Source organism: Pantoea sp. GM01 (assembly GCF_000282675.1).
Taxonomy (GTDB): domain Bacteria; phylum Pseudomonadota; class Gammaproteobacteria; order Enterobacterales; family Enterobacteriaceae; genus Pantoea; species Pantoea nemavictus.
The window spans coordinates 1-55,001 of sequence record NZ_AKIU01000009.1; the positions used below are offsets into that span (position 1 = coordinate 1).

Consider the following 55,001-nt stretch of genomic DNA (forward strand, 5'->3'; position numbering starts at 1 on the left):
GTAGGGTCGCCATTAATGGCGATCGGAATAGTTAATATCAACTCAACCACAACGGAATTTAAATGAGTATTGAGTTATAGATAATTAACTTTACTTCGTTACGTCCCGGAATATAATAGCCGCAATTTCAAAGCAGGAGAGTTCAGTTGGACAGTCACCCTTTTAGATGGCATTACAAGGCAAGCTGACGCGCGAACTTTTTTGTCGCTGCTTGCCAACACGGCGGGCAGCAATCCTCCTCTCTTCTGATGATTGTTCCCTCACAACGACACTGTAACGGGCCGAAGCTCGTGGGAACATCATCATGCACATGATTTTTAACACACTTTTCCCTCCGCCTCGATGCGCGCGCTGAACCTCAGCGTGCTGATTTACGCTGCGCGTTAGACAGCTCTTCGCTGTTCGACTGCGTGGTGTTTTCCATCGTCATTATCTATTACTCGTTATTTAACGAGCGACTCTTTTCGTCTTTAATTTCCGGGAGGTGATATGGAAATTCCCGACAGGTTATTTTTAATTTAATAACGCATTGCCGTTAATTTAATTACATCCATTTTGTGTGCATGGCATGCAGGGATATCTATTGCCGTAAAACAGAGGAATGTCATCATGACTGACATGAAACTCAACCAGGACAAAAAAGCCTGGAATACCACACGTCCGCAGCGTCACAAAACGCCGCGCTACCTGATTGAAGATGAAGCCGGATTCACTGCCGATGAAACTCTGGTGCGCCTGCGTAGTGATGCGCTGGGCCTGAATGAGCGTGAAGCCGAGGCGCGCTTAGCGGTATATGGCCGTAATCAGGTTGAACACGATAAAGCGCCGCCGGCGCTGGTGCAGCTGCTGCACGCGTTCAACAATCCGTTTATCTATGTCCTGATGGCGCTGGCTGCAGTGAGTTTTTTCACTGATTTCTGGCTGCCGATGCGCAACGGCGAGGAGACCGATCTGACCGGTGTCATCATCATTGTGACGATGGTAACGCTCAGCGGTTTGCTGCGCTTCTGGCAGGAGTTCCGCACCAATAAAGCGGCACAGGCGCTGAAGTCGATGGTGCGCACCACCGCGACCGTATTACGTCGTGAATCAGCGCAGCACGCGCCCAGCAAACAGGAAGTGGACATCGCTACGCTGGTGCCTGGCGACATCATCTATCTCTCCGCGGGGGATTTGGTGCCCGCCGATGTGCGCCTGCTGGATTCGCGCGATCTGTTTATCAGCCAGGCAATTTTAACTGGCGAATCGTTACCGGTTGAAAAGTATGACGTTACCGGCCATGTCACCAGCAAAAGCAGCGGTGCCAGCGAGCAGGGCACGTCGCTGCTGGAACTGGGCAGCGTCTGCCTGATGGGTACCAACGTCTCCAGCGGCAGCGCTAAAGCAGTAGTGGTGGCGACCGGCAGCGAAACCTATTTTGGTAGCCTGGCGAAATCGATTGTTGGTAACCGCTCACAAACCGCCTTTGACCGCGGCGTTAACAGCGTGAGCTGGCTGCTGATCCGCTTCATGCTGGTGATGGTGCCGGTGGTGCTGCTGATCAATGGCTTCACCAAAGGCGACTGGCTCGACGCATCGCTGTTTGCGCTGGCGGTGGCGGTCGGATTAACGCCGGAAATGCTGCCGATGATTGTCAGTTCAAATCTGGCGAAAGGCGCCATCGCCATGTCGCGGCGCAAAGTGATCGTTAAGCGCCTGAACGCGATTCAAAACCTCGGGGCAATGGACATCCTTTGCACCGATAAAACCGGTACGCTGACGCAGGACAACATCATTCTGGAGCATCATCTGGATTGTGCTGGGGTGGAAAACTCACGCGTGCTGATGTTGAGCTGGCTCAACAGCCATTATCAAAGCGGTACGCTGAACCTGATGGATCGCGCCATTTTGCAGTACGGTAAAAACCGGGTTAGCGAGGCGGTTGGCGACAGCTACATCAAAGTGGATGAACTGCCGTTTGATTTTATCCGGCGCCGTGTCTCGGTAGTGGTGCGCGATCGTCGCCTGAATCAACAGATGCTGATCTGCAAAGGCGCAGTGGAAGAGATGCTGAGCATCGCTACCGCCGAGCGCGAAGGCAAGCTGGTGCAGCCGCTGAACGAAACGCGCCGTGCAGAACTATTGGCGCTAGCACATCAATATAATGAGCAGGGTTTCCGCGTGTTGCTGGTGGCCAGTCGCGTGCTGGCGGAGCCGGGTTTACAGCAGCCGTTGAGCGTGGCGGATGAGCAGGGATTGACGGTGGAAGGACTGCTGACCTTCCTCGATCCGCCAAAAGAGAGCGCCGCGAAAGCCATTAGCGCACTGCGCGACAATGGCGTCAGCGTCAAGGTATTAACCGGCGATAATCCGGTGGTTACCGCACGCATTTGCCAGCAGGTTGGCATCGATAGCGGCGCGATCGTTACCGGCGACCAAATTGCATTAATGAGCGATGAGCAATTGGCGGCGGCTGCAGCACAAAGTTCGGTGTTCGCTAAACTCACGCCGCTGCAAAAATCACGACTGGTGAGCACGCTGCAGCAGCTTGGTCACACCGTTGGTTTCCTGGGCGATGGTATTAATGATGCTCCGGCGCTGCGTGATGCTGATGTGGGGATTTCCGTCGATAGCGCGGCGGATATCGCGAAAGAATCTTCCGATATCATCCTGCTGGAAAAAGATTTGATGGTGCTGGAAGAGGGCGTGATGACGGGGCGCGAAACCTTCGGCAACATCATTAAGTACCTGAACATGACCGCCAGTTCTAATTTTGGCAATGTGTTCTCGGTATTGGTGGCCAGCGCCTTTATTCCGTTCCTGCCGATGCTGGCGATTCATCTGCTGATTCAGAACCTGATGTACGATCTGTCTCAGCTGGCGCTGCCGTGGGACAAAATGGACCGTGAATTCCTGCGTAAACCGCGTAAATGGGACGCGCGTAATATCAAACGCTTCATGCTATGGATTGGCCCAACGTCGTCCATTTTCGATATCACCACCTTTGCGCTGATGTGGTACGTTTTTGCGGCGAATACGCCAGAGATGCAATCGCTGTTCCAGTCTGGCTGGTTTATTGAAGGCCTGCTGTCGCAAACGCTGGTGGTACATATGTTGCGGACGCAAAAGATTCCGTTTATCCAGAGTCGCGCTGCGCTGCCGGTGCTGCTGACCACGGCCTGCGTGATGATCGCCGGCATTCTGCTGCCGTTCTCACCGCTGGGTGCCATGGTTGGATTAGTGCCGCTGCCGTGGTCCTACTTCCCATGGCTGGTGGCAACGCTGCTCGGCTATTGCGTCGTCGCGCAGGGCATGAAAATGCTCTACATCAAGCGCTTTGGTCAGTGGTTCTAAGACGATGGAGGTGACATGCGCAACAGAAATCTTAATAAGGTGGTCTTCCATCTGCTGCTGATGATGGTGGTCATCGTGGTGTTGACGCTGGTATTGCGTTAATCACATGAAGGGCAGGAAATCCTGCCCTTTTCTTTACTCTTCATCCGGTTGGTAATACTGCACGCCGATTTCAATGCGCTCGCGCCCGCTGGCGACGCGATGGCGATTGCTGTCGCGCAGCGAATAGATGCAGCCGCAATACTCCTGCTGATAGAAACGTTCGCGCTTGCTGATCTCAATCATGCGTGACGATCCGCCGCCTTTACGCCAATTAAATTGCCAATAAAGCATATCGGGATAGTGTGCAGCCGCACGCACGCCGCAATCGTTAATCTGCTGCATGTTCTTCCAGCGCGAAATGCCAAGTGAACTGGTGATCACCGGAAAACCGTTTTCATGTGCATACAGCGCGGTGCGCTCGAAACGCATATCGAAACACATGGTGCAGCGCACGCCGCGTTCCGGTTCCCACTCCATGCCGCGTGCGCGCGCAAACCAATTGTCTTTGTCGTAATCGGCATCCACAAAAGGGACGCCAAACTGCTCGGCAAAGCGGATGTTCTCCTCTTTACGCAGTTCGTACTCTTTCAGCGGATGAATGTTTGGGTTGTAGAAGAAAATGGTGTAATCAATGCCGGAAGCCAGCATCGCTTCCATCACTTCGCCCGAGCAGGGCGCACAGCACGAGTGCAGCAGTACTTTATTGTGACCGTTGGGTAAAGGTAGCGGCTGGCGTGTGAAGGTATCAGACATAAGAATTATTGGTTAATAGAGTGTTGCGTAAAGTCTAAGGTGATTAGGCTGAAGATGCAAAATTGACGAAAACGGGGCAATAAAAAAGGCCGCAAGCGCGGCCTCTGGATTGGGCAAAGAGCGTTATTCAGTCACTTTCTTTTTCAGATCGCTGGCACCTTCTTTGGTTTTATTCCAGCCTTTCTGCGTGCCTTCTTTCGTGGCATCCCAACCTTTCTCGGAACCTTCTTTAGTATTGTTCCAGGCTTTTTGCGTGCCTTCGCTCGCTTTGCTGCTCAGGTTATCGCTTTTGCCTTCAGCAGCATGTTTAGCTTTCAGCTGCTGCTCTTTACCTTCGTTCTGCGCCTGATGCAGTTTTTCTTTAGCGGTGTTAGCACCGGCTTGCGCGTTAGCGACGGTGTCATCAGTAGCATGTGTAGTAGCGGCAAAAGCCGAAGAAGCCAACAGAAGAGCCGATACTGCAATAATTGTCTTTTTCATAATTCCCTCTTTCTTGAAATATGTCGTCTCAGGTATTCATCCTGGCATAAGCCACGATGGAAAGATTTAAGAATAAACCAGGAATGAAAAAGGTCTAGTTTCGCTGGTGAAATCACGTGCAGATAGCATTTTAAGCCGTTGGCTTTTACAGGGGGCAAGCGCAAATGACGTGCTTTACGTTCAGCAACAAAGATTAAGCCTGCATGCCAACGTTACCCCGCCCTGAATGGTTGTACTGTCATCACTTATCCTCAGTGGGATCTGCTCGACTAGCTCACCTAAAATCTGGAGCAACTTTTACTCATCGTCACGCTCTTTGGCGGCCCGCTGACGGGCATAAAACTCATCTTCTGCGGCGATGATTTCGTCCATCAACGAATCAACATCTACGCTATGCAACTCTTCGGTAAACAGGCCGGTTAACGGTGTTTCTGGCGTTAATTTTCCATCTTCGTACAGCTGCCAGATCTCTTTCGCATAGCGGGTTTGCAGTATTTGCGGGGCAAACTGGCCGTAGTAAGCGGTAATATTATTGACGTCGCGCTCAAACATGGATTCGGCATGATTATTAGCGGCGGCGTCGACAGCTTGTGGCAGGTCGATGATCACTGGCCCGTTCGCGTCCTGTAATACGTTAAACTCTGACAGGTCACCATGAACAATGCCGGCACACAGCATGCGCACGATGTTGCGGATCATGGTTGCGAAATCAACAGCGGCATCCTCTGCCGAAAGCATCACGTCACTCAGACGTGGAGCAACCATGCCTTCTGCATCCGTGACCAGCTCCATCAACAACACACCGTCGATGCAGATATAGGGTTGCGGGACGCGCACGCCAGCATTAGCCAGACGAAATAGCGCATCGACCTCCGCGCTTTGCCAGGTCTCTTCCTGTTGCTTACGTCCGAATTTCGAGCCCTTTTGCATGGCACGCGTATTACGCGAGTTACGGACTTTACGTCCTTCCTGATAATTCACCGCCTGCTTAAAGCTTCTCTGCGTGGCTTCTTTGTACACTTTGGCACATTGAATTTTACCGCCACTTAAAACTGTGTATACGTCAGCTTCTTTGCCGCTTCTAAGTCTTTGAAGTACTTCGTCGATCAAGCCATCATCGACGAGAGGTTGGAGTCTGTTTGGGATTTTCATTCCTGTCGCCTTGAAAGAGTACGAGTACAGATACAAAAAAGCCCGCAAGGCTTACGCCGTGCGGGCTCTTAGGACTTCATCGAATGACTCTGGTGTCATCGATGGAGAATTTTGGTGGAGCTGGCGGGAGTTGAACCCGCGTCCGAAATTACTACACCGTCGGCACTACATGCTTAGTCAGTCTTTACGTTCGCCGGCCAGCTGCGGACAGACACGCCACTGACAAACTAGCCTGATTAGATTTAGTGCTTCAACCCCAGGCAAGGCATCCACACGATCTCTTTTGGGTTTGACCTCTCTTGATCCCCGTCTTAAGAGCGGAAGCTAGGGAGAGAGGGCTTCAAAGCAGGTTATTAAGCTGCTAAAGCGTAGTTTTCGTCGTTTGCGACTATTTTTTTGCGGCTTTTTACGAGGCAAACCGCCCCTCGGCATGCTCCTAAGGCTTCACAATCCCGTCGAGTCCAGAATCAGCCCCAAGAAATTTCAATACTACAGAAAACAGATGTTCAAATCCAGTGCTTAACGCTTTGAATTCTTCATAATACGTGCTTTATCCATCTTCCATTCACGTTCTTTAACGTCGTCACGCTTGTCGTGCTCTTTCTTGCCGCGTGCCACACCAATTTTCAGTTTAGCCCAGGCATTTTTCCAATACATCGACAGCGCAACCACGGTAAAGCCTTCACGGTTAACGCGTCCGTAGAGGGAATCGAGTTCGCGTTGTTTCAGCAGCAGCTTGCGGCTACGCGTGGGATCACACACCACATGCGTTGAAGCCACTGCCAGCGGCTGGAAGGTAGAGCCGAACAGGTAAGCTTCACCATCGCGCAGCAGAATGTAGCTATCGCTGATGTTAGCCTTACCGGCACGGAGTGATTTGACTTCCCATCCTTGCAACGACATACCCGCCTCGAACTCTTCTTCAATGAAGTATTCATGACGTGCGCGTTTATTGAGGGCAATAGTGGCTGAACCGGGTTTGTTAACTTTTTTCTTTGTCATAGTGCGGCGTAGTCTACATCACTCAGTTTATGGGCGCATCCCCTGTCCTGCAGGGCGGTAAAAAACACTCCATTTTAGCACAGCAAGCAAAGCCGTGAATTTTTGTTTGGTGACTGAAAATGGTATTATTCAAGGGTTTTGTGATGAACAGGAACCATTATGGCCCAGATTAGCCGTTCAGCGCTGGTCCCTTATAGCGCTGAGCAGATGTACCGTCTAGTGAATGATGTGGATGCTTATCCTGAGTTTCTGCCGGGCTGCACCGGCAGCCGCGTGCTGGATAACAGCGGAGATCAAATGACCGCCGCCGTTGATGTCTCGAAAGCAGGCATCAGTAAAACATTTACTACGCGTAATACGTTGATCAGTAATCAAAGCATTTTAATGCAGTTGGTTGATGGTCCATTTCGAAAATTGACCGGCGGCTGGCATTTCACTTCGTTAGGTGATGATGCCTGTAAAGTTGAGTTGAGCCTTGATTTTGAGTTCACCAATATGCTGGTAGAAATGGCGTTTGGTCGCATCTTTAAAGAGCTCGCTAACAGCATGGTGCAGGCGTTCAGTCAGCGCGCGAAAGAGGTTTATCGTGCCTGATATCAGCGTGGAAGTGGTATACGCGCTGCCCGAGAAGCAATATTTGCGCTCAGTCACTATTGAAGAGGGCGCGACGGTTGAGCAGGTCATTCAGGCGTCGGGCTTATTGTCGCTGCGCAAGGATATTGACCTTAGCACCAATAAAGTCGGTATCTATAGTCGCCCAGTGAAATTGGCTGATACTGTGCAGGATGGTGACCGTATCGAGATTTATCGGCCGCTGATTGCCGATCCAAAAGAGATGCGGCGTCAACGCGCAGAGCGTGCGGCAGATAAGAAATAGTCGGATAGGAAAACTAAAAAAGGCGCTAAAGCGCCTTTTTTATTGCTGTTCACTTAGCCTTCTTTGCCAGTGAGCTTGGGCTTGTTATCGATGTTGGTCAGCGTTCCGTTGCTATCAAAGGTCAGCGTCAAGGTCTGCTGTTTCACACCTTCATGGCCAGGTTCCTGACGGAACACGTAATACCAAACGTTACTGCCAAAGGGATCGTGCATCATCGGCGTGCCAAGCGTGTAGGCGACCTGCTGCTGCGTCATGCCGTTGTGAATCTTCGACACATCGTTGGCGACCAGGTAATTCCCCTGATTGATATCCGGACGATACACAACGCGCTCAAGGGTGGAACATCCAGCGGTCATCATCAACATTACTACTGCCGCGGCAGTCAGCGTTTTACAGCGCATCTATACATTCCTTTTCTGGGGCCAAACGCCTTTCAGCAGGCTATTTTTTTGCCATCAAATTCTGAACTCTGCCTGCGGCAGGCTTTATCATTCGATTTATATAACTGCCGATGATAATAAACCTTTCCGCTATTTGAAACCTCTACAGAGCAAGCATATGACCACCAGCCGGGAAAAAAGTGCTGTATCAGGCGGCTAAAAGTTCTTTCGCGTTTGCCAGCGTGTTACGAGTGACCTCACTGCCGCCCAGTAGTCGCGCCAACTCTTGCAAGCGCGCACGCTTATCAAGCGGCTGCATATGGGTTTCAGTCATCGCGCCATCGGTCTCTTTGCTGACATAGAAATGATGATGTCCGCAGCCAGCAACCTGCGGCAGATGCGTTACGCACATCACCTGAGTTGATTCACCCAACTGACGCAGCATCTGGCCAACCACAGCGGCGGTTGGACCGCTGATTCCAACATCCACTTCATCGAAGATCATTGCTGGGGTTTCCATTTTCTGTGCGGTGATCACCTGAATGGCCAGAGCGATACGCGATAGTTCACCGCCCGACGCGACTTTGCCCAATGGCTGAAGCGGTTGACCTGGGTTGGTAGTAACGCGGAAATCAATACGTGTCGCGCCGTCAGCGGTGAGTTGATCTGCATTAAACTCCAGAACAATGGCAAACTGGCCATGCGGCATCGCCAGCGTGCGCATACTTTCGGTAATCAGATGACTCAACTCTTGTGCTGCGTGCTCGCGCAATTGATGCAGCTTTTCAGCACTGACTAACGCCGCTTTATGATGAGCCACCACGTCTGACTGTAGCGCTTCCTGATCGCTCTCTTGCTGTGACAACAGCTCCGCTTCATCCAGTAATTGCTGATAAAGCACAGGTAAGGTTTCAGGAGAAACGTGATGTTTGCGCGCAAGGGCGATCTGTCGTGACAGGCGCTGCTCGAGTTCATGCAGACGATTAGGATCGAGATCCAGCCGTTCGCAATAGTGGCGCAGTTCATCGCTGGCTTCACTGAGTTGAATGGCTGCTTCTTCCAGCAGGTTGAAAACGCCGCTAACTTTATTATCCAGCGTTAACAGTTCACCTAGCATATTGCGGGCGCTGTACAGCAGGCTTTGCAGATTGGTGTCATCACCATCGGCGAGGATTTGCAACGCTTGCTGACTGGTTGAAAGCAGTTGGCCGCTGTTCGCCAAACGTTTGTACTCTTCATCAATCTGTTCAAATTCGCCCAACTGTGGGGCAAATTCATTAAGCTCTTTCAGCTGATACTGCAGCAGCTCACGACGTGATTCCCGCTCTTGCGATAACTGCTGATGCTGTGCCAGCGCGCGGCAACTCTGGTGCCAGCGCTGGTAGTGCTGGCGCATGTCGCACAGCACATTGTCATGTGCTGCGTAAGCGTCCAACAGGTGCTTTTGGTGATCGGCTTTGAGCAGGAGCTGGTGAGCATGCTGGCCGTGAATCTGAATCAGCAACTGGCCGAGTTCACGTAGCTGCGACAGCGGCACTGAGGTGCCGTTAATAAAGCCACGCGAACGGCCATCTGCGCTAATCACGCGGCGCAGCAAGCATTCATTACCTTCATCCAGCTGATTCTCAACCAGCCAGCGTTGTGCGGAAGGCGAGGCTTTCAGTTGGAAGCGGGCGCAGATATCTGCACGACTGGCGCCCTGACGCACCATATCTGCTTCAGCGCGGCCGCCTAAACACAGGCCCAGCGCATCGATAGCGATAGATTTACCTGCGCCGGTTTCACCTGTGATCGCTGTCATACCACGATGAAAGTCGATCTCCAGTTCACGAACGATAGCAAAATTACTGATGGTCAGTTGTGCCAGCATAGAATCACCTGTATGTAAAAACAGATATGGTTTTACATACAGTATATCCTGGTTTTTTATACAGTAAAGTGATCGGCGATGATTTTCAGAACAATTTTTTCGACCAACCCAGCTTTGAGCTTAACGTATTAAAATAGTTATAATTTTTAGGGTGAATAAGATTGAGATGATTGGCGCTGCGGCGAATCAGTACATCTTCACCTTCCTGAATCGGCAGGGCTATCTGGCTGTCGCAACTGATCTCAAGGTCGCTGCGTAAGGAGGAAAAGCGCAGACGGATAGTGCTGCTGCTATTAATTACTAGCGGACGTGCGGAGAGCGTATGCGGGAACATGGGCACTAGCGTAATCGCGTCCAGCGACGGCGTAAGAATCGGGCCGCCAGCTGAAAGCGAGTAGGCAGTTGAACCGGTTGGTGTGGAGATAATTAAGCCATCAGAGCGCTGCGAGAAGGCAAACACCTCATCAATATAGACTTCGAATTCAATCATGTGCGCAACTTTTCCGGGATGCAGTACCACTTCATTAATGGCGCTACCGATGCGCGGCGAGCAATCTTCTTTGCAAACCTGCGCCTCCAGCAAGAAGCGGCTTTCGACGAAATAATCACCCTGCAGCACATCATCAAGTTGCTGTTGTGCGTTGTCCGGATCGAGATCGGTTAGAAAACCGAGGTTGCCACGGTTGATCCCAATGACTTTGATGTCATAGCGCGCCAGCACGCGAGCAGCGCCGAGCATGTTGCCATCGCCGCCGACAACCACGGCTAAATCGGCACGTTGACCAATATCCGCCAGGCTGCCAGTTACAGCGTTTTTCAAATCCAGTTCGCGCGCAATCTGCTGCTCGACAATCACCTCATAACCCTTTGCCGTTAGCCAGCGCCAGAGCATTTCATGGGTGGTTAACGCAGTAGGATGGCGCGGATGGCCGACAATCCCGATGCAGTTAAAGTGTTTGTTCATTTAGCGCGAGTTCCTTATAAGCCAAAACGGCCAGGCAATGTGATGGGTTTACTTGAAACCGTCAAACTGATCCCCATAATAAGCCAACCAGCGAGATGAATGTGCAAAACGCGGAGAAATTCATGAGTAGTAAAGAACAGAACACCCCAAACGAGCAAGTCTCAGACGAAATTCAACAGGATCAACAGCACGTGGACGCAGAGACAGCCGCTGAGGTGGATCCACGTGATGAGCGTATCGCGCAACTCGAAGCCGAGTTAGCCATTTCACAAACCGGCGTTCGTGATGCACAGCTGCGTGCTCAGGCGGAGATCGAAAACATCCGTCGCCGTACCGAAATGGATGTGGAAAAGGCGCACAAGTTTGCGCTAGAAAAATTCGCCAACGAACTGCTGCCAGTGATCGATAGCCTGGAGCGTGCGCTGGAAGTGGCTGATAAAGAGAACGCTGAACTGGCTTCGATGATTGAAGGCATCGAGCTGACGCTGAAGTCGCTGCTGGGCGCGGTGCGTAAGTTTGGCGTGGAAGTGGTGGGCGACACCAATGTGCCGTTCAATCCGGAAATCCATCAGGCAATGTCGATGATGGAGTCTGATGATATGGCGCCAAATCACGTGTTGATGGTAATGCAGCGTGGTTACACCCTCAACGGTCGTCTGCTGCGTCCGGCGATGGTGGCAGTGACCAAAGCCAAAGGCTAATTCCTTGCTGTAATGACAACGGCCGCATAATGCGGTCGTTTGTTTTTATGGCAGTTGCGGCATCCAATCGATCGGGGTTTGACCCGATTGGCTTAATAGCGCGTTAGCCTGTGAAAAGTGTTTGCTACCAAAAAAGCCGCGATGGGCCGAGAGCGGAGAAGGGTGCGGTGCTTTTAGGACATGATGACGCTGCGTATCAATGATGCTGCCTTTCTTCTGCGCATGTGAACCCCACAGTAAGAAAATCACCCCTTCGCGGTGCTGATTGATGGCGCTAATAACGTTATCCGTAAAGGTTTCCCAGCCAAAGCGCGCGTGCGAATGCGCCTTGCTGGCTTCCACCGTTAATACGGTATTCAACAGCATCACGCCTTGCGTTGCCCAACTCTCGAGAAAACCGTGTTTGGGACGTACAAAACCGGGAATATCCAACTCTAATTCTTTGTACATATTCAGCAGCGACGGTGGAATGGCCACGCCGGGCAGCACGGAAAATGCCAGCCCATGCGCCTGGTTTGGACCGTGATACGGATCCTGGCCCAAAATAACCACTTTGATATCGCCCAGTTCAGTGAGGCGGAAGGCGTTAAACACATCCTTCTGCGGCGGATAAACCGTTACGCCAGCAGCGCGTTCATTGGCAACCGCTTTAAGAGTTTCCACGAAGTAAGGTTTCTCTTTCTCTTCAGCCAGCACATCATGCCAGGTTAGCTTCTCAGCCATCATTGACTCCCTGCAAATTAATACGCCTAGCTTAACGTGTCAGGCACAGCAGCAGAAGAGTAAAAATAATTTGAAAATTTACGTAAAAAGTTAACTTTAAAAATTGTTGTGAATCAATTTGTTAGCTTTTGACGCGTTTAAAGCGATTGGACAAAATTGATACAGGTCAAAACCAAGGATTTCTTTGAGTGATATACCAGAGCATTCCATAACCGATTGATAAACGCTGTCCCTGTGCGGCAGCCTAAAGCCCTGGAGGCCCACTATGATTACCGGAATTCAAATTACTCAGGCAAGTAATCCACAGTTGATGAACTCATTCTGGCTGCTGGACGATGAGAAAGCTGAAGCACGCTGCCTGTGTGCTAAAGGTGATTTCTCTGAAGATCAGGTCGTTGCTATCAGCGATCTGGGTGAAATTGCTTACCGTGAAATTCCACTTGAGCAGAAACCGCAGGTGCGTATTGAAGGTGGTCAGCACCTGAACGTAAACGTACTGCGTCGTGAAACGTTGGAAGATGCCGTGAACCATCCGGAAAAATATCCACAGTTGACCATTCGCGTTTCCGGCTATGCCGTGCGCTTTAACGCGCTGACGCCAGAGCAGCAGCGTGATGTTATTACTCGTACATTTACCGAAAGCCTGTAATTGCAGCGCTGAAGAAAAGACACACAGCAATACAAGCCGCGCCAATGTTGATTGGCGCGGCTTTTTTATATTGTGCGTTGAAAAAGAGAGGCTTCTGAAGGGACGTTCATAACGAAAGCGCTATTTCGCTACGCTTAAAACAAAAAAATCGCCTCAAAAGAGGCGATCAGTTTCAGACGTTGCTGTTTTATTCCGCACCGGATTCTGGTGCATCGCTACCGCTTGGCTTGCGGCGTTTACCGACATTTTTGGTATCGCGATGGCGTTTTTTCACGCGTGGTTTCTCTTCTTCTTTCTCTTTCTTCTCTTTGCGCTTCGCAAGGGCCTTTTTCGACGGTTTTCCCGTCACTTTAGCGCTTGGCGCACGGCTTTCTGGACGCAGTTCATCAATCACACGCGCCTTTAACGGCTCGTTGATGTAACGGGTGATTTTGCCCAGCAGCACGTGATCGTGTGCCTCAACCAGCGAAATTGCTGTACCTTTACGGCCCGCACGCGCGGTACGACCGATGCGGTGCAGATAGGTATCGGCAGTGCGCGGCAAGTCGTAGTTGATAACGTGTGAGATATCGTCAATGTCGATACCGCGAGCGGCAACGTCAGTAGCGATCATCACCTTAACGCGGCCATCATTCATGCGTTTGATCGCTTCGTTACGGTTCACCTGCACCATTTCGCCTTCAAGATAGCTGGTGCGAATGCCGGCTTCATGCAGCCATGTGACCAGCTCATGCAGACGCTCGCGTTTGCGCACAAACACGATGACGCGCGTGGCATCGGGCTGTTTCAGCAGATGAATCAGCAGCTTATTTTTATGCTCGAGATCGTCAGCGCGGTAATACCATTGCTGGATTTTTTTACGTTCGCTTTTGCTTGGGTCGGCCTCGATAAAGACTGGCTCATTCAGCAAACGCTCGGCGAAGTCTTTGATGTGCTCGCCTTCCAGCGTCGCCGAGAACAACAGCGTCTGCTTGCGCCAGCGGGTTTCTGCGGCGATGGTTTCGATGTCCTGCGCAAAGCCCATATCGAGCATGCGGTCAGCTTCATCAAGAATCAGTGTCTCCACAGCACGGCAGTCAAAGTTCTCTTCTTTGATGTATTGCAGTAGACGGCCGGTGGTCGCGACGACGATGTCCTGGTTTTCGCTGAACACTTCGGCATGGTTCATATACGCCACGCCACCGGTGATGGTGGCGATATCCAGATGCGTGTGTTTAGCCAGTTCGCGTGCGTGATCGGCAACCTGCATCGCCAGTTCGCGCGTTGGGGTGACAATCAAAATGCGTGGCGGGCCTGATTTCTTGCGCGGGAAATCGAGCAAATGCTGTAAAGCGGGCAGCAAAAACGCTGCAGTTTTCCCCGTCCCGGTTGGAGCCGAACCCAGAACGTCACGGCCTTCCAGCGCGGCAGGAATGGTCTCGGCCTGAATAACAGTAGGGCGAGTGAAGCCTTTTTCCTGCAAAGCTTGTAGCAGGCTTTCGTCGAGTTCGAGTTCGGAGAATGTGGTTACGGTCATGGTCTACCTCAGTTTGGGGCGCTGATTATAGACAGAACGAATATAATCTTCATCTGTTTGTGTAGTTATTACAGGCGCAGGTGAATTCCCATCCCCACCACGTTACACTTCCGGCAGTAAAAAATTCAATGGTAGTGAAGAATGTCTCAGCACCAGCCGCAGGCGCGGCAAACGTTAAGAAAAGATGGTTTTACCTTTAAACAATTCTTCGTCGCACACGATCGCTGTGCGATGAAAGTGGGCACCGATGGCGTGTTAATTGGCGCATGGGCGCCTGTTGCAGATGTCCGTCGCATCCTCGATATAGGCTGCGGCAGCGGACTGATTGCGCTGATGTTGGCGCAGCGCACGTCGTCTCAGGTACAGATTGATGCGGTCGAGCTGGAAGCCAGCGCTGCGCAGCAGGCGCAGGAAAATATGCAGGCTTCGCCGTGGGCGGATCGCATTACGGTTCATCATCAGGATATTGTTAGCTGGAGCGAGCAGTGCGAAAAACGCTATTCGCTGATCGTCAGTAACCCACCTTTTTTTGCGCCAGGTATGGCTTCTGGCAGCATAGAGCGAGATACCGCACGCAGTACCGCCACACTCGATCATCTCACCCTGCTGCGTTGCGCGGCGCAGTTGATTGAGGAAGAGGGACTTTTTTGTGTGGTGCTGCCCGCAGAGGCAGGAGAAGCGCTGATTGCACTCGCAGAAGCCGACGGCTGGCATCTGCGCTATCGCTACGACGTAGCCGCTTATGCGCAGCGTCCACCGAATCGGGTGGTCTTAGGCTTTTCTCCAACCGCAGGCGAAACGCTGCTGGAGCGTCTCGCCATTCGCGATGAAGATAAAAGCTATTCGGCAGACTGGCTCAGCCTGGTCAAAGCGTTTTACCTATTCCGTTAGCGTTGGCTGCAGGATGGTCGGTAAGGCTTCCGCAAGCAGGTCGGGATTGTCGAGGGTAAAGTGCAACCCGCGGCTCTCCTTGCGTTGCAGTGCACAGCGCACCATCAGTTCGGCGACCTGAACCAGATTACGTAGCTCCAATAGATTGTTGGATAGGCGGAAATGCGCGTAGTACTCATCGATCTCCTGCTGTAGCAAATTGATGCGTCGCAGTGCGCGCTCCAGCCGTTTGGTGGTGCGAACAATGCCCACGTAATCCCACATAAACAGCCGCAGTTCGTGCCAGTTGTGTTGAATGACCACGCGCTCATCGGCATCATCAACGCGGCTTTCATCCCATGCGGGTAGATGTTCCACCGCCGCGACATCGGGCAGGCGAGCGATCATGTCTTCCGCCGCTGACCAACCGTAAACCAGGCACTCCAGCAGTGAGTTTGATGCCATGCGATTGGCACCGTGCAAGCCGGTGTAGCTCACTTCGCCGATGGCATAGAGCCCGTCTACGTCAGTTCGTCCCTGCTGATCAACCATCACACCGCCGCAGGTATAATGCGCCGCGGGCACGATGGGAATAGGCTCTTTGGTAAGATCCAGGCCGAAGGTCAATAACTTTTCATAGATCATCGGGAAGTGGGCGCGCACAAAGCTTTCCGGCTGGTGGCTAATGTCGAGATACATGCAATCGACGCCCAGGCGTTTCATCTCATGGTCAATCGCGCGCGCGACGATATCGCGCGGGGCCAGTTCGGCTCGCTCGTCAAAGTCAGGCATAAAGCGCGATCCATCTGGTCGCAGCAGCCAGGCACCTTCACCGCGCAATGCTTCGGTTAACAGGAAATTCTGTGCTTGCGGATGGAATAAACAGGTAGGGTGGAATTGATTGAATTCCAGGTTGGCCACGCGACAACCGGCGCGCCATGCCATCGCGATGCCATCGCCGGACGCCACATCCGGATTCGTGGTGTATTGATACACTTTCGCTGCGCCGCCGGTGGCTAAAACCACGGCGCGCGCGCGACAGGTTTCTACCTGTTCGCGATTGCGGTTCCAGATCCACGCGCCAACCACACGGCGTTTGCCCGGCAAACCGAGCTTATCGGAGAGAATTAAATCCACCGCATTGGTGCGTTCGATAATGCGGATATTGGGATGACTCAGCGCCTGGCTTACCAGCGTGGTTTCAACCGCACGACCAGTGGCATCGGCGCTGTGCAGGATACGACGATGGCTGTGGCCGCCTTCGCGTGTGAGATGGTAACGTGCTTCGCCGTCAACCTGCGGCTCTTTATCGAATGCTACGCCATTATCAATTAACCATTGCACACAGTGACGCGCATTACTGGCGATGAAACTCACTGTTTGACGATCGCATAAGCCCGCTCCGGCCACCAGCGTGTCTTCTACGTGAGATTCAATGCTGTCCGTTTCATCAAACACTGCGGCAATTCCGCCCTGCGCATACAGCGTTGAGCCTTCATTGACCTGGGCTTTACTGAGCACAGTCACCTGATAATGCGGTGCCAGTCGCAGTGCTAAAGATAAACCTGCCGCACCGCTGCCGACGATGAGTACATCACACTGATAATCAGGAAGAGAGGTCATGATGTTTAATTTACTAAACAAAAGGTCGCTTGAGCATAAGCCTGGATAGCGATGCTGTGAAGTATTTTGAACAAATTACGCCGGAAAATTATCCTGCCACTCAGGATAGTAACGCGATATCAGTAGGTTAACGTTTAAAATAAGCAGAATGTGTTTTTTATAGTAAACACTCTGAAAATTCAGGTAATAAAGGTGAAAATGACCGCATCATAAGGTACTCTGCCAGCGATTATCGGTGCCGCAAAAGACACCACCGGCGTGGCAAGTCGCTACACTGAAAGACCATCAACAACAATGATGTCGTGGTTCCGATACGGAAATATTCAGGTCGTTGTGAACTTTAGGCCAGCAGATCACTCTAAGCGCATGCTTGCTCAGAACAATGAGATGTGCTGGCAGTTCACTTACGCATAAAAAAGTTTTGGGGAGATATTACCTCGGATGAGCGAGCAGTTAACGGATCAGGTTCTCGTTGAGCGGGTTCAGAAGGGAGATCAAAAGTCCTTTAATTTACTGGTGATTCGATACCAGCATAAAGTGGCGAGCCTGGTTTCACGCTATGTTCCCTCAGGCGATGTGCCTGATGTGGTTCAGGAATCTTTTATTAAAGCGTATCGCGCACTGGAGTCGTTCCGTGGCGACAGCGCTTTTTATACATGGCTGTACCGTATCGCGGTGAATACAGCAAAAAATTATCTGGTTGCTCAGGGGCGACGTCCGCCATCCAGTGATGTGGATGCTATCGACGCCGAGAATTTCGAAAGTGCAGGTGCGTTAAAAGAAATTTCGAACCCTGAGAACTTAATGTTGTCTGAGGAACTGAAACAAATCGTCTTTCGCACCATTGAGGCGCTTCCCGAAGATCTTCGTATGGCCATTACCCTTAGGGAATTGGATGGCTTAAGTTACGAAGAGATTGCCGTCATCATGGATTGTCCGGTTGGTACCGTACGTTCGCGTATCTTCCGTGCACGAGAGGCTATTGATAATAAAGTTCAACCGCTTATCCAACGTCAGTGATAACGGCTACTGGAAGGGTACCAAGGCATGCAGAAAGAAAAACTTTCCGCTTTAATGGATGGTGAAACTTTAGATAACGAGCTGTTGGCGTCGTTGTCAAAGGATGCGGATCTTCAGCAAAGCTGGGAAAGCTACCATCTCATCCGCGACACCTTACGAGGTGATATCGGTGAAGTGCTGCATTTTGATATCTCCGCACGTGTAGCTGCGGCCATCGAAAATGAGCCGACGCGCAAAGTCACTCCGCTGATCCCTGAAGCGCAGCCTGAGCCGTCACGCTATGAAAAGATGCCGTTCTGGCGTCGTGGTGGCAGCTGGGCTGCACAGTTGACTCAGGTTGGTGTCGCTGCCTGTGTATCACTGGCGGTGATTGTGGGTGTTCAGCACTACAACAGTTCACCAACCGGCAGTGCAACGGAAGCCTCTGACTCACCCGCGTTTAATACCTTGCCAATGATGGGTAAAGCGTCGCCGGTTAGCTTAGGTGTGCCGTCTGAAGCGTTCGACACCAATAGTTCTAATCAGCAGGTGCAGGAACAGCGTCGTCGCGTGAATGCCATGCTGCAGGATTATGAACTGCAACGTCGTCTGCATGCCGATCAGGTTCAGTTTGAAAAGAACGATCCGCAACAGGCACAGGCTAATGTTCCTGGAAACCAGTCGTTAGGAACTCAGCAGCAGTAATGAAGCAGCTTTGGTGTGCCGTTAGCCTGCTGGCAGGCAGCCTGTTTTGCTCATCTATCGCCTCGGCGCAGACATCTGCGTCCGGGGCGTTGTTACAGCAGATGGAGCAGGCAAGCCAGAACCTCAACTACGAATTTGCCTACATCAATGTCTCGCGTCTCGGCATTGAATCTCTGCGTTATCGTCACGCGGTAATCGACAATCGTATCTTCGCTCAACTTCTGCAGATGGATGGGCCGCGCCGTGAAGTGATTCAGCGCGGTAACGACATCAGCTATTTCGAGCCGGGATTAGATCCATTCTCGCTGCCGGGCAATCACATTATTGATGCACTTCCTGCGTTGATGTTCGCGGACTTCTCCCGTTTGGGCGAGTCTTACGATTTCATCCCCGTGGGGCGCTCGCGCATGGCCGATCAGATGTGCGAAGTGGTGCGTATCGTGTCGCGCGATGGCACACGCTACAGCTATGTGGTGTGGCTGGATGTGGATACCAAATTGCCGCTGCGTATTGATCTGCTCGATCGTGACGGAGAAACGCTGGAGCAGTTCCGGGTGATCAGTTTTGCCGTTGATGAAGGCGTGCGTAATCTGATGCAAGGTCTGGAAAAGGCTAATCTGCCGCCGTCGCTGTCACTGCCGGCGGGAGATAAAGTTGAACTTAGCTGGCAGCCAGGCTGGCTTCCGGCAGGCATGAAGTTGATTTCACAAAGTCGACGCAATATTCCGTCGATGAACAAAACTGTCGAATCTCGCCTGTATAGCGACGGCTTATTCAGCTTCGCTATCAATATTACTCCAGCAGATAAAAGCAGCAGCGTGCAGGCATTGCGCACTGGGCGTCGTACGGTGCAGACAGAAGTGCGCAATAATAGTGAAATCACGGTGGTGGGCGAATTGCCGCCAGCTACTGCCAAACGTATTGCGGACAGCATAGATTCGGGTTCACCAAAATGATGAGAGAATGGGCCACCGTCGTGGCGTGGAAGGAAGGCATTGCTACGTTGCATACGGAAGCTAAAACCTCCTGTAACAGCTGTTCGGCGCGCAAAGGCTGCGGCAGCCACGCGCTTAATCAGCTGGGACCCAAAAATGCTCACGTTATGACTATCGCCAGCGCGGAGCCGTTGCAACCTGGGCAGCGTATCGAATTAGGCATTCGTGAAAGCAGTTTACTGGGATCGGCGTTGCTGGTTTACATGACGCCGCTGTTTGGCCTGTTTTTGGTTGCAGGTATCTTCCAGATGTTGTTCCACAGCGATGTTGCTGCGGCCTGTGGCGCACTGTTAGGCGGCATTGGCGGCTTTATCGTGGCGAAAGGTGTCTCTAACGTATTCGGCGATCGCGAGGCATTTCAGCCTGTGATTCTCAGTGTTGCGTTACCTCCCGATGCACTGCGTGTGGAAAGCGAAGTTTGATCCCCGTCAGGGCCGCATCGGATGCGGCTTCCTCTATTCTGCTTAACCGCTGAAATCTGTTGCGATTCCCCACAGTTCCATTCTTTAACGCGCGGCGTTAACAGTGTAATATGCGTCGTCATTAATGAGGCCGACAGGGTTCCGGGTAAAGCTGACTTTCCTGAATGTGTCTGTGCTCAAGTTTCCCACTGATTTTCTACGTGAAGATATTCATATAAATGAAGCACATAAGAAATTTCTCCATCATCGCTCACATTGACCACGGCAAATCAACGCTCTCTGACCGTTTGATTCAAATTTGTGGTGGCCTGAGCGATCGTGAGATGGCTGCGCAAGTTCTCGACTCAATGGATCTGGAACGTGAACGCGGCATTACCATTAAAGCGCAGAGCGTAACGCTCGATTACAAAGCGCTGGACGGTGAAACTTACCAGCTCAATTTTATCGATACTCCCGGACACGTTGACTTCTCCTATGAAGTTTCCCGCTCTTTGGCGGCGTGTGAAGGAGCATTGCTGGTGGTCGATGCAGGGCAGGGCGTTGAAGCGCAGACGCTGGCAAACTGCTACACCGCAATGGAAATGGATCTGGAAGTGGTACCGGTATTGAACAAAATCGACCTGCCTGCCGCCGATCCAGAGCGCGTAGCGGAAGAGATTGAAGATATCGTCGGCATCGACGCTACCGATGCGGTACGTTGTTCGGCGAAAACCGGCGTCGGCGTGCCCGATGTGCTGGAACGTCTGGTGCGCGACATTCCGCCGCCAGAAGGCGATCCAGAAGGTCCTTTGCAGGCGCTGATTATCGATTCATGGTTCGATAACTACCTTGGTGTGGTGTCGCTGATTCGTATCAAAAACGGTACGCTGCGCAAAGGCGACAAAGTGAAGGTCATGAGTTCTGGCCAAAGCTATAACGCTGACCGCCTGGGTATCTTCACGCCGAAACGCGTTGATCGCAACGAGTTGAACTGCGGTGAAGTGGGCTGGTTGGTGTGTGCGATTAAAGATATCCTCGGCGCGCCAGTAGGCGATACGCTGACCTTGCAGCGCAATCCGGCGGAGAAAGTGTTACCTGGCTTCAAAAAAGTGAAGCCACAGGTTTATGCCGGTCTGTTCCCGATCAGTTCCGACGACTATGAAGCGTTCCGTGATGCGCTGGGCAAATTGAGCCTGAACGATGCATCACTGTTCTACGAGCCAGAGAGCTCAACGGCGCTGGGCTTCGGTTTCCGCATCGGCTTCCTCGGTCTGTTGCACATGGAGATCATTCAGGAACGTCTGGAGCGTGAATACGATCTCGACCTGATCACCACCGCGCCGACCGTAGTTTATGAAGTGGAAACCACCGATGGTGAAACGATTTACGTCGATAGCCCGTCGAAACTGCCACCGCTGAATAATATTGCAGAGCTGCGTGAACCGATCGCTGAGTGTCATATGCTGCTGCCGCAGGAGTTCCTCGGTAACGTCATTACGCTGTGTATCGAAAAACGTGGCGTACAAACCAACATGGTTTACCACGGTAAGCAGGTTGCGCTGACGTATGAAATTCCGATGGCTGAAGTGGTGCTCGACTTCTTCGACCGTCTGAAATCAACCTCGCGCGGCTATGCATCGCTGGATTATAACTTCAAACGTTTCCAAACCTCTGACATGGTGCGTGTCGACGTGATGATTAACTCAGAACGTGTTGATGCGCTGGCGCTGATTACTCACCGTGATAACTCACAATATCGTGGCCGCGATCTGGTGGAGAAGATGAAAGATCTGATCCCTCGTCAGCAGTTTGATATTGCGATTCAGGCGGCAATCGGCAACCACATTATCGCTCGCTCAACGGTCAAACAGCTGCGTAAAAACGTCCTGGCGAAATGCTATGGCGGCGACGTGAGCCGTAAGAAGAAACTGTTGCAGAAGCAGAAAGACGGTAAGAAGCGAATGAAGCAGGTCGGCAACGTTGAGCTGCCGCAGGAAGCATTCCTTGCCATTCTGCATGTCGGTAAAGACAGCAAATAAGGATTTTTAATGGCTAACATGTTCGCCCTGGTTTTAGTGATCGCAACGCTGGTCACTGGCGTTATCTGGTGTATCGATCGCTTTAAATGGGCACCGGCACGTCGTGCTAAGCAGGCTGCAGCGCAAGCGCAGGCTGGCAACGCACTCGACAGCAAAACGCTGGCGAAAGTGGCCGCACAACCGGGTTGGGTAGAAACCACGGCATCGGTGTTCCCGGTGCTGGCGGTGGTATTGATTGTGCGTTCGTTCATTTTTGAGCCGTTCCAGATTCCCTCAGGCTCTATGATGCCAACGCTGCTGATTGGTGACTTCATCCTCGTGGAGAAGTTTGCTTACGGCATTAAAGATCCAATTACCCAAACCACGCTGATTCCAACCGGTCATCCGCAGCGCGGTGATGTCGCGGTATTCAAATATCCGAAAGATCCGAGCGTGGATTACATCAAGCGCGTGATTGGCTTGCCAGGCGACAAAGTGGTGTTTGATCCTTACAGCAAAACCCTGACCATCAATCCGGGTTGCAGCAGCGGCAATTGCAGTACCGCGCTGCCGGTAACGTACACTAACGTTGAGCCAAGCAACTTCATTCAAACCTTCAGCGGCTTTGATGGCAATGAAACCGGTAACGGCTTCTTCCAGGCTCCGCAGGGTGAAACCATGAAGGGCGGTTTGCGTCTCGGCACCCGTAAAGAGACTTTGGGCAACGTAACGCACGATATCTTGCTGGTAAACGAAGCGCAAAGTCAGGCAAGCATGTATTATCAGCAGCCTGGCCAGCCGCAATCGACATGGATTGTGCCGCAAGGGCAGTATTTCATGATGGGTGACAACCGTGATAACAGCGCCGACAGCCGCTACTGGGGCTTTGTGCCCGAGAAGAATCTGGTCGGTAAAGCGGTAGCTATCTGGATGAGCTTCGAGAAACAAGAAGGACAGTGGCCGACCGGCGTGCGCTTTAGCCGCATTGGTGGGATTCATTGATAAAAGCGCTGTTTAGCCTTGGCTGAACAGCAATGGTTGGCCTCCTTTTGGGGGCCAGTGCACACGAAACAGAACAGGTTGGCACCTCAGCCCTGTTTCGTATGCAGAGTGACAGACGCACTGAACAACTGGAATCGCATGAACCCCATCGTCATTAACAAGCTGCAGCGCAAACTGGGCTACACTTTTACTCATCCGGATTTATTGCAGCAGGCATTGACGCATCGTAGTGCCAGCAGCAAACACAATGAACGTCTTGAATTTCTTGGCGATTCTATTCTCAGCTATGTGATTGCTAATGCGCTGTATCACCGCTTCCCACGCGTGGATGAAGGCGATATGAGCCGCATGCGCGCCACGCTGGTGCGCGGCAATACGTTGGCGGAGATGGCGCGAGAGTTCGACCTCGGCGAGTGTTTGCGCCTCGGTCCGGGCGAGCTGAAAAGCGGCGGTTTCCGTCGTGAATCGATTCTTGCGGATACCGTTGAAGCCTTAATTGGCGGCATTTTCCTTGATAGCAGTATTCAGACCGTCGAAAAGTTAATTCTCGATTGGTATCACTCACGACTGGAACAGATCAGTCCGGGTGATAAACAGAAAGATCCGAAAACGCGCCTGCAGGAGTATTTGCAGGGACGTCATCTGCCGCTGCCCTCTTATTTGGTGGTGCAGGTGCGTGGCGAAGCCCACGATCAGGAATTCACCATTCACTGTCAGGTGAGTGGCATGGCAGAACCGGTGGTGGGCATTGGCTCCAGCCGCCGTAAAGCCGAGCAAGCAGCCGCCGAACAGGCGTTAATCAAGCTTGGCCTCGAATAAATAGTCACATCGCAGCGTCGAAAGCGGCGCTGCCCAAGTCAGGACTCGAATGAGCGAACTCGAAACATATAGCGGCTTTGTCGCGATTGTAGGCCGACCAAACGTCGGTAAATCCACTTTGCTGAACCAGTTACTGGGGCAGAAGGTGTCGATCACTTCACGCAAACCGCAAACCACGCGTCACCGTATTATGGGCATCCACACCGAAGGCGCTTATCAGGCGATCTACGTGGATACGCCAGGGCTGCATATGGAAGAGAAGCGGGCTATCAACCGCTTGATGAACCGTGCGGCCAGCAGCTCCATCGGTGATGTTGAGCTGGTGATATTTGTGGTTGAAGGCACGCGCTGGACGCCAGACGACGAGATGGTGCTTAACAAGCTGCGGGATAATAAAGTTCCTGTGGTATTGGCGATCAATAAAGTCGACAACATTCAGGATAAGAGCATTCTGTTGCCCCATCTGCAGTTCCTCAGCCAGCAGATGAACTTCCTCGAAATCGTACCGATCTCTGCGGAAAGCGGCAAAAATGTTGACGCTATTGCGGCGATTGCGCGCAAATGCTTGCCAAAATCTGAGCATCATTTCCCAGAAGATTATGTCACCGACCGCTCGCAGCGCTTTATGGCATCTGAGATCATCCGTGAAAAATTGATGCGCTTCCTTGGCGCTGAGCTGCCTTATTCCGTCACCGTAGAAATTGAGCAGTTTGTCTCTAACGAGCGCGGCGGCTATGACATCAATGGCCTGATCCTCGTTGAGCGCGAAGGCCAGAAGAAGATGGTCATCGGCAATAAAGGCGCCAAGATCAAAACTATCGGCATTGAATCGCGTAAAGACATGGAAGAGATGTTTGAGGCGAAAGTGCATCTTGAACTGTGGGTTAAAGTGAAATCTGGCTGGGCGGACGATGAACGTGCGCTGCGCAGCTTAGGTTACTCTGACGAAGGGTAATCGATGGAAGGCTGGCAACGCGCCTTTGTGCTGCATAGTCGCCCTTACAGCGAAACCAGCCTGCTCCTCGATCTGTTCAGCGAAAGCGAAGGGCGCGTCCGCGTCCTTGCCAAAGGCGCCCGTTCGCGCCGCTCCCAACTGAAAGGTGCGCTACAACCCTTCACGCCGCTGCTGGTGCGCTGGGGCGGTCGTGGCGACGTCAAAACGCTGCGTAATGCCGAAGCCGTTTCATTGGCATTGCCGCTCAGCGGCATTACGCTCTACTGCGGGCTGTACGTCAATGAACTGCTGTCGCGCGTGCTGGAGCAGCAAATCCCCTTCTCGGACATGTTCTTCGATTACCTGAATTGCATCCAAACGCTGGCAGCAGGCAACGGCTCGCCTGAGCCGGCGCTGCGTCGTTTTGAGCTGGCGCTGCTGGGTCATCTCGGCTACGGCGTCGATTTCCGGCATTGTGCCGGCAGCGGCGAAGAGGTTGCCGATGGCATGACCTACAGCTACCGCGAAGAGAAGGGCTTTATCGCCAGCCTGGTGGTCAATCAGCGCAGCTTTACTGGCCGCCAACTGCGTGCGCTATGGGAACGTGAATTCCCCGATGCCGATACTTTGCGCGCCGCCAAACGCTTTACGCGGATGGCGCTGAAGCCCTATCTGGGCGGCAAACCGCTGAAGAGTCAGGAACTGTTTCGTCAGTTCGTGCCAAAAAAGAGACCCGATGTGGCAAACGACTAGCGCTGGTCGTACCGCCTGATATATTCAGCGCAGTACACTGCAAACACACTGAACACATTTAAGGATTGTCATGGCTGAGTTGCTGTTAGGCGTCAACATTGACCACATTGCCACCGTACGTAACGCACGTGGCACAAACTATCCCGATCCGGTGCAGGCTGCGTTTGTTGCCGAGCAGGCCGGTGCCGACGGCATTACCGTGCATCTGCGTGAAGATCGCCGCCACATTACTGACCGCGATGTACGCATTCTGCGTGACACCATTCAGACGCGCATGAATCTGGAGATGGCGGTCACGGACGAGATGATCGACATCGCCTGCGAAATCAAACCTCACTTCGTTTGCCTGGTGCCGGAAAAGCGTCAGGAAGTGACCACTGAAGGTGGGCTGGATGTGGCCGGTCAGCAGGATAAAATTAACGCCGCGGTGCGCCTGCTGAGCGACGCTGGCATCCTGGTGTCGCTGTTTATCGATGCCGATCATCGCCAGATTGAAGCCGCCGTTGCCAGCGGCGCACCCTATATTGAAATTCACACCGGCGCCTACGCCGAAGCGCCTGAAGGTCTGGCGCGCCAGGCTGAACTGTCGCGCATTCGTAAAGCCGCGACTTTCGCCGCCAGCCTTGGCCTGAAAGTGAATGCTGGCCACGGTTTGACCTACCACAACGTGCAGCCGATTGCTGAACTGCCGGAAATGCACGAACTGAATATCGGCCATGCGATTATTGGTCGCGCACTGTTCAGCGGCCTGGCCGATGCGGTCAGCGAAATGAAGCAGCTGATGCGGGAAGCGCGTCGCTAATGGCGATTCTCGGACTCGGCAGCGACATCGTAGAGATCGAGCGCATTGCGGGCGTGATTGAGCGCTCCGGCGATCGCCTGGCGCGCCGCGTATTGAGCGAAGCGGAGTGGCAGCAATATCAGGCGCACCAGCAACCGGTGCGCTTTCTTGCTAAACGCTTTGCGGTGAAAGAGGCGGCAGCGAAAGCGTTTGGCACCGGCATTCGCGGTGGCCTGGCGTTCAATCAGTTTGAAGTGTACAACGATGCGCTGGGTAAGCCGGGATTACGTTTCTTTGAGCAGGCGAAAGTGATTGCCAGCCAGCTCGGAGTGCAGCACGTGCATGTGACGTTAGCGGATGAACGCCACTACGCTTGCGCGACGGTGATTATCGAGAATTAAGGGTGCAACACCACAAACTTCTCCCACAGCGCCTCACGACTCTCCAGGTGCTGTGGATCCGCAATAATGGTGTTATCAATCGGGCAGACGCTTTGGCAGGTCGGCACATCATAATGGCCCACGCACTCAGTGCAGCGGTCGACATCAATCTCATAGATCGCGTCGCCTAAACTGATTGCCTGGTTTGGGCATTCAGGTTCGCACATATCGCAATTGATGCATTTAGTGGTGATGAGCAGGGCCATAGCGGAAATCCAATAACAGCAGAAAAGGCGCGGGTATTATACGCGCCTCATCTCATCAGACCAGCTTTTTCACCAACTCTTCGCTGTGACGAATATGGCTGGATGCGCGTTCCGGATCGTTCTGCACCAGCGCCATAAACAGCAAATCGGTGAGTGCCAGTTGCGCACTGGTTGAGGAAATTGCCGCACTGCGCGTGCTCTGCTCTTCCGCTACGGTGTAGAGACAAACCGTCGCACACTGCTGCAGGGCATTCGGCGTGAAGCCAGTAAAAGCCAGCACATCGGCGCCAACCTGCGCCGCTTCCTGCGCCGCCAGATTGATTTCGCGACGTTCGCCGGTGTAGGAGATCGCCAGCAACACATCGCCCGGCGCCATCGCCTGCACGCTGGCCAGCAGCGCATGCATATCCTGCTCCGCCACCGCATTAATGCCGATTTTCATCAGTTTCCATGAGAAATCTTTCGCCACCAAACCCGATGCACCGATGCCGACCAGAAGAATACGGTTGGCATTTTTCAGCAGCTGTAAGGTTTGCAGCAGCTTCTCTTCGCTATTGATATCCAGCGTGGCGCGGATCGCCGAGATCTTTTCCGTCAGCAGCTTTTCACCCACCACTTTGAGTGGGTCATCGCTAAGAATATGGTTATGCACGGTAATGGCATCGCGATCGGCCATTGATTCGCTCAGCGCCAGCTTCAGCGCCGGGAAGCCTTTATAGCCCAGCTTCTGGGCAAATTTCACCACGCTGGACTGGCTGACACCCGACTCCTCAGCCAGTTTTTGTGAACTCAGATGCCGTGCACGGTCCGGCTGCGACAGCAAAAAATCCGCCAGGCGACGCTCATTTAGCGCCAGTCGAGGATAAAGTTGGCGAATGCGCAGCAATGAACTCATTGTTCGATCCTTAATTCATCTTTCCAGATAGAGCGTAGTGCGGTTACGCGCAGGATGTCGGGCGATTGCCGCCAGATGACAGCGCGCGGGCACAGAGAATAAACTATTCAGCTGGCATTGTAGTCATTGGAATTAAAAATAGCAGCTTTCGCCCCAAACGCTGAAGCTGGCTACACTGTAGTGCAGAAACCACGAAGGATAGAGAAGGAGTGTTGTTTGACAAAGGGTACGCAACGACGCGTGGTGTTTTTCGATCTCGATGGCACGCTGCATCAGCAAGACATGTTTGGCACCTATATGCGCTATCTGCTGCGACGTCAGCCGATCAATCTGCTGCTGGTGGTGCCGCTGTTACCGGTGATTGGTCTCGGCATGCTGATCAAAGGTCGCGCGGCGCGCTGGCCAATGAGTTTGCTGCTATGGGCGATTACCTTCGGCCATAGCGAAACGCGTCTGCGCCAGCGCGAAGCCGAATTCGCTGACTGGTTCCGCCAGCGCGTTACCGCCTTTCCGGTGGTGCAGCAGCGGCTCACTGATTATCTCAGCAGCAACGATGCCGATGTCTGGCTGATCACCGGTTCGCCGCAATCGCTGGTGGAGAAAGTCTATTTCGATTCCGCCTTCTTACCGCGCGTGCAGCTGATCGCCAGTCAGATGAAACCGGGCCGCGGCGGCCGCCTGCTGGCGATGCGTTGCCTCGGCCATGAGAAGGTGGCACAGCTGGAGGAAAAAATCGGCACGCCGCTGCAGCTGTATAGCGGCTACAGCGACAGCAAGCAGGACAACCCGCTGCTGTTCTTCTGTCAGCACCGCTGGCGCGTCACGCCGCGCGGTGAGCTGCAACAGCTGGAATAACGCTTCGATTCCGGCAGCAGCATCGCTATAATGCGCCGCCTTTTGATGCCCGCAGGAGTTGCCCGGTGAACCCACAAACTGATGAATATTGGATGCGTTATGCGCTGGAACTGGCTAAGCGCGCGTGGGAGCAGGGCGAAGTGCCGGTCGGTGCGGTGCTGGTGCAGGGCGATAAAGTGATCGGCGAAGGCTGGAATCGACCGATTGGTCAGCACGATCCCACCGCGCACGCTGAGATCATGGCGCTGCGTCAGGGTGGCAAAGTGCTGGAAAACTATCGTCTGCTGGATACCACACTGTATGTCACGCTGGAACCCTGCGTGATGTGCGCTGGCGCGATGGTGCACAGCCGCATCACGCGGTTAGTGTATGGCGCCAAAGATGAGAAAACCGGCGCGGCCGGTTCACTGCTGGATGTGATTGGCCATCCCGGCATGAATCATCAAATTCAGATTGATTGCGGTGTGCTGGCGGAACAGTGCGCTGTGATGTTGAGTGACTTCTTCCGCATGCGTCGCGAGCAGAAGAAGGCGCTGCGTCAGGCGCAGCGCGCAGATTAATTCATGGCAATTTTCGGTTCGACCGCCGGGTAGCCGGCACCTAACTCCGCTTCCAGCGCCGATTGCTGGGCTAATCGCTTCTCTTGCTCCTGCAGATAGCCCACCAGGCTTATCTGATACTTACGGATATTCTCGACGTAGTTATAAGCTTCGTGACCGCGCGCGTAACCATAGGTAGTTTGCGTATAGTAGCGCTTCTGGCTCAGCATCGGCAGGCGCAGCTTCACATCCGCCCAGCTATCAGGATTGCCGCCCTGTTTCGCCGTCAGTTTGCGCACATCCAACATGTGCGCGTAGCCCATGTTGTACGCCGCCAGCGCGAACCAAATGCGCTCATCTTCAGGAATCGTCTCCGGCACCTTTTCCATCATGCGCTTGAGATATTCACTGCCGCCGCGAATGCTCTGTTCAGGATCGAGGCGATCGTTGACTTCAAGGCTGTCAGCGGTATTGCGCGTCAACATCATCATGCCTCGGACGCCGGTCGGCGAAGTGGCCTGCGGATTCCAGTGCGATTCCTGATAAGAGATCGCCGCCAGCAATCGCCAATCCATGCTGGCCGAATATTTCTCAAACAGCGGTTTGATGTCCGGCAGCGTGTTATCAATGGCGCGCAGGAAGGTGCGGGTATCCACATAATCAAAGGTGCCGACGTGGCCGAGATACTTCTCTTCCAGTCGCGCCATCGCACCTTCCTCGCCCATCTGGCTGTAGAAGTCGAGCATTGCCGCGTTCAGGCTGTCGTCCTCGTTACGCGGCAAATACCAGGTGACCGGCTCTTCATCCGTCACATCAAACGCTACTGCCAGCTGCGGATGAATGCGCTGTAGCAGGCCAATGGTGACTGAGTCACCCACGGTGTAATCCAGTTTGCCGTCAGCAACCGCTTCAAGCAGCGCTTTCTGCCCTTGATCGGTCGAGATCGCCCAGTCGAGATCGGGATAGCTGTCGGCTTTGGCGGAACGTAAAGTTGACAGATATGCCGAACCGGACTGCACAATCAGGCGGCCTTTCAGATCGCCGAGATTTTTCGGCCGTGGCTTATCAATGCGGTACACCAGCTGTTGCGACACCGAATAGTAGCTCGGGCCACTTTGGTAGTGCGCGAGGCGCTCGCTGTTGTAGATCAGGCCGGCAGCCAGCAAATCCGCCTTGCCGTCATCCAGGTCATCAAACAGGTCGCCGAGGTTGGGACGCACCTCAACTTCCAGTTTTACGCCAAGGTAATCGGCGAAGCGCTTCGCCAGCTCGTAATCCATACCGGCTGGTGCATTGTTAATGGTGTAGTAAGTCAGCGGAGAGTTAACGGTACTAATGCGCAGCACTCCGCGTGATTTGATCTGTGATAGCGCGTCTGTTCCACCCCCGTACCACGGGATTGAAGGCCACAATGCTAGCGCAAGCAGCACGGTGATCAGACCGATAAACAGATAGTTTATTTTTAGGCGTTTCAAATAGTTGTCTCGTAATGGCTCACAGGCCTCTGTCTTTTAAAGGCAGTATTTATGTTGTTTTAACTCCCAGAGCGAGGGGCATTTTGCGCAACAAAAAGGGGCAGGGCAACTTTTATAGCAAGAATTGTGCAAAATTCAGCCAAACGCCAGGTGCCAGAATTTATGCGCAAACGGTTTCGTATCCCGTGCTGTTTCTCTATAATACCGCCCGTTTTCCCCTGTTGCGCCCAATGAAGCGTCGCCCGGCACTTCAAAGACGAGAGATCTTTAATGATGGAAATTCTGCGTGGTTCGCCCGCTCTGTCGGCATTTCGTGTAAACAAACTGCTGACCCGCTTTCAGGACGCTCACCTTCCGGTGAGTGATATTTACGCCGAGTACGTCCATTTTGCCGATGTCAGCGCACCACTCAGCGCGGATGAGCACGCCCGCCTGCAACGTCTGCTGAAATACGGTCCTTCTCTCGCCGGACATGCGCCACAAGGGCGTCTGTTGCTGGTAACGCCGCGTCCCGGCACCATCTCTCCGTGGTCCTCGAAAGCCACCGATATCGCGCACAACTGCGATCTGCCACAGGTGTTACGCCTTGAGCGCGGCATGGCTTTCTATGTGCAGGCCCCTGAGCTGACGGAAGCGCAGTGGCAGCAACTTGCCAGCCTGCTGCATGACCGCATGATGGAAACCGTGTTCGCTGACCTCAGCGATGCGCAGCAGCTGTTTGCCCATCATCAGCCGCAGCCGCTCAAAAGCATCGATGTGCTGGGCGCAGGTCGCAGCGCGCTGGAGCAGGCCAATACCACACTGGGCCTGGCGCTGGCCGATGATGAGATCGATTACCTGCTTGATGCCTTTACCAAGCTGGGGCGTAATCCAAACGACATCGAGCTCTATATGTTTGCGCAGGCAAACTCTGAGCACTGTCGGCACAAAATCTTCAACGCCGACTGGATTATCGACGGCGAAAAGCAGCCGAAGTCGCTGTTTAAAATGATCAAAAACACCTTTGAACATAATCCTGAGCACGTGCTGTCGGCGTATAAAGACAACGCCGCGGTGATGGAAGGTTCCGAGGTTGGCCGCTTCTACGCAGATGCGCAGAAGGGCGAATATGAATTCCATCAGGAAGAAGCGCACATCCTGATGAAAGTGGAAACCCATAACCACCCAACCGCTATTTCGCCATGGCCGGGTGCTGCGACCGGTTCTGGTGGTGAAATTCGTGATGAAGGCGCAACCGGACGTGGTGCGAAGCCAAAAGCCGGTCTGGTCGGTTTCTCTGTATCGAACCTGCGCATTCCAGGCTTCGAACAGCCGTGGGAAGAGGATTTCGGTAAGCCGGATCGTATTGTCACCGCCTTAGACATCATGACCGAAGGCCCGCTGGGCGGCGCGGCATTCAACAACGAATTTGGTCGTCCTGCCCTGAATGGCTACTTCCGTACCTATGAAGAGCGCGTCAACAGCCACAATGGTGTGGAGCTGCGCGGCTACCATAAGCCGATTATGCTGGCGGGCGGCATCGGTAACATTCGTGCCGATCACGTGCAGAAAGGCGAGATTGTGGTGGGGGCCAAACTGATCGTGCTGGGTGGCCCGGCGATGAACATCGGTCTGGGCGGCGGTGCCGCTTCGTCGATGGCTTCCGGCCAATCGGATGCCGATCTCGACTTTGCTTCAGTACAGCGCGACAACCCAGAGATGGAACGTCGCTGTCAGGAAGTGATCGACCGCTGCTGGCAGCTGGGCAAAGCCAACCCGATTTTGTTTATCCATGACGTGGGCGCGGGCGGTCTCTCGAACGCGATGCCAGAGCTGGTAAGTGATGGTAACCGCGGCGGCAATTTTAACCTGCGCGACATCCTGAGCGACGAGCCGGGCATGAGTCCGCTGGAAGTGTGGTGTAACGAATCACAGGAGCGTTATGTGCTGGCGGTGGCGCCTGAGAAACTGGCGCTGTTCGATGAGTTGTGCCAGCGTGAACGCGCGCCGTATGCGGTGATTGGTGAAGCGACTGAAGAGCTGCATCTTAACCTCGCCGACAGCCATTTCGACAATAAGCCAATCGACATGCCGCTCGACGTGCTGCTGGGCAAAACGCCGAAGATGACGCGTGATGTTGCCAGCCAGCAAGCCAAAGGCGATGCCCTGCAGCGCGACGGGATTACCGTTGCTGATGCGGTGAATCGTGTGCTGCATTTGCCAACCGTGGCGGAAAAAACCTTCCTGATCACCATTGGCGATCGCAGCGTAACCGGCATGGTCGCGCGCGATCAGATGGTCGGTCCGTGGCAAATTCCGGTCGCGAACTGCGCCGTCACCACGGCCAGCCTGGATAGCTATCACGGTGAAGCGTTCTCTCTCGGCGAACGCGCGCCAGTCGCGTTGCTCGACTTCGCCGCTTCCGGTCGCCTGGCGGTGGGTGAAGCGCTGACCAACATCGCAGCGACCTCAATTGGTTCGCTGCAGCGCGTCAAGCTCTCCGCGAACTGGATGGCCGCCGCCGGCCACCCAGGCGAAGATGCTGGTTTGTACGCCGCCGTTAAAGCGGTAGGTGAAGAGCTGTGTCCGGCGCTGGGCATCACGATTCCCGTCGGTAAAGACTCAATGTCGATGAAAACCCGCTGGCAGCAAGGCACCGAGCAGCGTGAAATGACCTCGCCGCTGTCGTTGGTGATTACCGCGTTTGCGCGCGTTGAGGATGTACGTCGCACCGTTACGCCGCAGCTGCAGGCCGATCAAGATAACCTGCTGCTGCTGGTGGATCTGGGTAACGGCGCTAACACGCTGGGTGCTACCGCGCTGTCACAGGTTTATCGTCAACTCGGTGACAAGCCTGCCGACGTGCGTGATGCTACGCAGCTGGCGGGCTTCTTTAACGCTATTCAGGCGCTGGTGGCCGAGCAGAAACTGCTGGCCTATCACGACCGTTCTGACGGCGGCCTGTTGGTCACGCTGGCGGAGATGGCCTTTACCGGTCACTGCGGTATCGAAGCCGATATCGCCGCGTTGGGCAGTGATGCATTGGCAGCGCTGTTCACCGAAGAGCTGGGCGCGGTGCTGCAAATCAACGCAGCGGATCGCGTGGCAGTAGAGAAAGTCTTCGCCGATCACGGCCTGAGCGCTAACGTGCATGTGATGGGTAAAGCGCTGCCGGGCGACCGCTTCGTGATCCGTTCTGGCGACAGTACGGTGTACAGCGAAAGCCGCACCACGCTGCGAACCTGGTGGGCAGAAACTACCTGGCAGATGCAGCGTCTGCGTGATAACCCAGCCTGTGCCGATCAGGAGCATGAAGCGAAGAAAGACGATAACGATCCTGGTCTGAACGTCCATCTGACCTTCAAGCCAGAAGAGGATGTGGCGGCACCGATGATCGCCACTGGCGCACGTCCGCGTGTGGCGGTGCTGCGTGAGCAGGGTGTGAACTCCCACGTGGAGATGGCGGCTGCCTTCCATCGCGCTGGCTTTACTGCAGTTGACGTACACATGAGCGATCTGCTCGCCGGTCGTCGCGGTCTGGAAGAGTTCCAGGCACTGGTTGCGTGTGGTGGCTTCTCATACGGTGACGTGCTGGGCGCGGGTGAAGGTTGGGCGAAATCGATCCTGTTCAACGGCCGCGTACGTGATGAGTTTGAGAACTTCTTCCATCGTCCACAAACGCTGGCGCTGGGCGTGTGTAACGGCTGCCAGATGATGTCGAACCTGCGTGAATTGATTCCAGGCAGCGAACTGTGGCCACGTTTTGTGCGTAACCAGTCCGAGCGTTTCGAAGCGCGTTTCAGCCTGGTCGAAGTGGCGGCGAGCCCATCGCTGTTGCTGGAGGGCATGGCAGGATCGCATATGCCAATCGCAGTATCGCACGGCGAAGGTTTTGTCGAAGTGCGTGACGGTGCGCATCTGGCGCAGCTGGAGAGCAAAGGTCTGGTAGCGCTGCGCTTCGTCGATAACTTCGGCAAAGTGACGGAAAGCTATCCGGCGAACCCGAATGGCTCACCAAACGGCATCACTGCGGTAACTAACGAAAGCGGTCGCGTCACCATTATGATGCCGCATCCAGAGCGCGTGTTCCGTACCGTCAGCAACTCGTGGCATCCGGCAGAGTGGGGCGAAGATAGCCCGTGGATGCGTATCTTCCGCAATGCGCGTAAGCAGTTGGGCTAAGCGTTAATCTTGAGTTGTTATGCTGGTGCGCATCAATGCGCACCTTACAAGGCCGCCTAACCGCGGCCTTTATTTTTTTGTAGGGTCACCATTAATGGCGACCTGGCTAAAAACCGCACAAGTATGCAAACTGTCGGAAAAAGGCGACAATCCTGACTTTATGCTGTCGTCAAAAGGTGACACTTAACTCGTTGATTTGTAATGCAAGGAAGTTAGCGCTCTAAACCCGTTGCTAATCAGCGACACTTTTCCCTGACCGTCCGGTCCGCTTTCCTTCCTGTCTTCGCCCTCTATCTGGCATTCCTCTGATAATAAACACTATTTATTTGTTGGCATGATACTTGCTATACTTTCTGCGTGGCTCATTCGCCTGTTTATGATTGCCCCGCTTTTCGCGGCAGAGCTCATAAAAACTGAATGACGCACCAAACGGAGCCTGTCGTCCACCTCACCGATAATCGCTTGCTTTGCAACGTTATCAAGCATCGGACGCAACGTTGAGTTAGGCTCCACCTATTTTGCAAGCGATGCTGCGGCGTCGCTCTCACGGCAGGCCAAAAGGCCTGCCGTTTTCATATCTCTCCTTTCTTCCGTTTTGATACTTCGCTAGCATGCCTGCAGCTCATATTTAAGGAAGCGCGGTTGTGAATAAATGGCGTCTGTTTCCCCGATCCCTGCGGCAGTTAGTCTTAATGGCCTTTCTGCTGGTGCTGCTGCCGTTACTGGTGCTGGCATGGCAAGCATGGGAAAGCCTTTCGGCGCTGAGCAACCAGGCGGCAGATACCAATCGCAATACCTTTACCGATGTACGGCGCAGTGAAGCGATGGCGCGCACCGCGCTGGAGCTGGAGCGAAGCTATCGTCAATACTGCGTATTAGGCGATGCGTCGCTGGCCAAACTGTATCAAACGCAGTGGACGCGCTACGGTCAAATGCTCAGCAGCCACGCAGCCAGCTTGCCCGATCTGCCCTCCTTCAAAGTGCTGCAAACCACCTTGCCGCAGCTGCAGCAGGTAAAGTGCGATAATGGTAATCCGCAAGTACAAGCTGCCAGCGCGCTGGAGCGTTTTTCCGATACTAATACGCAAATGGTGCAGGCAACGCGCGAAGTAGTGTTTTCGCGCGGCTTACAACTGCAACGTGAAATTGCCGATCGCGGCCAGTTTTTTGGCTGGCAGGCGCTAATTCTGTTCCTGATCAGCCTGGTGCTGGTTTTGCTGTTCACCGGCATGATTATTGGTCCGGTAAAACGCGTTGAGCGCATGATCAATCGCTTAGGCGAGGGCAAATCGCTGGGCGATAGCGGCAGCTTTCGCGGCCCACGTGAAATTCGCTCGCTGGGACAGCGCATCGTTTGGTTGAGTGAACGTCTGAGCTGGCTGGAAGAGCAGCGCCATGAGTTTCTGCGTCACCTGTCGCATGAGCTGAAAACACCGCTTGCCAGCCTGCGGGAAGGCACTGAGCTACTGGCCGATCAGGTCGCCGGGCCACTGAACGCTGAGCAGCAGGAAGTGGTCGCGATTCTCGATACCAGCAGCCGTCATTTACAGCGGCTGATTGAGCAGTTGCTGGATTACAACCGTAAGCTGGCAGATGGCCCGATGACGCTGGCGCCGGTGGTATTAAATGACATCATTGATTCCGTAGTAAAAGTGCACTCGTTGCCTGCCAGTGCACGTGAGATGACGACGCACGTTGATCTGCAGGTGAATCACTGTCTGGCGGAAGCCACGCTGCTACAGCGGGTGATTGATAACCTCTATTCGAACGCCGTGAACTACGGCGCCGAATCCGGTAACATCTGGCTGCAGAGCCAGCAGAAGGGCAACCAGGTGTGGATTGAGGTGGCAAACACCGGCACACCGATTCCGGCTGAAGAGCAGGCGATGATTTTTGAGCCTTTTTATCAAGGCAGCCAACAGCGCAAGGGGCCGGTTAAAGGCAGCGGTCTGGGGTTAAGCATCGCCAAAGATTGCCTGCGCAGGATGCAAGGCGATTTGCAGTTGGTAACACGCAAGGATGCGGATGTCTGTTTTCGTATCATTTTGACTACCAGCGCCGGGAATGCCTGATTAATGAAATTACCCCGATTTAAATTTGTGACCTGTGCGATGATGGCGCTCGGTCTGAGTGCCTGCCAGGCACCGTCACAGCAACGTCTCCAACACACTAGCGTGAGCGTGCCGGAACCCGACGTGCGCCTGCCGGATTATCTGGCGATCGATTGTCAAAGCGTGTGGCAAATCGAAACGCCAGCCGCCGTGAGTAATCCGCTTTACTGGCAGCGCGCCGTTGATTGTGCCGAGCGCTTATCCCCTGCCGAAGCTCGCGCCGAAGCGCGTCGCTGGCCGGTGCAAGGCTGGGCACGCGCCTTTAAGCAAGGCATTCTGCTCGCTAACGGTAACGTCACGCCGGTGGAACGCCGTGATTACGTCACCACGTTGGACGGTTATAGCGCGTCTTATCCGGCGGCAGTGCGCCCGTTACTGCAGCTGTGGCGCAGTAATCAGGCCGCTCAGCTGGAGCTGAGTGAAGCGCGTGGACGTTACGCCGCCCTGCAGCAAAGCAACGACACTGAAATGGACAACCTGCGCCAGCAGCAAAGCAAAATGCGCCAGGCGCTGGCAGACACCCAACGTAAGCTCGAGCGTTTAACCGACATTGAGCGCCAACTGTCATCGCGCAAAGCGCCCGACAGCAGCGACGCATCGCACGGTGCCAGTGATGTGCAAACTGAGGATCAGTAATCATGAAACAGAGCGCACGCTTACTGCTGGTAGATGACGATCCTGGCTTACTGAAACTGCTTGGCATGCGTTTGAGTAGCGAAGGTTTTCAGGTGGCGACGGCAGCCAGCGGACCAGAAGCACTGCGTCATCTGCAGAAAGAGAAGGTCGATTTAGTCATCAGCGACCTGCGCATGGATGAGATGGACGGTCTGGCGCTGTTTGGCGAAGTACAGAAACGTCATGCGGGCTTGCCGGTGATCATTCTCACCGCGCATGGTTCAATTCCTGAAGCCGTGTCCGCTACGCAGCAAGGCGTATTTAGTTTTCTGACCAAACCGGTCGATCGTGATGCGTTGTACAAAGCGATTGATGAAGCGCTGGCACAGCGCGCGCCGATGAGCGATGACGGCTGGCGCGAAGCGATTGTGACGCGCAATCCGCAGATGCTGCGCCTGTTGGATCAGTCGCACATGGTGGCGCAATCGGACGTCAGTATTTTGATCAATGGCCAAAGCGGCACCGGTAAAGAGGTGCTGGCACAAGCGATTCATGCGGCCAGCCCCCGTGCGACCAAGCCCTTCATTGCCATCAACTGTGGCGCTTTGCCAGAGCAACTGCTCGAATCTGAGCTGTTTGGCCACGCCAAAGGTGCCTTTACGGGAGCAGTCAGCGCGCGTGAAGGGCTGTTCCAGGCGGCGGAGGGCGGCACACTGTTTCTGGATGAGATCGGCGATATGCCGCAGGCGTTACAGGTGAAATTGCTACGCGTACTGCAGGAGCGCAAGGTGCGCCCGCTGGGCAGTAACCGCGATCTGGATATCAATGTGCGTATCATTTCCGCGACGCACCGTGATTTGCCGAAAGCGATGGAGAAAAAGAGTTTCCGCGAGGACCTCTACTATCGCCTCAACGTGGTGAATCTGAAAATTCCTGCGCTGCATGAGCGTGCCGAAGATATTCCGCTGCTGGCGAATCATCTGCTGCGCCAGTCCGCCGATCGCCATAAACCTTTCGTGCGTAGCTTCTCGGTGGATGCCATGAAACGACTGGTTGGCGCAGCATGGCCGGGCAATGTGCGGCAATTGGTGAACGTGATTGAGCAGTGCGTAGCGTTGAGTACTGCACCGGTGATCGGCGATGCGCTGGTGGAGCAGGCGCTGGCGGGAGAAAATACCGCGTTGCCAACCTTCGTCGAGGCGCGTAATCAGTTTGAGCTGAACTATCTGCGTAAACTGTTGCAGATGACCAAAGGAAATGTCACTAACGCCGCGCGTCTGGCTGGACGTAACCGCACTGAATTCTATAAGCTGCTGTCGCGCCATGAGCTAGACGCCAGCGAATTTAAAGAGTAGCGTGCTGCGGCGGTGTCAGGAACACTTATACTAACGGTATCCGTCCATCATGGAGGGAGTAAAAAAGGATCTGTCATGAAAAAGATCGATGCAATTATCAAACCATTCAAACTCGATGATGTACGTGAAGCGTTAGCGGAAGTGGGCATCACCGGGATGACGGTCAGTGAAGTCAAAGGCTTTGGCCGTCAGAAAGGCCACACGGAACTGTATCGCGGCGCGGAATACATGGTCGATTTTCTGCCAAAAGTGAAAATTGAAATGGTGGTCGGTGACGACATCGTCGACACCTGCGTAGAAACCATTATGAAAACTGCGCAGACCGGCAAAATCGGCGACGGCAAAATCTTTGTCTTCGACGTAGCCCGCGTGGTGCGTATTCGTACCGGTGAAGAGGACGAAGAGGCGATTTAAGCCCCTTCGCGCATTGCCTAAGAAAGCCTGCCTTGTGCAGGCTTTCTGTTTTACAGCACCTTGTGCGGACCAAACACTTCGTAATGGATACGATCGCCGCTCACACCCGCATCGACTAACTGACGCGCGACAAACTGCATAAACGGCAGTGGACCGCAGATCCAGAATTGGCGCTCGGGCTGATTTAACGCGGAAGATACGCCCGCCAGATCCATCAATCCCACATCGTTATAACGTCCTGCATCTGCGCTTTCCGGCTGGCGATACCAAACGTGACTGGCGAAGTTTGGCAGACGTGTGCCAAACGATTTTACCTCTTCAGCAAAGGCATGTTGGGAACCGGCTTCAGCCGCGTGTAGCCAGTTAACTGCTGCAGGATGTTGCTGCTCCGCCAGATTAGCCAGCATCGCCAGCATCGGAGTTTGTCCCACGCCAGCAGAGATTAAGGTGATAGGTGTCGCCGCGTCAGCCTGCAGGAAAAAATCGCCCGCTGGAGCGGCGCACTGCACGATATCTCCGACCTGTGCATTGTCATGCAGCCAACCCGATACGCTGCCCAGCGCTTCGCGTTTTACTGCAATGCGATAGAAGGCGCCGTTCGGTTGATGCGTCAGCGAATACTGGCGATGCTGGATATTTTCGTTGCCCGCAGGTTGCAGACTAATGGCCAGATACTGGCCAGGCAAGAATGTTGCCACTGGCTGACCGTCGTTCGGTACCAGCTCAAAACTCTTAATCACTGAGCTTTCCTGAGTGATGGCGCGAATACGGAAATCACGCGCGCCGCGCCAGCCGCCGGCTTTCTCTTCGGACGCAGAATAAATCGCTTCTTCACGCTGAATAAACACATCGGCCAGCACGCCATAAGCTTTTCCCCATGCGGTCAGCACCTCTTCGCCCGGGTGCAGCAACTCATCAATGGTTGCCAGCAGGTTTTCGCCCACAATCGCGTATTGTTCAGGCTGAATGTTCAGGCTGGCATGCTTCTGCGCGATCTTCTCCACCGCCGGCAACAGCACCGCCAAATTTTCCAGATTGCTGCCATAGGCCACAATCGCGTTGAACAAGGCTTCGCGCTGATTGCCGCTGCGTTGATTATTCATGTTGAAGACGTTTTTCAGTTCAGGATGCTGGGTTAACAAACGCTGATAAAAGTGACCGGTGAGCTGGGGACCGATTTGAGCGATGGCAGGCAAGGTGGATTTAATGGTAGCGATGGTTTGCGCGTCGAGCATGGTGAAATCCTCAGAGTGAATTTAAACATGTATTTTAAATGCATCTTATGGTTAATCGAAGCGCCTGTAAATCCCTCGTTGTGATTAAGGATTAGGCAAAAAAGGTGCGCGCTGGCCCGCAAAGCTGAAATTTATTCCCGTGCAAAGTGAGCAAATCTCGCGATTTTCTCGCTGGCAAAAAAGCGTAAAAAAGCCGTTCCAGCGCCATGCCAATCGATTGCGCAAAAAGAGGGGATTGGCGCTACCGTCCCCTGTCAAAACCGTTTACACTGTTCGCCTTCGCCCCTTAGCCGGGGCCTAAACTGCCGTTAAAAAGTTAGCTGAGTCAGGAGAGTCCGGATGTTAAAGCGTGATATGAACATTGCCGATTATGATGCCGCGTTGTGGCAGGCTATGGAGCAAGAGAAAGTGCGTCAGGAAGAGCACATTGAACTGATTGCTTCTGAAAACTACACCAGCCCACGCGTAATGCAGGCACAAGGTTCACAGCTCACCAACAAATATGCCGAAGGCTATCCGGGCAAACGCTACTACGGCGGATGTGAATACGTTGATATCGTTGAGCAGTTGGCGATCGACCGTGCTAAAGAGCTGTTCGGCGCTGATTACGCTAACGTACAGCCGCACTCAGGTTCGCAGGCTAACTTCGCGGTGTACACGGCACTGCTGCAGCCGGGCGACACCATTCTGGGTATGAACCTGGCGCACGGTGGTCACCTGACGCACGGTTCTCCGGTTAACCTGTCTGGCAAGCTGTACAAGGTTATCCCTTACGGCATCGATGAAACCGGCAAAATCAATTACGACGAACTGGCTGAACTGGCGCAAACCCATAAGCCGAAAATGATCGTCGGTGGTTTCTCCGCTTACTCTGGCGTGTGCGACTGGGCCAAAATGCGTGAAATCGCTGACAGCGTTGGCGCCTACCTGTTCGTTGATATGGCCCACGTTGCTGGCCTGATCGCCGCAGATGTCTATCCAAACCCGGTTCCTCATGCACACATCGTAACCTCTACCACCCACAAAACCCTGGCGGGTCCGCGCGGCGGCCTGATCCTGGCGAAAAACGGTGACGAAGATCTGTATAAAAAGCTGAACTCCGCGGTGTTCCCGGGCGGCCAGGGTGGTCCTCTGATGCACGTGATCGCCGGTAAAGCCGTGGCATTCAAAGAAGCGATGGAGCCAGAGTTCAAGACTTATCAGCAGCAGGTTGCTAAGAATGCCAAAGCGATGGTGGAAGTTCTGCTGGAGCGTGGTTACAACATCGTTTCTGGTGGTACTTTCAACCACCTATTCCTGATCGATCTGGTGAGCAAAAACCTGACCGGTAAAGAAGCTGATGCCGCTTTAGGCCGCGCTAACATTACCGTGAACAAAAACAGCGTTCCGAACGATCCGAAGAGCCCGTTCGTAACTTCTGGTATTCGTATCGGTACGCCAGCGGTGACGCGTCGCGGCTTTAAAGAAGCTGAAGTTCGTGAACTAGCGGGCTGGATTGCTGACGTGCTGGACAACATCAACGACGAAGCGACCATCGAACGTACCAAACAGAAAGTGCTGGAAATCTGCAGCCGTCTGCCGGTATACGCGTAAGTTTTTACGTCTGTCGATGCAGCAGGAAAAAGGATGGCTTAGGCCATCCTTTTTTATTGCCGTCGCTATAGCGCTCTGACAAAGTAGCGACCACTCGTGCTGCAGAGCAGCTTCTTTGCTGGAGGGAATATGGCAATCGGCTCGGCCAAATGGCTCGGATTGGGCTACTTCACTTACTTCTTTTGTTATGGCATCTACCTGCCTTTCTGGAGCGTTTGGCTGAAAGGTGCAGGCCTTGATGCCGAAAAGATTGGCCTGCTGCTCGGCTGCGGCATGGTGGCCCGCTTCGTGGGGAGCTTGCTGATTGCCTCACAGGTTAAAAATCCGGCACAGTTGATCACTGCTCTGCGCCTGCTGGCGCTTATGACCTGTCTGTTCGCCATCGGTTATTGGCTTGGGCAACAGTGGATGTGGCTGCTGTTGGTGATGATCGGCTTCAACCTGTTTTTCTCACCGCTGGTGCCGCTGAGCGATGCGCTGGCCGCTACCTGGACGCAGCAAATTGGCCTGGCCTATGGGCCGGTTCGTCTTTGGGGTTCGCTGGCGTTTGTTATCAGTTCTGCCTTAACCGGCATGTTAGTCACTGCGTTCTCGTCTCAGGCGATTTTGGTGCTGCTGTCATTAGGCGCGATCGGCATGCTGGGTGGAATGATGTTAACACCGGCGACCAGGCCGCAGGGCAGTGAACGTCAGACGTCAACAGACGGCGGCTGGCAGGCGTGGCGTGAGCTGCTGCGCGAAAATGCAGTGTGGCGCTTTATGTTATGCGTAACGCTGCTGCAGGGCGCGCACGCGGCCTATTACAGCTTTAGCGCCATCTGGTGGCAGGAAAGCGGTTATTCTGCGTCGATTATTGGCTATTTGTGGTCATTAGGCGTTGTCGCCGAAATCATTATTTTTGCGCTCAGTGGCCGGCTGTTCCGCCGCTGGACCGCGCGCGACCTGCTGCTGTTATCCGGAGCATGCGCCATCGTGCGTTGGACGCTGCTGGGATCCAGCACCGCGCTGCCACTGCTGATTGTGGCGCAGATTCTGCACTGCGGCAGCTTTACCGTTTGTCATTTAGCGGCGATGCGTTTTATTGCCGCACGCAAAGGCGCAGAAGTGATTCGTCTGCAATCGCTTTACTCGGCGCTGGCGATGGGCGGCGGTATCGCGGTGATGACAATGATTTGCGGCGTGCTGTTTGCCCATATGCAAGGACATCTGTTCTGGGTAATGGCATTGGTGGCGCTGCCGGCGCTGTTCCTGCGTCCGCGAACCGCCTAGCTCTCGAGCAATTGGCGGATGCGCTGCTGCTGATGGCTACTCAGCGGCAGCTCCGCCTGAATCAGCGGCGGTGAGAACAGCGGCAGTGAAATGGCGTATGGCGTGATCACCAGCGCGATATCCCGTGGTGCGCCTTCCCGTTGAAAATGCATCACATCCTGATAGCTGATGTTAATGGGTAATAGCGTCATTTCCCGTAGCTGTTGCTCCAGCAATTGTTCTAGCGCCGCATCGGCGCCGGTCAGCAGCAGCACCTGCTTTTCCTGCAACGCACTCTCCTGCATTAGCCAGGCACCAAACAGCACCGCCACCAGGCTCACTTCCTCCGCGCTAAAGCGCGTACCAAAGTCCGTGCTGAAAGGGTGGAGTGCACGTTCGGTGGTGCGCAGCAGGCGCGGATAGAGCCGCGCAACATCCAGCGCCACGCTGTTATCAATGCCGATGGAAAAGTGGCTACGATCCAGCGCCTGCGCCAGATGCGTAAACAGCTGCTGGGTGAGCTCTTGCTGATTTTTGAAGCGCGTCTGTGCCATTTGTTCAAAACGTACAACCAGTGCTTGCACTGCTTGCATCAGTTTAATGGCCTGAGGATGATGGAGTTCCGCACCGTTCGGTGCATGAATCAGGCTGAATAGTAGCGTCCAGAAGTCAGTTTCGCTGGCATCGGGCGCTAAGTGGCAGCGTTTCTGCCAATGATGAATTACATCGTCGGCGGCGGCGCGCTCTGCTTTCTCTGCCAGCCACGCGCGCTGTCCCTGATTGAAGAGGGCGTTTTGCCGCTGACACAGTGAATACTTCATGAAGATTTGCAAAAACAGGCGATCGCGCGGGCTGAAGTCACGCGTTAGCCGCAGGCTGCAGTGCTGAATCAGTGCCTGAAGGTTGGTCTCATCCCACAGCGCTTTCTCAATCTTTAGCACTTTCAGGCGCTGGCGCAGAATGGGGGCAAAGTGCTCGCAGACAAAATCCTGCGACAAACGCAGCGCGCGTCGCAGCCAGTGGATCAGGCACAGTCGCCTGTCCAGTTCCGTCCCATGAATGCGGAAGCTGCCATCCACCATCTGGTGTAGCTCCAGTTGATAGTATCGCTGTATCTCCTCTCCCACATCCGCGATATCCTGTCGGGCGACAACAGGTGCCACGCCATTTAACTGGCAGAGCTTTTCAAGCGTCAATGCGGGAGCGGGCAGAAAGAGCAGCAGTAATAGATGACAACGACGCTGGGAGCGGCTGAAGAGTGGTGCAGAAGAAGGTGCAGAACTCATCAAAGGTTTATCCGCAGGTCATTTTTCAGCTAAGAATAGCTAACTCCTCGGGGTATCCCTGCTCTTTGTCGTGACTTTTGTTCAGAGCTTTAGGGCGGGTCACAATTTTTCTGTACCACTCCACACTTCACTCTAAAATTGTTACTTTATAACACATGAAAATTGCACTCATTATCTTTACGCTATTGTTCAGCACGGCAGCCTGGTCACATCCACATAGCTTTATTGATATGAAAACTCAGTTCATCAGTGAAAACGATCGCTTGAGTGGCATGAAAATGGTGTGGACCATGGATGAAATCACCTCCGCTGACCTGCTTTACGACGCGGGAAAGGCTAAACCGGGCGATGTGGTGTGGAAGAAACTGGCGGCACAGGTGATGGCCAATGTGCTGGGCCAGCACTATTTTACCGAAGTGTGGCAGGACAAAAACCGGGTGAAATTCCTTAATTTGCCGAAAGAGTACCATCTGTCGCGCGAGGGCAATAAAGCGGTGCTGGAGTTTATTGTGCCGTTTGGCGAACCGCAGTCGCTAAGCGCGAAGCAGTATCGTATTCAGACGTTTGATCCCACTTATTTCGTTGATATGTATTACGATAATCCGCAGGCATTAACCATGGACGATAGCGTTAAATCCCATTGCCAAATTGATCTCCACACACCGAAACCCGATGACTCCCTAAAGCAATATGCGCTGTCGCTGGATAAGGCCGATGCGCCACCGGAAGATATGGATCTCGGCCAACAGTTCGCGCAAACGGTGATGCTGACATGTCATTGATTTCAATTCCTTCACGCTCACGCCGCTTGTGGCCGCTGTGGCTGCTGGCGGCATTGTTGTTGCTGGTGGGAGTGATGCTCTGGCAGCACTGGTCGCAGATTTTGCTGCAAAGCGTGCTGTGGCAGAAGGTCCTCAATCGCGAAATGACCCAGCTATTACAGCAGGTCGCTGAGCAACCGCAGCAGGCGGGCGTGACGCTGATGCTATTTAGCCTGGCCTACGGCGTGCTCCACGCGCTCGGCCCAGGGCATGGCAAAGTGGTGATCGCGACTTTTCTCGCCACCCATCCGGCGAAACTGAAGACCAGTATGAAGCTGACGCTGCTGGCGGCCTTGTTGCAAGGCGGGGTAGCGATTGGATTGGTGACGCTGATGCTGGTGGTACTACAAACTTCGTCGCGCCAGCTTCATCTCGGCAGCTACTGGCTGGAGAAGGGCAGTTATCTGCTGGTGATTGCGCTTGGCGTTTGGGTCGGGTGGCGTGCGTTGCGATCGCTGCGCCAGCAACTGAAACCTGCAGTAAAGATGCAGATTCACGCTATTCGGCCGCAGCATCAGCATCAGCATCACGAGCACTGCGGCTGTGGCCATGCGCACATGCCAAGTGCCGAGCAGATGGACCAGGCGGTAAGCGCTAAAACTCAGGCGCTGGTGGTGTTCTCAATGGGACTGCGGCCCTGTTCCGGTGCCATTATGATGCTGCTGTTCGCCAAAGTGATTGGGGTCTATGCCTGGGGCGTGGCGTCTGCAGTCGCCATGGCGGTGGGTACCGCACTGACCGTTTCAGCTCTCGGTTTGCTGGTGCAACGTTCCCGCAAATTGGCGATGAAGTTAGGGCGAGCCAGCGGGACGCATGCGTCGACCAGGCTACTGCTGCCCGCGCTCGCCCTGTTGGGCAGTGTGTTATTAATGATCGCGGGCGTTGCATTATGGCAGAGCGCTTCCCCGGGTAGCGGGGGCGGAATTCGTCCTTTCATATAATCTAAAATAATAAACGCAGCGGTAATATTATCGGCTGCGTTTAAAACGTTATTCACTTCATATAATTAAATATCTCCTCTGTGCTTATCTGGTGGAAATAGCGTTCACCGTCTACGCTGATTATTACCAGTCAGGCTTCTGGTCCATTCAGTAACAATAATTATTTATCGTAATATTTTGCGAGGAAAATGTGATGCCTGAAACCCGGCTTAATAATGGCGGCGTAGAAACTGTTCATGAAGCTCATGTCGGTTTACCGTTGAAACGTATTTCCTGGAGCGCAGTATTTGCCGGCGTCATCGCTGCGCTAATCATCCATATTTTATTAGGTGTATTAGGCACCGCAATTGGCGCGACAACCATCGATCCGCAACAGGAACAAAATCCACTCCAGCATTTGGGGACCGGCGCATTAATCTGGACCGGCGTCAGTATGCTAATCGCCATGGGCGTAGGTAGTTACGTCGCGGGGCGTTTGGCGCAGCGCGAAGGCGCGATGCACGGATTATTAATGTTTGGTGTCAGTACCATCCTGACATTGTGGTTGGCGATTACCTTAGCTACTGGCCTTATTGGTGGCGCCTTTAATATTCTCGGCGCAGGCGTTAATGCTGTGGGTAATGGAATTTCCGCTGCGGCGCCATCCCTTACCAATATGGCAAAAGAAAAGCTGCAGGAAAGTAATATCAATCTGGACGATTTAAAAAATGAACTGCAAACCACACTGCGACAGACGGGTAAGTCGGAATTACAACCGGAGAATCTGCAGAAGGATGTAAATAACGAAGCCAATAATGCGCAAAATCAGGCAGAGCAAACGGCGCAGAATCCACAAAATGCGGATGATGACCTGGCTAATTGGTTGAAAGGCGTTGTCAGTCGTCATTCCGATACTTTGCAGGCTGCCGATCGTGATGCACTGAAAAATATTATCAAGGCGCGTACCGGTAAAAGCGATCAGGAAGTTGAGCAGATCGTTACGCAAACGGAAGAGAGCTACAAAAAAGCCGTACAACAATATCAGCAGTTAAAACAGCAGGCGGAACAGAAAGCGCGTGAGGTTGCTGAGCAAGCAGCAGCTGCGACGGCGAAAGCCAGCTGGTTCACCTTCTTTATGCTGGTCATTGAAGCGGTGTTGGCGGCATTGCTGGGGCGGGTTGGTCGTAAGACCCAGCCGCGTCAGGTATTAAGTCACGAACGTCGGTAATAAAAAAAGGCGGCTGATTCAGCCGCCTTTTCTTCTTTAGCGCTTCAGCGCTTCACTCAATTCTTCACGCATTGATGCCAGCATCGCTTTAACCACGCGTGGGTTACCCGCGACGATGTTACCCGACAAGACGTAACCGTGGTTGCCGGTGAAGTCAGTCACCAGGCCGCCCGCTTCACGTACCAGCAGTTCGCCCGCCGCAAAATCCCACGGCTTCAGGCCAATTTCAAAGAAACCATCTACGCGACCCGCGGCGGTGTAAGCCAGATCCAGCGCGGCAGAACCGGTGCGACGGAAATCTGCACACTGGGTAAACAGTTTGCCAACGATATTGATGTAAGGCGTTGCATGCTGCTTCAACTTGAACGGGAAGCCGGTCGCCAGAATGGTGCCATCCAGATCGCGAGCGGTGCTGCCGCGCAGGCGATAACCGTTAAGCTGTGCGCCCTGACCGCGTACAGCGGTGAAGAGTTCGTTGCGCATTGGATCGTAAACTACCGCCACTTCGGTGCGGCCTTTGATGCGCACAGCGATAGATACTGAGAAGTGAGGTAAACGTTTGATGAAGTTGGTGGTGCCATCCAGCGGATCGATCACCCATTGAATGTCTTGATCTTCGCCCGCCAGTTCACCGCTTTCTTCGGTGATGATGGTGTGTTTCGGGTACGATTTACGAATTACTTCGATAATCAGACGTTCTGCGTCGCGGTCAACATTGGTAACGAAGTCGTTGCTGCCTTTCTGGCTGGCTTCGACAGCGTCCGGGGTTTCGTAATTCTTGGCAATTAAATTTCCGGCCTTGCGCGCTGCGCGCACGGCGATGTTGAGCATCGGATGCATCGGTATCTCTCGCTGGATGTTAAAGAACGGGGAAAACGGCGCGGAGTATATCAGCGTGTTCAGCAAATGTCCTACTTTTATGTTAGGATGCGCGCCATCATTTCCCTGACCGCCTCTAATTATGCTGCAAAATATCCGAATCGTATTGGTTGAAACGTCACACACCGGCAACATGGGCTCTGTCGCACGCGCGATGAAAACCATGGGCTTAACTAACCTCTATCTGGTCAATCCGCTGGTAAAACCTGATTCACAGGCTATTTCCCTCGCCGCCGGTGCCAGTGATGTGATCGGCAATGCGCGCATTGTTGATACCATGGATGAAGCCATTGCCGGTTGCAGTTTAGTGGTCGGCACCAGCGCACGTTCGCGTTCGCTGCCGTGGCCCATGCTTGACTCGCGCGAGTGCGGCATTAAAAGCGTGGAAGAGGGCCAGCAGGCGCCAGTTGCCCTGGTTTTTGGGCGTGAGCGCGTCGGCCTGACTAACGAAGAGCTGCAGAAGTGTCATTATCATGTCGCGATTCAGGCCAATCCGGAGTACAGCTCGTTGAATCTGGCGATGGCGGTACAGATCATCGCTTACGAAGTGCGCATGGCGTGGCTGGAAGCGCAGGAAAAAGCCGCACCGGTTGCGGAGCCTGAGGAGTCGCCGTATCCACTGGTCGACGATCTGGAGCGTTTCTATCAGCACATCGAACAGATGATGCTGAACAGTGGCTTTATTCGTGAAGGCACGCCCAGCCAGGTGATGAGCAAGCTGCGTCGTCTATACACCCGCGCGCGCCCGGAACGTGATGAACTCAATATCCTGCGCGGCATGATGGCCTCGTTCGAAAAGCGCAAAGGTAATGTGGATAATAGTTGAGTGAAACAGTTGGTTAAATAGTTGAGTAAATTACTTGGTTAAATAGTTGACCGTTTTACTCGGGAATGTCAGACTGGCCTCAATTCATCAGATAACCCGCCGATAACCGGACGGACGCTTACGAGGTTGTATGCTATGAGACTGACATCCAAAGGACGTTATGCCGTAACCGCTATGCTGGACGTTGCACTGCACTCACACGAGGGCCCGGTGCCGCTAGCTGACATTTCTGAGCGTCAGGGCATTTCGCTGTCCTATCTGGAGCAGTTATTCTCACGTCTGCGTAAGCACGGCTTAGTGGCCAGCGTACGTGGCCCAGGCGGCGGTTATCTGTTAGGCAAAGATTCAGGCGCTATCGCCGTAGGCGCGGTGATCACCGCGGTTGATGAATCTGTCGATGCCACCAAATGCCAGGGCAAAGAAGGCTGCCAGGGCGGCGAACGTTGCCTGACCCACGTGCTGTGGCGTGATTTGAGTGAGCGCATCAGCGACTTCCTCAACAACATCACGCTGGCAGAGCTGGTCAATAATCAGGAAATCCTTGATGTCGCCGATCGTCAGAACACCGTCGATAATCGTCGCTTCCAGCAGCATCGTGTGCAAGAAACCATCAACGTTAATCTTCGCGCGTAATTGATCTCACTTCGGCCTTTCCTGCTAAGGTAGGAAAGGTCCAAGCGTGCTATAAAGACGTATGATTTTTTATACGGAGTTTTAGCGCAATGAAATTACCGATTTACCTGGATTACGCAGCCACCACGCCTGCTGATCCGCGTGTTGCCACCAAAATGATGCAGTTCCTCACCCTGGATGGCACCTTCGGTAACCCCGCTTCCCGTTCCCACCGTTTTGGCTGGCAGGCTGAAGAAGCCGTTGATGTTGCTCGCAATCAGATTGCTGAGCTGGTCAATGCCGATCCGCGTGAAATCGTTTTTACCTCTGGCGCGACCGAAGCTGACAACCTGGCAATTAAGGGTGCGGCACAATTCCATCAGGCGCGCGGTAAACACATCATTACCAGCCAAACCGAACACAAAGCGGTGCTCGACAGTTGCTTGCAGCTGGCGAACGAAGGCTTTGATGTCACCTTCTTACAGCCGGGCAGCGACGGCATTGTCACGCCGCAGATGCTTGAATCTGCGCTGCGCGACGATACGGTGCTGGTGTCGCTGATGCAGGTTAATAATGAAACCGGTGTGATTCAGGACATCGCCGCCCTCGGTGCGCTGTGCCGTGCGCGTGACATCCTGTTTCACGTTGATGCCACCCAAAGTGTCGGCAAACTGCCCATTGACGTCAGTGAACTGCCGGTGGATTTGATGTCGTTCTCGGCACACAAGCTGTATGGGCCGAAGGGCATTGGCGCGCTGTGGGTGCGACGTAAACCGCGTCTGCAAATTGATGCGCAGATGCACGGTGGCGGTCATGAACGCGGCATGCGGTCGGGTACGTTGCCGGTGCATCAGATTGTCGGCATGGGCGAAGCCTATCGCATTGCGCGTGAAGAGATGAGCGGCGAAATGGCACGTCTGGCTGAGCTGCGCCAGCGTCTGTGGAGCGGCATCAGTAAACTGGGTAATGTGAACCTCAACGGTTCGCTCGAACAGGGCGCACCGAACATCCTCAATATCAGTTTTGCCCACGTCGATGGCGAATCGCTGATCATGGCGCTGAAAGATCTGGCGCTGTCATCCGGTTCCGCCTGTACCTCGGCCAGTCTCGAACCCTCTTATGTGCTGCGCGCGATGGGCGTTGAGCAGGAGCTGGCACACAGCTCGCTGCGTTTTTCGCTCGGACGCTTCACCAGCACAGAAGAGATTGAGTACGCTATCGAGCTGGTCAACAAAGCGGTGACGCGTCTGCGGGCAGTTTCGCCTGCAGCAACGTCCCGCTAATTCATGCACCCCTTGCGCCGGTTCTGGCGCAAGGTGACACCTAACGCAAACGGAGCCACGCGATGACAACACAACCGATGATAATTACGCTCAGCTCCCAGGCCGCCGACGCGCGCTGGGGTGACAAAGCTTTGCTGAGCAGCAACGAAAGTGGCATGACCCTTCACCTGACGGGCGCAGATGCGCTGATGAGCATCCAGCGCGCGGGCCGCAAGCTGGACGGTCAGGGCATTCGTCACGTAGCACTGCAAGGCGAAGGCTGGGATTTGGAAAAATGCTGGGCATTCTGGCAAGGCTATCGCAGCCCGAAAGGCAAACGTCAGGTCGAGTGGCCAGAGTTTAGTGAAGCCGATCAGAGTGAATTTGATCGTCGTCTGAAGATCATCGATTGGGTGCGCGACACCATCAACCTGCCAGCGGAAGATCTCAGTCCGGAGCAGCTGGCGCATAACGCCGTTGATCTGATCAACGAAGTCGGCGGCAAAGCGGTGAGCTATCGCATCACCAAAGGTGATGATTTGCGCGGCCAGGGTTACACCGGCATCCATACCGTTGGCCGTGGTTCAACCCGCGCACCGGTATTGCTGGCGCTCGATTTCAACCCGACCGGTGATGAAGCTGCACCGGTATATGCGTGTCTGGTCGGTAAAGGCATCACCTTTGATACCGGCGGTTACAGCCTGAAGCAGAGCGCCTTTATGGACTCGATGAAGTCCGACATGGGCGGCGCGGCAACGCTGACCGGCGCACTCGCGTTAGCGATTTCGCGTGGTCTGAATAAGCGCGTGAAGCTGTTCCTGTGCTGCGCAGACAACATGGTAAGCGGCAACGCATTCCGTCTGGGCGACATCATCCGCTATCGCAATGGTAAAACCGTTGAAGTGATGAATACCGATGCGGAAGGTCGTCTGGTACTGGCTGATGGCTTGATTGATGCCAGCGAGCAGAATCCAGAGCTGCTGATTGATGCAGCAACGCTAACGGGTGCAGCGAAAACGGCACTGGGCAACGATTACCACGCGCTGTTTACTTTTGACGACGTGCTGGCGGAATCGCTGCTTGGCAGTGCGACCGGTGAAAACGAAGCTTTCTGGCGCCTGCCGCTGGCCGAATTCCATCGCAGCCATTTGCCTTCGAACTTCGCCGACCTGAATAACATCGCCAGCCCGTCGCATGCTGCCGGAGCCAGCAGCGCGGCCGCGTTCCTGTCGCATTTTGTCAGCAAATATCAACAGGGCTGGCTGCATATTGACTGCTCTGCCACCTACCGCAAAGGCGCGGTGGATCAGTGGTCTGCCGGTGCAACCGGTTTGGGTGTGCGCACCGTTGCCAATCTTCTGCTGAAATAATCCTCATCACGGCAGGCGCAGGCCTGCTTTTTTTGGAAATGACTAAATGAGTAACCGTCTTGAAGAGGTGCTAAAACTGGCAGCCACTGAGCCTGCGCACCGTCCGGAATTTTTCCAACTGCTGCTGGAAGCCGATGTTTGGGTACCTGGCGAAAGCCCGGCCGAACAGTTTGATGCCACGTCACCGGTGGAACTGCAGCACTGGGAAAAAGAGGGCGGCGGCAGCGTGATTCCTTTCTTCACCTCCGAAGAAGCGATGGGCGAGGCGATCAAAGATGAACAGCCTTATCTGCGCATGCCGGTGCGTACGCTGTTTGAGATTACGCAGGGCGAAACGCTGTTTCTCAATCCGAAACTGCCTGCCGGCAAAGAGTTTTCGCCAGGCGAAATCGCTCATTTGATGAGTGAAGAGGGCAGTGCGCTGAGTCAACAAACCGTGCTGGAAGGGGGACAAGCGCTGCTGCTCTCCGAAGTGGCAGAGCCACCGGCGCAGATGATTGATTCTTTGACGCAGCTGTTTGCCAAGTATAAGCAGGTGCGCCGTGCTTACGTCGCCAGCATTCGTGAAAGCGCAACGGAAGCGCCGAATCTGCTGATTGGCATCGAAGCTGATAGCGATATTGATGAGATCATTCAGGCGGCGGGCGGTGTGGCAACCGATACGCTTGCCGATGATGCGCCAATTGATATCTGTGAAGTGGTGAGTGAAGATCGTGGCGTTAGCCATTTTTTTACTGCCCACATCACGCCATTCTACGAACGCCGCTGGGGCAGTTTCCTGCGCGACTTTAAAGGCAGTCAGCGGATTATTTGATCTATTACCGTGACGAACGGTGCAGCGTTTAGCCAGGTGCGCATTAATGCGCACCCTACCATCATTTCTCAATCGGTAAATCGTCGCGGCTTCCCCATTCGCCCCACGAACCGTCGTACAGCGTCACGTCACGTACCCCGAGCGATGTCAGCGCCAAAATCAATACCACCGCAGTCACCCCGGAACCGCAGCTGGCAATCACTGGCTGATCCAGCTTTACGCCTGCTTTATCAAACAAATCGCGCAGTTCCGCTGCCGGTTTCAGTTCACCGTTCGCCACCAAACTGTTCCACGGCAGGTTCAGGCTGTTAGGGATATGTCCACGCAGCAGGCCGGGGCGTGGCTCATCCACTTCGGCATTAAAGCGGTTTGCCGCGCGTGCATCCACAATCTGCGCACCACCTTCATGACTAATCAGCAGCACATCGGTCAGGCGTTTTACCTGTGTACTATCATATTTAGCCTCGAACTCAGCTTCCGGCAGACTAACCGGTCCGGTTACCACGTCATAACCGGCGGCTTTCCAGCCTTGTAATCCCCCAGCAAGAATCGACACCTGCTCGCAGCCGAAAGCGCGCAGCATCCACCACGCGCGCGGCGCCGAAAACAGGTTGCCTTCGTCATACACCACCAGATGTTTGTCCTGGCTAATGCCCAACTCACGCATGGCCACTGCAAAGGTCTCGGCGCGCGGCATCATGTGCGGATAGGGGCTGGTGTGATCGGATAGCGCTTCGATATCAAAGAAGGGGGCATGCGGCAGATGGCCGGCAAGATATTCCGCCTGGAGATCGCGCACCGCTTCCTGCCCGGGCGGTAACATGCGGGCATCAATCACCTGCAAAGTTTCTTCTGTGTAGTGTTCTTTCAACCAGTCAGCGGAGACAAATATGGCTGTCATAGCAACCTCTTCTTAGCAATCGGGAAACGTCCAGTCTCCGGGAATGTGAAGGCTATCTCAAGGGCATGATTGCTAAAGTTGTCGAAAATGCGCAGCATTACTCTTTCTTAACTTCTGGGACTGGTGAGGGATTTACCATGGCAAAATGTTTTAACCGGCTACTGCTCAGCGCGCTGATCGGGGGTGTATTACTGGGCAGCGCAACGTCGACGACTCACGCGGCGGAAACGACAGCCGCAGCAGCCACGCAGCAATCACTCTCGGTTATCGATCTCTCCGAACTGCAGCTCGACGGTGCTGCTGCCCTGGTGCTGACCTTTAATACCCCGCTCGATAGCAAACAGGATTTTGCTTCGCGCGTGCAAATTACTGACGAGAAAAGTGGCAAGGTCGACGGCGGCTGGGAGCTGGCGCAACACGGTAAAACGTTGCGTTTTCGTCATCCGGAACCGTCGCGCAAATTGACGATTAACGTCGATGCCGGTCTTAAAGCCGCCGATGGCACGACCTTATCCACGCCTTTTAGCCAAACGCTGACCACGCGTGATATCCAGCCGATGGTCGGCTTTGCCAGTCGCGGCTCCCTGCTGCCGCTACG

At 53.9% G+C, this 55,001-nt stretch carries 52 protein-coding genes and 1 other RNA gene; 35 read left to right on the plus strand and 18 right to left on the minus strand.

The window, feature by feature from the left end; all coding sequences use genetic code 11:
• The first annotated feature begins 609 nt into the window (after window positions 1-609).
• On the plus strand, window positions 610-3,333 hold the full coding sequence (mgtA, locus tag PMI17_RS03420) for a magnesium-translocating P-type ATPase (protein WP_007886136.1): 2,724 nt from the start codon (window positions 610-612) through the stop codon (window positions 3,331-3,333).
• 135 nt (window positions 3,334-3,468) lie between these two features.
• Here mgtA and PMI17_RS03425 read toward each other — a convergent pair whose 3' ends face one another.
• From PMI17_RS03425 to smpB, 5 genes are all read right to left on the minus strand, one after another.
• Complete coding sequence (locus tag PMI17_RS03425; RefSeq protein WP_007886137.1) at window positions 3,469-4,128, minus strand: epoxyqueuosine reductase QueH; 660 nt, start codon at window positions 4,126-4,128, stop codon at window positions 3,469-3,471.
• Between the two features lie 123 nt (window positions 4,129-4,251).
• Window positions 4,252-4,608, minus strand: coding sequence for a hypothetical protein (locus PMI17_RS03430; RefSeq protein WP_007886138.1), 357 nt, complete (start codon window positions 4,606-4,608; stop codon window positions 4,252-4,254).
• 297 nt (window positions 4,609-4,905) lie between these two features.
• Complete coding sequence (locus PMI17_RS03435) at window positions 4,906-5,760, minus strand: PA4780 family RIO1-like protein kinase (RefSeq protein ID WP_007886139.1); 855 nt, start codon at window positions 5,758-5,760, stop codon at window positions 4,906-4,908.
• Between the two features lie 112 nt (window positions 5,761-5,872).
• Window positions 5,873-6,235, minus strand: a transfer-messenger RNA (tmRNA) gene (ssrA, locus tag PMI17_RS24660).
• Window positions 6,236-6,279: 44 nt separating this feature from the next.
• Window positions 6,280-6,762, minus strand: coding sequence for an SsrA-binding protein SmpB (gene smpB / locus PMI17_RS03440; protein ID WP_007886141.1), 483 nt, complete (start codon window positions 6,760-6,762; stop codon window positions 6,280-6,282).
• Window positions 6,763-6,921: 159 nt separating this feature from the next.
• Here smpB and PMI17_RS03445 point away from each other — a divergent pair, with 159 nt between their 5' ends.
• Both PMI17_RS03445 and PMI17_RS03450 read left to right on the plus strand, forming a co-directional pair.
• The gene (locus tag PMI17_RS03445; protein WP_007886142.1) at window positions 6,922-7,356 is read left to right on the plus strand and encodes a type II toxin-antitoxin system RatA family toxin; all 435 of its coding nucleotides are present in this window, start codon (window positions 6,922-6,924) and stop codon (window positions 7,354-7,356) included.
• The gene (locus tag PMI17_RS03450) at window positions 7,349-7,639 is read left to right on the plus strand and encodes an RnfH family protein (protein ID WP_007886143.1); all 291 of its coding nucleotides are present in this window, start codon (window positions 7,349-7,351) and stop codon (window positions 7,637-7,639) included. Before PMI17_RS03445 ends, PMI17_RS03450 begins: the two co-directional genes overlap by 8 nt.
• A 53-nt stretch (window positions 7,640-7,692) precedes the next feature.
• On the opposite strand, the gene bamE is transcribed toward PMI17_RS03450, so the two are convergent.
• The 3 genes from bamE to nadK form a co-directional block, all read right to left on the minus strand.
• Window positions 7,693-8,040: an outer membrane protein assembly factor BamE gene (gene bamE, locus PMI17_RS03455; protein ID WP_007886144.1), complete on the minus strand. Its 348-nt coding sequence runs from the start codon at window positions 8,038-8,040 to the stop codon at window positions 7,693-7,695.
• Between the two features lie 187 nt (window positions 8,041-8,227).
• Window positions 8,228-9,889, minus strand: a complete 1,662-nt coding sequence (gene recN / locus PMI17_RS03460) for a DNA repair protein RecN (RefSeq protein WP_007886146.1) — start codon at window positions 9,887-9,889, stop codon at window positions 8,228-8,230.
• Between the two features lie 85 nt (window positions 9,890-9,974).
• Window positions 9,975-10,853 (minus strand): NAD(+) kinase, encoded by an 879-nt coding sequence (gene nadK / locus PMI17_RS03465; protein ID WP_007886147.1) that lies wholly within the window; start codon window positions 10,851-10,853, stop codon window positions 9,975-9,977.
• A 122-nt stretch (window positions 10,854-10,975) separates the two neighbouring features.
• Here nadK and grpE point away from each other — a divergent pair, with 122 nt between their 5' ends.
• Entirely contained in the window at window positions 10,976-11,554 is a 579-nt protein-coding gene (grpE, locus tag PMI17_RS03470) for a nucleotide exchange factor GrpE (protein ID WP_007886149.1), read from the plus strand.
• 45 nt (window positions 11,555-11,599) lie between these two features.
• Here grpE and ung read toward each other — a convergent pair whose 3' ends face one another.
• Complete coding sequence (gene ung / locus PMI17_RS03475) at window positions 11,600-12,277, minus strand: uracil-DNA glycosylase (protein WP_007886151.1); 678 nt, start codon at window positions 12,275-12,277, stop codon at window positions 11,600-11,602.
• Between the two features lie 265 nt (window positions 12,278-12,542).
• Here ung and grcA point away from each other — a divergent pair, with 265 nt between their 5' ends.
• Window positions 12,543-12,926: an autonomous glycyl radical cofactor GrcA gene (grcA, locus tag PMI17_RS03480; protein WP_007886153.1), complete on the plus strand. Its 384-nt coding sequence runs from the start codon at window positions 12,543-12,545 to the stop codon at window positions 12,924-12,926.
• Between the two features lie 187 nt (window positions 12,927-13,113).
• Here grcA and srmB read toward each other — a convergent pair whose 3' ends face one another.
• On the minus strand, window positions 13,114-14,442 hold the full coding sequence (srmB, locus tag PMI17_RS03485) for an ATP-dependent RNA helicase SrmB (RefSeq protein WP_007886155.1): 1,329 nt from the start codon (window positions 14,440-14,442) through the stop codon (window positions 13,114-13,116).
• A gap of 141 nt (window positions 14,443-14,583) precedes the next feature.
• On the opposite strand from srmB, the gene PMI17_RS03490 reads away from it, so the two are divergent.
• Window positions 14,584-15,333, plus strand: coding sequence for a tRNA1(Val) (adenine(37)-N6)-methyltransferase (locus tag PMI17_RS03490; RefSeq protein WP_007886159.1), 750 nt, complete (start codon window positions 14,584-14,586; stop codon window positions 15,331-15,333).
• Here PMI17_RS03490 and nadB read toward each other — a convergent pair.
• Window positions 15,322-16,935 carry an L-aspartate oxidase gene (gene nadB, locus PMI17_RS03495; RefSeq protein WP_007886160.1) on the minus strand — a complete coding sequence of 538 codons (1,614 nt, stop codon included), beginning with the start codon at window positions 16,933-16,935 and terminating at the stop codon, window positions 15,322-15,324. The genes PMI17_RS03490 and nadB overlap by 12 nt on opposite strands.
• A 441-nt stretch (window positions 16,936-17,376) precedes the next feature.
• Between nadB and rpoE the strand changes: the two genes are divergently transcribed.
• From rpoE to acpS, 11 genes are all read left to right on the plus strand, one after another.
• The gene (gene rpoE, locus PMI17_RS03500) at window positions 17,377-17,955 is read left to right on the plus strand and encodes an RNA polymerase sigma factor RpoE (RefSeq protein ID WP_007886161.1); all 579 of its coding nucleotides are present in this window, start codon (window positions 17,377-17,379) and stop codon (window positions 17,953-17,955) included.
• A gap of 27 nt (window positions 17,956-17,982) precedes the next feature.
• Window positions 17,983-18,639 carry an anti-sigma-E factor RseA gene (gene rseA, locus PMI17_RS03505; RefSeq protein WP_007886163.1) on the plus strand — a complete coding sequence of 219 codons (657 nt, stop codon included), beginning with the start codon at window positions 17,983-17,985 and terminating at the stop codon, window positions 18,637-18,639.
• Window positions 18,639-19,595 (plus strand): sigma-E factor regulatory protein RseB, encoded by a 957-nt coding sequence (gene rseB / locus PMI17_RS03510; RefSeq protein WP_007886165.1) that lies wholly within the window; start codon window positions 18,639-18,641, stop codon window positions 19,593-19,595. Before rseA ends, rseB begins: the two co-directional genes overlap by 1 nt.
• Window positions 19,592-20,056, plus strand: coding sequence for a SoxR-reducing system protein RseC (gene rseC / locus PMI17_RS03515; protein ID WP_007886167.1), 465 nt, complete (start codon window positions 19,592-19,594; stop codon window positions 20,054-20,056). The genes rseB and rseC overlap by 4 nt, the downstream gene beginning before the upstream one ends.
• A gap of 218 nt (window positions 20,057-20,274) precedes the next feature.
• Window positions 20,275-22,074, plus strand: a complete 1,800-nt coding sequence (gene lepA, locus PMI17_RS03520; protein WP_007886170.1) for a translation elongation factor 4 — start codon at window positions 20,275-20,277, stop codon at window positions 22,072-22,074.
• A 9-nt stretch (window positions 22,075-22,083) separates the two neighbouring features.
• Window positions 22,084-23,055 carry a signal peptidase I gene (gene lepB / locus PMI17_RS03525; protein WP_007886174.1) on the plus strand — a complete coding sequence of 324 codons (972 nt, stop codon included), beginning with the start codon at window positions 22,084-22,086 and terminating at the stop codon, window positions 23,053-23,055.
• Between the two features lie 138 nt (window positions 23,056-23,193).
• Window positions 23,194-23,874: a ribonuclease III gene (gene rnc, locus PMI17_RS03530; RefSeq protein ID WP_036620136.1), complete on the plus strand. Its 681-nt coding sequence runs from the start codon at window positions 23,194-23,196 to the stop codon at window positions 23,872-23,874.
• Window positions 23,875-23,923: 49 nt separating this feature from the next.
• Entirely contained in the window at window positions 23,924-24,829 is a 906-nt protein-coding gene (gene era, locus PMI17_RS03535) for a GTPase Era (protein ID WP_007886176.1), read from the plus strand.
• 3 nt (window positions 24,830-24,832) lie between these two features.
• Complete coding sequence (recO, locus tag PMI17_RS03540; protein ID WP_007886178.1) at window positions 24,833-25,561, plus strand: DNA repair protein RecO; 729 nt, start codon at window positions 24,833-24,835, stop codon at window positions 25,559-25,561.
• A gap of 70 nt (window positions 25,562-25,631) precedes the next feature.
• Entirely contained in the window at window positions 25,632-26,363 is a 732-nt protein-coding gene (gene pdxJ / locus PMI17_RS03545) for a pyridoxine 5'-phosphate synthase (RefSeq protein WP_007886179.1), read from the plus strand.
• Window positions 26,363-26,743 (plus strand): holo-ACP synthase, encoded by a 381-nt coding sequence (gene acpS / locus PMI17_RS03550; RefSeq protein WP_007886180.1) that lies wholly within the window; start codon window positions 26,363-26,365, stop codon window positions 26,741-26,743. The genes pdxJ and acpS overlap by 1 nt, the downstream gene beginning before the upstream one ends.
• Here the strand turns inward: acpS and PMI17_RS03555 are convergent.
• Together PMI17_RS03555 and PMI17_RS03560 are read right to left on the minus strand one after the other, a co-directional pair.
• Window positions 26,740-26,988, minus strand: coding sequence for a YfhL family 4Fe-4S dicluster ferredoxin (locus PMI17_RS03555; protein ID WP_007886183.1), 249 nt, complete (start codon window positions 26,986-26,988; stop codon window positions 26,740-26,742). The two genes, acpS and PMI17_RS03555, sit on opposite strands and share 4 nt — an antisense overlap.
• Before the next feature lie 55 nt (window positions 26,989-27,043).
• A complete protein-coding gene (locus tag PMI17_RS03560) occupies window positions 27,044-27,883 on the minus strand; it encodes a MurR/RpiR family transcriptional regulator (protein WP_007886185.1) in 840 nt (279 codons plus the stop codon).
• Window positions 27,884-28,099: 216 nt separating this feature from the next.
• Here PMI17_RS03560 and yfhb point away from each other — a divergent pair, with 216 nt between their 5' ends.
• Window positions 28,100-28,738, plus strand: a complete 639-nt coding sequence (gene yfhb, locus PMI17_RS03565) for a phosphatidylglycerophosphatase C (protein WP_007886187.1) — start codon at window positions 28,100-28,102, stop codon at window positions 28,736-28,738.
• Window positions 28,739-28,803: 65 nt separating this feature from the next.
• Window positions 28,804-29,298: a tRNA adenosine(34) deaminase TadA gene (gene tadA / locus PMI17_RS03570; protein WP_007886189.1), complete on the plus strand. Its 495-nt coding sequence runs from the start codon at window positions 28,804-28,806 to the stop codon at window positions 29,296-29,298.
• Here tadA and mltF read toward each other — a convergent pair.
• Window positions 29,295-30,752, minus strand: coding sequence for a membrane-bound lytic murein transglycosylase MltF (gene mltF, locus PMI17_RS03575; protein ID WP_007886192.1), 1,458 nt, complete (start codon window positions 30,750-30,752; stop codon window positions 29,295-29,297). The genes tadA and mltF overlap by 4 nt on opposite strands.
• Before the next feature lie 270 nt (window positions 30,753-31,022).
• On the opposite strand from mltF, the gene purL reads away from it, so the two are divergent.
• The 5 genes from purL to glnB all read left to right on the plus strand — a co-directional run bounded on the left by purL (window position 31,023) and on the right by glnB (window position 39,408).
• Window positions 31,023-34,913, plus strand: a complete 3,891-nt coding sequence (gene purL / locus PMI17_RS03580; RefSeq protein WP_007886194.1) for a phosphoribosylformylglycinamidine synthase — start codon at window positions 31,023-31,025, stop codon at window positions 34,911-34,913.
• 644 nt (window positions 34,914-35,557) lie between these two features.
• Window positions 35,558-36,985, plus strand: a complete 1,428-nt coding sequence (locus PMI17_RS03585) for a HAMP domain-containing sensor histidine kinase (RefSeq protein WP_007886204.1) — start codon at window positions 35,558-35,560, stop codon at window positions 36,983-36,985.
• 3 nt (window positions 36,986-36,988) lie between these two features.
• On the plus strand, window positions 36,989-37,660 hold the full coding sequence (gene qseG, locus PMI17_RS03590) for a two-component system QseEF-associated lipoprotein QseG (RefSeq protein WP_007886207.1): 672 nt from the start codon (window positions 36,989-36,991) through the stop codon (window positions 37,658-37,660).
• A gap of 2 nt (window positions 37,661-37,662) precedes the next feature.
• Window positions 37,663-38,994, plus strand: a complete 1,332-nt coding sequence (gene glrR / locus PMI17_RS03595) for a two-component system response regulator GlrR (protein WP_007886208.1) — start codon at window positions 37,663-37,665, stop codon at window positions 38,992-38,994.
• A gap of 75 nt (window positions 38,995-39,069) precedes the next feature.
• Entirely contained in the window at window positions 39,070-39,408 is a 339-nt protein-coding gene (glnB, locus tag PMI17_RS03600) for a nitrogen regulatory protein P-II (RefSeq protein ID WP_007886217.1), read from the plus strand.
• Between the two features lie 50 nt (window positions 39,409-39,458).
• On the opposite strand, the gene hmpA is transcribed toward glnB, so the two are convergent.
• Window positions 39,459-40,643, minus strand: a complete 1,185-nt coding sequence (gene hmpA, locus PMI17_RS03605) for an NO-inducible flavohemoprotein (RefSeq protein ID WP_007886218.1) — start codon at window positions 40,641-40,643, stop codon at window positions 39,459-39,461.
• Window positions 40,644-40,982: 339 nt separating this feature from the next.
• On the opposite strand from hmpA, the gene glyA reads away from it, so the two are divergent.
• Window positions 40,983-42,236, plus strand: a complete 1,254-nt coding sequence (glyA, locus tag PMI17_RS03610; protein WP_007886219.1) for a serine hydroxymethyltransferase — start codon at window positions 40,983-40,985, stop codon at window positions 42,234-42,236.
• 129 nt (window positions 42,237-42,365) lie between these two features.
• A complete protein-coding gene (locus tag PMI17_RS03615) occupies window positions 42,366-43,505 on the plus strand; it encodes a 3-phenylpropionate MFS transporter (protein ID WP_007886220.1) in 1,140 nt (379 codons plus the stop codon).
• Here the strand turns inward: PMI17_RS03615 and csiE are convergent.
• Window positions 43,502-44,770, minus strand: a complete 1,269-nt coding sequence (csiE, locus tag PMI17_RS03620; protein ID WP_007886221.1) for a stationary phase inducible protein CsiE — start codon at window positions 44,768-44,770, stop codon at window positions 43,502-43,504. The two genes, PMI17_RS03615 and csiE, sit on opposite strands and share 4 nt — an antisense overlap.
• Before the next feature lie 155 nt (window positions 44,771-44,925).
• Between csiE and PMI17_RS03625 the strand changes: the two genes are divergently transcribed.
• The 3 genes from PMI17_RS03625 (at window position 44,926) to PMI17_RS03635 (ending at window position 47,739) form a co-directional block, all read left to right on the plus strand.
• The gene (locus PMI17_RS03625; RefSeq protein ID WP_007886223.1) at window positions 44,926-45,552 is read left to right on the plus strand and encodes a DUF1007 family protein; all 627 of its coding nucleotides are present in this window, start codon (window positions 44,926-44,928) and stop codon (window positions 45,550-45,552) included.
• The gene (locus tag PMI17_RS03630) at window positions 45,543-46,532 is read left to right on the plus strand and encodes a nickel/cobalt transporter (RefSeq protein WP_007886224.1); all 990 of its coding nucleotides are present in this window, start codon (window positions 45,543-45,545) and stop codon (window positions 46,530-46,532) included. The genes PMI17_RS03625 and PMI17_RS03630 overlap by 10 nt, the downstream gene beginning before the upstream one ends.
• A gap of 193 nt (window positions 46,533-46,725) precedes the next feature.
• Window positions 46,726-47,739, plus strand: a complete 1,014-nt coding sequence (locus PMI17_RS03635; RefSeq protein WP_007886225.1) for a hypothetical protein — start codon at window positions 46,726-46,728, stop codon at window positions 47,737-47,739.
• Between the two features lie 36 nt (window positions 47,740-47,775).
• On the opposite strand, the gene suhB is transcribed toward PMI17_RS03635, so the two are convergent.
• Window positions 47,776-48,579, minus strand: a complete 804-nt coding sequence (suhB, locus tag PMI17_RS03640) for an inositol-1-monophosphatase (protein WP_036620143.1) — start codon at window positions 48,577-48,579, stop codon at window positions 47,776-47,778.
• 121 nt (window positions 48,580-48,700) lie between these two features.
• Here suhB and trmJ point away from each other — a divergent pair, with 121 nt between their 5' ends.
• From trmJ to sseB, 5 genes are all read left to right on the plus strand, one after another.
• A complete protein-coding gene (gene trmJ / locus PMI17_RS03645) occupies window positions 48,701-49,444 on the plus strand; it encodes a tRNA (cytosine(32)/uridine(32)-2'-O)-methyltransferase TrmJ (RefSeq protein ID WP_007886227.1) in 744 nt (247 codons plus the stop codon).
• A 135-nt stretch (window positions 49,445-49,579) separates the two neighbouring features.
• Window positions 49,580-50,077 (plus strand): Fe-S cluster assembly transcriptional regulator IscR, encoded by a 498-nt coding sequence (gene iscR / locus PMI17_RS03650; protein ID WP_007886228.1) that lies wholly within the window; start codon window positions 49,580-49,582, stop codon window positions 50,075-50,077.
• Window positions 50,078-50,166: 89 nt separating this feature from the next.
• Window positions 50,167-51,339 (plus strand): IscS subfamily cysteine desulfurase, encoded by a 1,173-nt coding sequence (locus tag PMI17_RS03655; RefSeq protein WP_007886229.1) that lies wholly within the window; start codon window positions 50,167-50,169, stop codon window positions 51,337-51,339.
• A 62-nt stretch (window positions 51,340-51,401) separates the two neighbouring features.
• Window positions 51,402-52,688, plus strand: coding sequence for an aminopeptidase PepB (gene pepB / locus PMI17_RS03660; protein WP_007886230.1), 1,287 nt, complete (start codon window positions 51,402-51,404; stop codon window positions 52,686-52,688).
• Between the two features lie 46 nt (window positions 52,689-52,734).
• Window positions 52,735-53,502 carry an enhanced serine sensitivity protein SseB gene (sseB, locus tag PMI17_RS03665; protein ID WP_007886231.1) on the plus strand — a complete coding sequence of 256 codons (768 nt, stop codon included), beginning with the start codon at window positions 52,735-52,737 and terminating at the stop codon, window positions 53,500-53,502.
• Window positions 53,503-53,563: 61 nt separating this feature from the next.
• Here the strand turns inward: sseB and sseA are convergent, their stop codons facing one another.
• Window positions 53,564-54,403, minus strand: coding sequence for a 3-mercaptopyruvate sulfurtransferase (gene sseA, locus PMI17_RS03670; protein WP_007886232.1), 840 nt, complete (start codon window positions 54,401-54,403; stop codon window positions 53,564-53,566).
• A gap of 137 nt (window positions 54,404-54,540) precedes the next feature.
• Between sseA and PMI17_RS03675 the strand changes: the two genes are divergently transcribed.
• On the plus strand, window positions 54,541-55,001 hold a 461-nt coding region (locus PMI17_RS03675; protein ID WP_007886233.1), incomplete at its 3' end, for a hypothetical protein.

Coding starts and splice junctions, on each gene's coding strand:
- mgtA (WP_007886136.1), top strand. CDS start 610: ATGACTGACATGAAACTCAACCAGGACAAAAAAGCCTGGAATACCACA.
- PMI17_RS03425 (WP_007886137.1), bottom strand. CDS start 4,128: ATGTCTGATACCTTCACACGCCAGCCGCTACCTTTACCCAACGGTCAC.
- PMI17_RS03430 (WP_007886138.1), bottom strand. CDS start 4,608: ATGAAAAAGACAATTATTGCAGTATCGGCTCTTCTGTTGGCTTCTTCG.
- PMI17_RS03435 (WP_007886139.1), bottom strand. CDS start 5,760: ATGAAAATCCCAAACAGACTCCAACCTCTCGTCGATGATGGCTTGATC.
- smpB (WP_007886141.1), bottom strand. CDS start 6,762: ATGACAAAGAAAAAAGTTAACAAACCCGGTTCAGCCACTATTGCCCTC.
- PMI17_RS03445 (WP_007886142.1), top strand. CDS start 6,922: ATGGCCCAGATTAGCCGTTCAGCGCTGGTCCCTTATAGCGCTGAGCAG.
- bamE (WP_007886144.1), bottom strand. CDS start 8,040: ATGCGCTGTAAAACGCTGACTGCCGCGGCAGTAGTAATGTTGATGATG.
- recN (WP_007886146.1), bottom strand. CDS start 9,889: ATGCTGGCACAACTGACCATCAGTAATTTTGCTATCGTTCGTGAACTG.
- nadK (WP_007886147.1), bottom strand. CDS start 10,853: ATGAACAAACACTTTAACTGCATCGGGATTGTCGGCCATCCGCGCCAT.
- grpE (WP_007886149.1), top strand. CDS start 10,976: ATGAGTAGTAAAGAACAGAACACCCCAAACGAGCAAGTCTCAGACGAA.
- ung (WP_007886151.1), bottom strand. CDS start 12,277: ATGGCTGAGAAGCTAACCTGGCATGATGTGCTGGCTGAAGAGAAAGAG.
- grcA (WP_007886153.1), top strand. CDS start 12,543: ATGATTACCGGAATTCAAATTACTCAGGCAAGTAATCCACAGTTGATG.
- srmB (WP_007886155.1), bottom strand. CDS start 14,442: ATGACCGTAACCACATTCTCCGAACTCGAACTCGACGAAAGCCTGCTA.
- PMI17_RS03490 (WP_007886159.1), top strand. CDS start 14,584: ATGTCTCAGCACCAGCCGCAGGCGCGGCAAACGTTAAGAAAAGATGGT.
- nadB (WP_007886160.1), bottom strand. CDS start 16,935: ATGACCTCTCTTCCTGATTATCAGTGTGATGTACTCATCGTCGGCAGC.
- rpoE (WP_007886161.1), top strand. CDS start 17,377: ATGAGCGAGCAGTTAACGGATCAGGTTCTCGTTGAGCGGGTTCAGAAG.
- rseA (WP_007886163.1), top strand. CDS start 17,983: ATGCAGAAAGAAAAACTTTCCGCTTTAATGGATGGTGAAACTTTAGAT.
- rseB (WP_007886165.1), top strand. CDS start 18,639: ATGAAGCAGCTTTGGTGTGCCGTTAGCCTGCTGGCAGGCAGCCTGTTT.
- rseC (WP_007886167.1), top strand. CDS start 19,592: ATGATGAGAGAATGGGCCACCGTCGTGGCGTGGAAGGAAGGCATTGCT.
- lepA (WP_007886170.1), top strand. CDS start 20,275: ATGAAGCACATAAGAAATTTCTCCATCATCGCTCACATTGACCACGGC.
- lepB (WP_007886174.1), top strand. CDS start 22,084: ATGGCTAACATGTTCGCCCTGGTTTTAGTGATCGCAACGCTGGTCACT.
- rnc (WP_036620136.1), top strand. CDS start 23,194: ATGAACCCCATCGTCATTAACAAGCTGCAGCGCAAACTGGGCTACACT.
- era (WP_007886176.1), top strand. CDS start 23,924: ATGAGCGAACTCGAAACATATAGCGGCTTTGTCGCGATTGTAGGCCGA.
- recO (WP_007886178.1), top strand. CDS start 24,833: ATGGAAGGCTGGCAACGCGCCTTTGTGCTGCATAGTCGCCCTTACAGC.
- pdxJ (WP_007886179.1), top strand. CDS start 25,632: ATGGCTGAGTTGCTGTTAGGCGTCAACATTGACCACATTGCCACCGTA.
- acpS (WP_007886180.1), top strand. CDS start 26,363: ATGGCGATTCTCGGACTCGGCAGCGACATCGTAGAGATCGAGCGCATT.
- PMI17_RS03555 (WP_007886183.1), bottom strand. CDS start 26,988: ATGGCCCTGCTCATCACCACTAAATGCATCAATTGCGATATGTGCGAA.
- PMI17_RS03560 (WP_007886185.1), bottom strand. CDS start 27,883: ATGAGTTCATTGCTGCGCATTCGCCAACTTTATCCTCGACTGGCGCTA.
- purL (WP_007886194.1), top strand. CDS start 31,023: ATGATGGAAATTCTGCGTGGTTCGCCCGCTCTGTCGGCATTTCGTGTA.
- qseG (WP_007886207.1), top strand. CDS start 36,989: ATGAAATTACCCCGATTTAAATTTGTGACCTGTGCGATGATGGCGCTC.
- glrR (WP_007886208.1), top strand. CDS start 37,663: ATGAAACAGAGCGCACGCTTACTGCTGGTAGATGACGATCCTGGCTTA.
- glnB (WP_007886217.1), top strand. CDS start 39,070: ATGAAAAAGATCGATGCAATTATCAAACCATTCAAACTCGATGATGTA.
- hmpA (WP_007886218.1), bottom strand. CDS start 40,643: ATGCTCGACGCGCAAACCATCGCTACCATTAAATCCACCTTGCCTGCC.
- glyA (WP_007886219.1), top strand. CDS start 40,983: ATGTTAAAGCGTGATATGAACATTGCCGATTATGATGCCGCGTTGTGG.
- PMI17_RS03615 (WP_007886220.1), top strand. CDS start 42,366: ATGGCAATCGGCTCGGCCAAATGGCTCGGATTGGGCTACTTCACTTAC.
- csiE (WP_007886221.1), bottom strand. CDS start 44,770: ATGAGTTCTGCACCTTCTTCTGCACCACTCTTCAGCCGCTCCCAGCGT.
- PMI17_RS03625 (WP_007886223.1), top strand. CDS start 44,926: ATGAAAATTGCACTCATTATCTTTACGCTATTGTTCAGCACGGCAGCC.
- PMI17_RS03630 (WP_007886224.1), top strand. CDS start 45,543: ATGTCATTGATTTCAATTCCTTCACGCTCACGCCGCTTGTGGCCGCTG.
- PMI17_RS03635 (WP_007886225.1), top strand. CDS start 46,726: ATGCCTGAAACCCGGCTTAATAATGGCGGCGTAGAAACTGTTCATGAA.
- suhB (WP_036620143.1), bottom strand. CDS start 48,579: ATGCATCCGATGCTCAACATCGCCGTGCGCGCAGCGCGCAAGGCCGGA.
- trmJ (WP_007886227.1), top strand. CDS start 48,701: ATGCTGCAAAATATCCGAATCGTATTGGTTGAAACGTCACACACCGGC.
- iscR (WP_007886228.1), top strand. CDS start 49,580: ATGAGACTGACATCCAAAGGACGTTATGCCGTAACCGCTATGCTGGAC.
- PMI17_RS03655 (WP_007886229.1), top strand. CDS start 50,167: ATGAAATTACCGATTTACCTGGATTACGCAGCCACCACGCCTGCTGAT.
- pepB (WP_007886230.1), top strand. CDS start 51,402: ATGACAACACAACCGATGATAATTACGCTCAGCTCCCAGGCCGCCGAC.
- sseB (WP_007886231.1), top strand. CDS start 52,735: ATGAGTAACCGTCTTGAAGAGGTGCTAAAACTGGCAGCCACTGAGCCT.
- sseA (WP_007886232.1), bottom strand. CDS start 54,403: ATGACAGCCATATTTGTCTCCGCTGACTGGTTGAAAGAACACTACACA.